Here is a 54,330-nt window from a genome sequence, read left to right as displayed (position 1 = left end):
TACGCCGTGGTGATCCCGCGTGGCGTTGGATACGTTCCCGGAGCGTGGCAAGACGATCTTGACTATCGGGGTTAAGCCTACTGTCGCCGTTGGGGCCAATCTGAAAAAGCGGCTCAGGACGGGGGACCGTCTGAGCAAGACCGACCTGCGCCCGGAAAAGCGCATCGAGTTGGCACGTGCCCTGGGTGGGTGCGGCCAATGGCTGAGGCTCACCAAGATGAAGCTGTGGATGCAGAGGCGTTGCGGCGCGAACCTCGGAATAGGCTTGATCCGGATAGTACGCGGTTGCGGCGCGCACAATGTCGTCGAGGGCATCAAAATCCACGTCGGGCCGACCGGCGTAGAGTGGGAAGAGAGGCCAGAGAGCCTCGACAAAGCGGGTGGTCAACCGGTCATTCTGGATGATGCCGACACCGATATTGAACCGTTCTTGCCGGATGGGGTCGGGCTCCAGTTGGAAGGGGAACCAAAGGGGCGTTGCAGACACCATGGGCTCGCCTCACCGATTGGTCATGGGAAAAAAGGTGCCGGGCGCATCCTGTGCTACGGCCTGGATTGATCGCGATCCGAACAGCACACACAGGAGACCCGGCATGACTTACTTCAATTGATCCAGCGGATCGGGCAGGGCATCACCGGACTCCGGTGCCCCGGTCCGAGCGGACCCCGAGCGCCGTAAAATCGCTGTGCTGGCCGCATTGCGGGCCAACGCTTGACGCACTTCCAGCTCGGTCTTGAGCGAATCGATGTCCCGATCCAGGACCTGCAGGCGTCGATCAATGGCTGTTTGGCCTTCCTCGTTATCGGAGATCCCGGGTTCGCTGGCGCCCGCCAACAGCAGCCGTCGCGCCCAGATCGCTTTGGTCAGGGTACGGGCCAGCGCCATCTCACCGGCCAGGCGATGAATTAGCAGCGGGCCTTCCGGGTCGGTTTTCAGCGCTTCGATAACGCCGCGTGATACGGATAGGCCAGGACCTGCAGACACCTTACGCAAATTCTCCGGCGTCGTTGGTGTGGTGCCATTAACCATGCTGGCCAGATCCTGAGCGAGCTTTTCCTGTTCGTCTTCAAGATCGCGCATCAGGCCGGCACCGGCCTTGGTGGTCACTTTTTCGCACCCATCGCAGGTGCGATGCACTTCCTCGCCCGCCACCTTGCTGATCCACTGCGCGGCCTCCTGGGGTGAGCCCCAAACGGTGCACATGCCGCCCCGGCAGGCGGACCCGCCTCCGCCGGCACCGGCATTGCCACCACCCCCGGCCCAATTGCCATCATCCGTGGGCACCGAGCCCCAGCCGCCCCCACCACCACTGACCGGGGAGGTATCCGTGGTATTGGTGCGGCCGTGCAGGATGTTGTAGCCGGCGGTGGCCGTGTCGTTCATCACCCGAATCGGTGCTTGACCGCTGCCGCCGCGTTTTTCGCCGCCCACCCAGGTGGTGCCCCGGTTGCCGGCCTCATCCTCCACGCGCTCTTCAGCACGGACTGCATCGGGGGAGGCCATGGCGGCCAACTGCCAGTTTTCGACCACGGCACGGCGCTGCCAGCCGCTGGTGGGGATCATGTCGCCCATTTTCTCGGCCATCTGCTGGCAAGACAGCTTGGCTTTGTTGAAGTCCGCCTTGCCCTGCAGCACACCGTTGGTGACCAGGTCATAGAGCCCGGGATCCGCCCGCTGAATGATCATGGCGGGCAGACTGGCAACCGCCCCCTGCGCATTACGGACGATGTTGCCCATCATGGAGCGGAAGCCATCGGTGACGCCATTCAACTGATTCTGGACCGTGATTTTGGGATCAAAATTGCCGCAACTGGCGTTAGCGTTCCAGCGCAGCCCCAGACCGATCTGCCCGGGCTGGTGGCCCCGCCCGGCCGAAATCGCCACCGGCGAGGCGCCGCCAATCCGGTAATACAGGCTATCCGCGGATTCGGCCCGGCCAGGGGCGGGGAACAGCATCAACACCAAAAACGCAGCGGGCACCGACCTCGCCAGCGCCCGACTTAAGATCACACTGAAGGTATTCATGGGTAGTCTCCCGTATGGGAAAGGAGTTTCTGTCCGCGTTTCTTGCAGCAGCTGTACGGTCGCCACAGCGCCCAGGCGTAGTCGCCTTGTTGAGCCAGGTGCCCCCGGAACGAGGCGGCGGGCCCGCGATCCGGGAAGACCGCGCAGGACTGGGTCATGGCCGGCGTCAGGCGTTGCCACTTGTGGGTGTCCTTATCACCTTCCTTGACTGGGGGCGGCGCCCAAACGCCACGAGAGCTGCGGGTTCGGGGCACCAGCGGGGTATAGACGTGCGGCTGGCCGTTGCGGGTGACCAGATCCGCCACCCGTTGAGCCACGACCGCAGCGGCTTTGTAATCGTTGGATTGCGTTATGAACCCAGAACGCGGATAAACATTGCCCCAGCGGTTCAGCAGCCCCTGACGGACCTCACGCAGCCCCGGCGTCAGCGCCTGGGGATAGACTTTTTCAGGCAACCCCTCGCGCCAGGCGTAGGTGTCCAGCACGGACAGGAAATAGGGCTGTAACGGCCGGGCCGGGGTAGAGCAGGTATAGCCCCATTGCCCGGCGAACTGGCTAAATAAGGTCGAGGCCGGATGGCCAATGGCGTCCCCGTTCTTGAAACGCAGGCTGTTATGGATGCCGTCCTCTCCGGTGGAACTGGCCGCGTCCGCGCCCTCGGCGGTGACGCCACCGCCCCGCGCATTGCCGTTGGAGGGGCTCATGAACGCCACGTCCCGCCAGGGGTTGTCTCCGGTGTTCTGATAGCTGCTGACGACCAATTCCGGGATATAGTGGCCGACTTTGACACTGCTGCGCACCGAACAGCCAAACGGCGTGCAGCGCAGCCACAGACACACCCCGACCACTCGATATTGCAGGCAGTCCTGGGACCAGGCGGACTGGACGATGGACGCCGTGTCCACGGCGCGGGCGGGTGTGGCGGTGCCGAGAAGACCGACCGCACTGAAAAGGCTGAACATACTGAAAGCACCGAAAAGGCCAGCCACGCCAAACGGACATCTCATTGGGACGCCTCCCGAGCCTGCTCAATACGCTGTAGAGCCTGGGCCACATCATGGACGCCATAGACCACATAGGTGCCGTCCACCACCACGGCGGGGAGTTTTTCAATGCCGATCTGCCAGGCCCGGGCCACGGCTTCGTAGGCCCGTCCGTATTCCTTAAATAAGTGCTGCCAGCTCTCGGAGCCCATGCGCGCTTGTACGGCCTGAGCGGCGGCGTCGGGATCAGTGGGTAGATCCAGGGACAAAGCGCCGTCGAGCCTGGCCGGGGCGTCCAGTTCCACCACCACGGCATCGTCGGGGACGGACGTCATGGGCTCGGTGGCGACGGTGAAGACCTCGATGCCGGCGTAGGCCGGCGTCAGGATGGCCAGGATGGCATGGACGCTGAGGGTGGCAGCCAACAGATATCGGAAATGAAAAGATTGAGGCATGGCACTGGCACAGGGTGATGGGGTTCCCTGCATGCTGCCATCGCCTTGTCTTGCGACAACGGAAAAAGCCCACGGGGCGCCGTGGCATTTTCTGCTTTTGTCGATTCAACCGCCGTCAGTTCAGTGTTCTACCAGAGATCAAACCGATCTGAGCCAGCGCGCTGGTGGCTTTTTGCGCCGCGTAGCCGTCGCCGGAGCGCTCCGCCCAGGCGGCGAGGTTGAGGGTCAGTTCCTGAATAAAGCGCTTTTCATCGCATAACTCCAGACAGCGCTGGACCAGCCCGAATAAATGGCTGCGGCGCTTGCGTTGTTCCAGGCGGGTGGCGGCAGTGGCCAGGTCCTCGCGCACCCAGTTGTAGCCGAAATCCGCCTTGTCCGGCTCGGCGACGACGGTGGTGTGGGGCTGTTCGTCGAGATCCTGCAACTGGGTGTCGGCGACCAGGATCAGGACACTGGCCAGCTGGACCGCGGTACGGGCATCGAGGGACCATTGAAAGATCCGCTGTTCGCCCATGCGGCCGCTGTCGCGGCGATAGCGCCGGCGCAGATCCAGCAGCAGTTGCGCCGGCGTTGCCGTGGCGGCCCCGAGGGGATCGTCGAAGACCACGCTCACATCCAGGACCACGCCCTCACGGCCGGGATGGCGGTGCTGCCGAAAGGTCACGCCGCCGTCCGGCGTGTCTACCCGCGTGAACTGAAAGGTGGGGATATCGGGTTGATCGTCCATGTCTCGCCTGTCCTCTTGCCGGTTCTCTTGCCTGTCCGGGCCTCGCTTGCGGTCCTTTTTAAGGGGCGAAGGCCGCTCTGGCAAGCGCTCGTGCCGGGGCTGGTGTCCGGCCTGGGGCGTTTCGTCGGCGGCGGTGCCGGTGGTGTTCCGGGGCATGGTGGTGGTCGGATTGGGCATGGAAAACTCCTATTGAGCGGAAGAAGTGAAGTTTGGGGCGTCGGGATGGCGCGGATGCGGATACGGCCCGGACTACGACCTCTTGAACAACGAGGCGATCCGGTGACGCAGGGCGGTGGTGTGAGACGGCGCGGCGGGCTTGAAGCGGGCGATTGCCAAGTCTTGGCAACGGGCAAGAAAGGCATCGCGATCGAGGATGTCGTCCTGGTCGGCGTCCAGATCCCGCCATTCAAATTCCAGTTGGTAGTGGTCCAGTTTCCAGCCGGGGGTGTCGTCCCTGCCCGTTTGTACCGGGTGAGGGATCACGGTGATCGGACGGCGCTGGGCGTGCAGGGTTGCTTGCGCGCGCTGCCAGATTTGGTAGGCGAGTTCGTCCACGTGGTAGTGGTTCACGGTGACCTCGTGGAGCTGACTGAGCCCGTGCTCGGCCAAAAAAAATCGGGCGAGACAGGTACGGTGGTTGCCGTCGGCGCCGACGTAGAAGTCCAGGCCGTCCACCGTATTATAAAAAAGACGGGGTGCGCGGGACTGGGGGGCCAGGTAGTAGTCCGGGTTGTCGAGCAGCCACTGGAGATTATGGGGCATGCGTTTGCCGCCGGTGAGCAGTTGCAGCCAGGTTTTGCCGTGATGGTCCTGATGATCGGTGCCGACCACACGGAAGACATTGACCGAGCCGGTCTCGGCCCAGTAGTGACGGGTGACGAAGGGCTTTTTCTCCTGGGGCAAGGCGGCGCTCCAGGCCTGCAGCGTCTGATTGGCCCAGTGCGGTGGCGCGTTGAGCTGCCGGCGCACGACGTCAAAATGATGGGGCTCGGTGTTTGCCCTGCCACGGTCTTGTCGGGTGTCCGCCATGATACGTGCCTTATTGAGGATCGGTCTGCGCGGTGGTGTTCGCGCTGTCGTGGGTTTCCACGGCCTCCAGAGGCAAGGGCTGGCCGGTCTGACTCAGATACTGCTCCAGGGTGCGCACGCGCCGCTGAAGTTGATCCCGATCCAGATGTTCGCTATCGGGCGCCACGGCGAGTTGGCTATAGGCCGCCATAAACGCGCGCAGTACGGAAGAAGGGGTTTGCGCCCGCGTGTGAGCGGCCTCGACAAAACGGTCCCAGAGTTGCCGGCTGACGCGAAGGTTGAGCTGGTGGTCTTGTGAGGTTGTCATGATGGGGTTCTGCCTATACGTTGCCTTTATATCGGTGCGTTGATGGAGGAGGGTGATGGGAAGGGCCGTGAAATGGGTATTAGGAAGCATCGCTGCCACGGGGTTATTCATCGTTGTCTTGTTTCTGGTCATGCCGGAGGGATGGGTGGCGGTCAAACACTATGCCCAGATGTCTATGTCCTGGTGATAGCAAGACGGATTTTCCTATAGGTAGCGCCGAAACGGCACGATCAGGTCGGTTAACAGAACCCCCATCATGGGTGCATGGGAAAGTGTGAGCAGCGCCAGGAGTAACGCCAGAGCATCCTGTCGGCCCAATGCCGGCGACGCGGCCAGAGTGGCGAGCGCGTCGAGCCGATGCACGGCATGGGCGAGGATGGGGTGGGCGAGGTACAGACACCCCCCGATCAGGGTGATCAGTCCCGCCAGGTTGAGCAGTCCCTTTAACCGGGGCTCACAGCGCATGGAGGGCCTTTTGCGTTGCAACCAGCGTTGCAGACCGAATCCCCACGCGGCCATGCCAAGCACAAAGGCGCCGATCCAACGCCCAGGCGTGACCGGATAGGCGGTGCTGGCGAGAGAGGCCGAGAACAGGATTGCGGTGCACAGGGTCAATCCCGCCGCCAGGGCGGCCAACCAGAGGGCGGTGCGCGTCCATGTCGTGGGGGGAAGGGGCGGATGCGGATCGGTGGTGTTCGGCAGAGAGACTTTCATGATCTCGATCTCCTTAAGGTTGGCCTTGCGCGGTGCCCGGGTTTGACGGTGGCGCGGCAGGGGCCTCGTGCGGCACTGTTTTGTCGTAACGTGCCCGATCAATGTCCAGGCACAGGGCAAGCACACCGCGCCAAGCGCACAGCAGGAGACACAGCGCCCCATACACGTTGAGGGCGTCGGTCGCGCCTTTGGCGAGGGCCCCTTGCCATCCTGGAAGGGTGAGCAAGGGGAGCGCTTGCGGGATTCGGCGATACGCGTAGAACGCGATTCCCGCCCCGACCAGTGCGATCAGGGCGCGCACGCCCCACTGGGCCATCGGCACCAGACGAATGGGCCCGTCGTTACGGCGCTGAGTTCGCAGCAGCCGATGCCATAAGGGCCAACTGGCGACGATCAGCAGCGTGTCGCCGAGCGCGGCAAGCAGGAGCAGAGGCCAGATCACATGATCCGGCCGAGTCTCGGCGGCGAGGTACAGCAGCGTCATGCCAAACCCGTAAACCAGAGAAAGACCGCCCACGCCGAGCAGAGTCACTTCCCATCCGGTTTCTTGTTCCCGCCCGATGTCGGTCATGGTGAATGTCCCTGTGAGGTGCTGCCGGTGCTGCCGCCCAGGGGCGCGGTGCCCTGACGCGCTTCGTCACGCCATAGATCCACGAGCAGGCACAGGGCGAGCAGCGCGCGCCCCAGGCAGGCCCCACCGCACAGCAGGCCATACAGTGCCAGGCTTGCCGCGGCGTGCTCGGCGAGCGCGCCTTGCCAGCCCGTCAGGGACAGCAGAGGGAGCGCCTGTGAGATCTGATCGTGCTCGTAGCGCGCGATGAGGGCGCCGACGGCGGCCAGTCCGGCGCGCATGAGCCAGCGGACCGTGGGCTCCACCCGAAAGGCCCGAAAGGGCTCCCGCGAGGCCAATACCAGGCGATGCCAGAGCGGCCAACTGGCGCCGATGAAGAGGGTATTGCCGAAGGCGGCGAGCAGCAGGAAGATCCAGACCACATGATCGGGCGCTTCGGTGAGCGACAACAGCATCATGCAGAGCAGGTAGACCAGGACGGTGGCGCCGAGCCCCAGCACGGTCAGGGCCAGTCCCGAGTTGAGCATGACTCGTGTCACGTAAATCGAAGGCCGGTACCCGCCTCGGTGTGAACGCGGTGCCGTCACGGGGTCATTGAAGCGGTCCTTCATGGTCCATGCCCTCCGGGTCGTCGCCCTGGCGCCGCCTTGTCGTCGAGGGCGTGCAACCCCCGCTTGCGGTCCATCTCCTCGGCGATGCGGATAGCGGCGTCCAGTTCACTGCACTGGTGTTCGTCCATGACCCGTTTGCGTTCTTGTTTCTCCTCGCCTTCGGTCCCGGCCAGAGAGAGATACAAACTGGGCGGGACGATGCGGAACAGCGCCTCGATGCGGTCAGCCAGCACCACGCCTTCGGTGTAGCGCCCCCGGGCCTTGGCGGCGCTGCCGATGAGGGTTTTTTGTTCGGCGGACAGGGCCTTAAACCGGGCGATTTGCTCAATTTCATCCGGCGGTGTCACCAGACACAGCCACCACTCGATCATGTTCAACAGCTTCTGGCTGGCGTCCGGGAAATCCTCCAAATTCTGGGTGGCGAGCCAGATCCAATAGAACAGCTTGCGCCCCATCTTGCCGGCCTTGACCAGGTAAGGGCTCAACAGCGGATTGATCGTGACGATGTGGCACTCATCAATGGCCTGGATGATCGGGCGGCCCTTGTACTGATCCCGCTCGGCGAGCGTGATGATAATGTTGGTCAGAGAAATCACCGCGAGGGCCAGGTGTGCCTCGTACCCGTCCCGGGCGTAATGGGCCAAATCAACAATGGTGACGTCACATTCCGGCCAGGCCTGACCTTCCCGGTTGAACACCTCCCCATCAAACCCGTCACAAAAGAGCGCCATGGCTTCGGCCATTTCATGGGCGCGGGACTGGCGGGGCAGGGGTACCTTGGGATCCGTGGCCAGCGCATGAAGGCCGGCCACCACATCCTGGGTTAGACACTGGCGCCCCTCGTCGCGGCTGCGCTGCGCCCCATAAAAAATCGCGTCGCGCACAAGACGCCGATCGGCGCGGCGGAACTCCGCTTCCTCTTGCGGGTCGCCGCCGGTGATCATCAAGCGGGCGGTGAGTTCCATTTCCCCGAGCACGTCCCGCTCGTCGGCGTCCTCGTCGTCCTCTTCATCGTTGTCTTCCGGAACCGGCGCGGGCTCGTCGGACCAGCCGTCCTGACGGTCCTCCACCTTGCGGCGTTCGGTAATGGCGTCGTCGTCCAATAGGCGGTGCGCCTCGGAGAACAGGGGCAAGGGCGGCGCTTTGCCGGGCGCCATTTTTACCCGGTTGACGGTCAACCCGTGCCGCTGGAAATACTCCCCTAACAACCCAAAGGAGTTACCCACCTCAATCACAAACAAACGGGGCCGACGCAGTGCCATGACCTGGCTGAAGATCCCGTTCAAGGTGGCGGATTTACCGGCGCCAGTGGGCCCGAACACGAACATATGGCCGTTCTTGGCCCGGTCATTGGGATCCAGCGGATCAAACCCGAACGACCCGCCGCCGCGATTAAAAAAACTGAAACCGGGGCGGCCGGTGCCGCGAGACCGGCCAAACAACGGCGCCAGGTTCGCCAGGTGCTGCACGTAGTTCAGCCGGGTGTACCAGCCTGGCTTATCCTGTTGCGGATCGAACGCCATGGGCAGCCAGCGCAACCAGGTGTTGAGCGGCGCGATCTCGTCTTCCGCGTCCACTGGCTTCAAGTGAGCGCTTTGCAGCTGGGTGATGAGCGTCAGGGTCCGCTGTTCCAGATCGGTTTCATTGTGACCGCGGACATAAAACACCAAGGAGGACCGATAGAGCTTGTGATTCTGGTTCAGCATGGCGCGTGCGGTTTGGCAGTCCTCCCGCACCGCGGTGGCGTGCACGCTGTCGCCGTGCGCCTTGCCGTGTAGGGTGTTGATGTGGTCTTCCAACACGTCCTGGGGCGTGGCGACGATCGTGAGGACCATCTCGGTGTCCTCCGGCAGCACGTCCATAAGCGCGTTGAACGCCTGCCCGCCGGCCCGGGGCATCTCCCCGGTCAGGTGACCGACATCCGGCGCCCGGCGCATCGCTTCCACCGGAATGGCGCGGTGGGGCAGACCATCGAAATACCACAGCCCACTGTCCACATCAGCGCGGGGCGACCGATACAGCAGATCCTCGGCAAAATCATAATCCGGCAGACCGGCCACGGCGTCGTCCCCGGGGTAGGCCACCCGGTCATAAAAAGCGTGAGGCGTATCGGGGTCGGTGGCCGGGCGCGGATTGAACCACGTCAGCATCCACCGATGAAACGCCGCCCCATTCATTTTTTTAAGCTGTAAACCGGTGCCTTCCAGACCCGCCGCCAGGCGGTCGTAGACCTGGTTGGCGGCCTCTTCAGGGACCCCTTTAGGGTTGGGGCCGAGCCAGCGATACAGCACCAGGCGTACCCGCCGGGTTTGCCCGCGCCAATCCGTGCGCGTGACCACATCATCCTGAAACAGCCCGCCGGGCTTGGCGATGGCCTGCAGGTGCTGTTCCATACTGCGCAGCCAAGCCTGGGTAAAGGCAGTGTCCAACAGGGCCGGATCGGCGTGTTGGACCACCCGCGCCATTTCCGCGGCCGGATCCACCTCGTCCCGGCAATACAACTGCACCACCCAGGGGTAGCTGTCGTACTCCGGGAGCGCGTCCTGCAAGGTGGCTTCGATCTGATCGCGCAGGCCGGCCAAGGTGTCTTGCGAACGGCCTTCGGTGGGGATGGGCGTCACCTCGGCGGCAATGCCCACGGAGACGCCGTCCTCCAATAAAAAACAGCCAGAATCCGGCAGGTACTCCACCCACGGAAGAAAACGAGTGAAGGACGGGCCACGCTGATAGGCTTTTTTAATTTCCGGCCAGGTGAGCGGCTTGCCCCGCGGTTGGGCGGCGGGCGTACCGTCACCGTCCGCAACGCGGTCCTCGTGATGGTGAGACGCTGGTTCAATGGCAACGGGCGGGTGGGTTGCGTCCTTTTCGGAAGCACGATGATCACGATGATTAAAAAACGTTTTCAGGGCATCAAGCATAAGCTACTGGCCTTCAACGGGTTGAGCTGGCCACGGCCAGGCCACCTCACCGGGCTGGGCGTACTGGACCCGCTCGTACAGCGGGAATACGGTTGAGTACCCGGGCACCGGCACCTGTTCGCCCTCGGGACTGCCCGCCAGGTGCGGAAACACGTACATGACCAAATCAGGATTGGGCAGTCGGGGGAACTGACTGCGGATCTCGTTCTCCACATGGCGGGTGTAGGGGTGATAGGGCCCCAGACCCTGTTGAGCGTCCGGCAACGGACGGCGCAGGGTATGCCGGATCTCCTGGAGGCGCGGGTGCTTGCTCTCAGTCGATGACGCGGTAGAACCTGCGGACTGCCCGCCTTGGCGCCACAGGTCCGCCATGGTGGTGGCGTTGTCCACCGGCATCAGTTTGTCCTGGGAAGTGGCGCAGCCCCCCAGGCCGACAAGGACGCCGAGCAGGGTGACGGCGGCCACCAGGCCACGCTGAGTGCCGATTAATAAAGATAAAAAATCAATCAAGAGAAGGTTGGGACCAGGAGGATTGCGCATAGTGCACCTTTCGTCCTTCGGTTTCGTAGTCGATGGGAAGGGGGACGTCGATCAGCACGGAGACCGGTTGGCCGGGCGGCACGTAGACGGCATCGAACGTTTGGCCGAACCGCTCCTGGATCCACTTTCGAGTCTCGGAGAGGCCCTCGGACGCGGACCGCCCCAAAATAAACTTGTCGGCGTTGCCGGTGAGGGCCGTGAAGGCGCCATTGGTGTCCATCTGAGTGCTGGTCTCGCCCATGGCGATGCCGTCAGCGGCGCCTTCCGCGCCGGCCATCAAGAACGTGGTCAGCAGAAACTCACGGGCATTGGTTTTGCGCTCGCCGGGAATACACGGCAGCCCGTGCGGCGTTGAGAGCGTGCCGATCCCGTTTTTCTTGGATGAGGAATTACCGTCATCAGGGTCATCCGGAGTAGGCACGGTACGCACCGTGCCGTCATCAAAAACAAACGTGATGCTATCGACTTGCCCGCGGACACAAGATAGCGTCCAGTCCCCGGTGGTGGTGCCGGCCAGGATGGCGCCCCGTACCTCGGGGATCTCAATGCCGTTGGCCGTTAAATTGTCTTTGCCCACAATGACGCGGAACGGGTAGGGATCGTTCACGGTACCGTCGATGGGTACCCGGCCGAGCAGGGCGGTCATGGCCACTGAGCCGGTCAGGGTTGAGTTTTGAGGAATGGTATAGACCGGGCGCACCGTACTGGGATCCGCCTTGCCCCGGATGCGGCTTTCCACGCTGTCGGCGGCCCGGCCCAGGACCTTCGCGCCGCCGGCGGCGGTATCCGACAAGGAAAAGGCAGAAGGAAACACCGATTCCCCGGTCTTTTCATCGGTGCGGGCGTCGGCCGGGTTGACCCAGACCAATCCTGGCGTGATGGTACCGGCCGCCCCCAGAGAACCGTTTCTCAGACCGCCGTCGCCCAGGCCCAAGCCAACGGGAAGCTCCTCTTGATCTGAGCCATCACCGCCGCGATCGGTGTAATGACGCAGTGTGTCCAGCTTGGACTCGAACGTCTTGAGCAAGGACTGGTCTTTTTCGGCCTCGCGCCGGCGTTCTTCGCGTAGCGCGGACTGGATGGCGCTGTCCACGTTGCTCGCCCGTTCAGACAGCTGTGCATTCTGCTCCCGCAACTTCTGGCTCTCGGCCCGGGTGTCATCCAGCTCTTTACGCATGGCGCGCATCTCGCCAACCAACGTGGCAACCGTATCCCGGGGCGTATCGCCCTCAATGCCCAGCGCCTGGATCTCATCGTCCGTCAACGTCAAAGAGGCGTCCTTCTGCTCAGAGGCGCCGGAGGCCGCCGCGTCCGGAGTGTCGTCGCTGTTGCAGCCGCGAATCACGATCACCAGCACCACGATGACGAGGAACGGCAGCAGGATTTTGAGCAACCCGTTACTTTTCAGCATCGGTTGTCTCCTTCATCGCTGTGTCCTGAGTCTTCGGGGCTGCGGGATAGAGCGCTTTTTCCAGTCCACCGCCACGGGTGACCAGGAACACCGTGGTTTGCGCATACTCTGAGGTGGACGGTCCCACGCTGGGGTGCATAAACGTGGCGGTGACGAACTCGCCCTGCAGGCGGCGTGGATCGAGCCCGAATTCCCGATTGGGATCCGGGTTGGTGATCTCCACCGCCGTGACCGTCAGCCCGCCGGCACGCCAGGCGGCCAGTGGCTGGGCTTGTAAGGGCAGCTCCCAAAACAGCGGTACCGTCTGTGAAACGCGCATGGGCACACGGCGCACGCCGGGCAGCGGTGCCACGGTGCGCAGGGGCGCGTACAGGGTTTGTGCGGCGTACCGCGTCAGACGAACCGGCAGGGGCGGCGCGTTCGACGCGTCAGGTGAAGACGCTCCCTCTTCGTTGGCCGATTTTTTCTTATCCGCAGCGGACGTTGACGACTGGTCCCCGGAGACAACGATGCGAAGATCCTCGGCACTGGCTCCTTCCGTGGCGGCCAGATCGATTAAAAAAATCTGGCCGGACTCGATGTCCTGGACCTGCACCCGCTGGGTATCAAACGTTTTTTTTGCTTTTAAATAAAGCGCACCGCCGACGGACTGGACGCGCAATACCTCGGGGTCGGCTAATTCGGCGGGCAGCCCAATGCGCACATTGCGATCAATGAGGACAATACGTTCCTCACCGACGGGCAAGTCCACCGGAATGGGTTTGCGTTCCCAGTGATGGATCTCGACGGCGTAGGCCGGCGTCAGGGCCGCAGCGGTCGCGACCAACGCCGACAGGAAAACGAGAAGCACGCGTAGAGGGCGCGGGAATCGAAGGAGAGGGGTCATGATCTATTCCTCCGTTGAATCGGCGTTGCCGGTCGGGTCGTCACCGGTATCGCCACGCGGCACGGACAGCCGTTGCGGGGTATCGGCCAGGCAATCCAACTGCAACCCCCAGGGATTGCGTTCCGGATCCACATCGGCGCGCACCACTCGAAGGGGATAGCGCACATAGACATCACGAACGGGCGTGCCGGCGTAGTGTTCGTCGATGGCCAGATCGAGCGTAACGACCCAGTGGTCCCGATCCAGGATGGTGACCGCGTCCTTGCGGAAGCCCCGTCCCGGGATCTCGTACATCCCCCGCACGCGCCCCTTCAACTCCTGGCGGCGCTGACGGGCGGCGTAGTCGTTCTCCAGATACACTTGGCATTGCGGGGTCAAATACGCGCTGTACGAGTGCAGGTTGCGCTTGTAGTCCACCTCGCCGTTGGCGGGCCAACGGTTCAGTTGTTGCCAGATATAGAACGCGAAGCTGTAGACGCTGCTTGGCGGCACTTCCCACCACTTGCGGGTGCTACCGGAGCGCAGATCGGGCGGGTTGTGGATGGTGAGATCCTGGGGCGCGCTTTTCCAGCCCCACCACATCCCGCCGCACAACAGCAGCAACACGGCGACGATGACCCGCAACGTCAGGATGTGGGCATCGCGGGCGGACTGAGCGTGTCGAAATCGACTCATGATCCTGATCCCTTCCGGATTTTTTGAGTGGGTTGCGTGGATTGAAATTGAGTGGATGAAGCCGGTTGAGCGCGGCGTTTGGCGCGCATCGAGGCGTACCGCCGGGTGCCATAGATAGCGGACTGGGTAATAAAGCGATGGCGGCTGGCGAACCCGCGCAAGGCGAGTGACCAGGCGATGCGGCGATACAACCAAGTCTCCGGGCGGCCACGACGTAGACGCCGTAACACGCCCCCTCCGAACCACACCACCGCCCCGGCACCCAACGCGCCACAGGTCGGCACCATGGCGATGCCGAACGCGAAGGCGGCGACAGTGCCCGGAATCAATCCCATGGCAAAGCCGGTACCCGCCGCCAGGGCGACTTCCCGCCCGGTCATGCCCCGAAAGACCACCGGGGCCTGATTCAGCCGGGAGGGCAAGAACGTAATGGTGGATGTGGCCATCGTGATCCGCCTTGAACTGGTGCGTTACAGGATCTCGGCGGCTTTGGTGGCCAGCCAGATCACGGCGACGATCAGAATGATGCCGACCACGATGGTGATCCCGAAGGCGCCCCACTGGCCCTTCTCGGAAGCCTCCTTGTACTTGGCGAGCGCCGATTGCCCCACGATGTAGAACGCGACGGTGGCGATGATCAGCCCGCCCAGGATTGCGGCGTCGTACAGGTAGTTCTGAATGGTCTCCATCAAACCGCTGCCTTCCCCCCGGGTGGGTTCATCCATGGTGGGCAGCTGAGCCAGGGCGGGCGATGATGTGATGCCCACGGTCAGCAGGGCCAGGACCCGGTAAAACAGCGTCTTGATCTCGTGAATGCGGTGACGGCTTTTTTGGAACACGGGATGGAACAAACGAATCATCGTAACAATCTCCATAGAGTAGTGAGCGCAGAGCAGGTGAAAGGACGACTTAAGAAAGAAAAACCCAGGACAGCAGGAGGACGACCAGCGCGATGCGGATCACGGCGCCACCGGCGATGGTCCCGAGCACGCGATTGCTGGACCAGCCGCGGAAGGTGCTGATATAGGCCCAGGCCGCCCACAGCAGCACGGCGGTGCAGCCGAGGCCGGCGATGACCAGGGCGAACAATGCCCAGGACTGGCCGGCCCCAACTTGAAACGCGGAAGCGGGATCCATACGTCACTGGCGCTCCACGGCTGTGTCAGTGAGATAGTCACCGGAGAGCGGCGTTGGGCGCCGTGGTGGCAAGCGTGGGGGCGCCATGTAGGACTCAATGCCGTCGATAACGATTTGCAGATCGCGATGCAGCGCGTCCACATCGAGGAAAACCCGTTGGCCGGCGCGGAAGGCGTGGGCATCGGTCTGGTGACGGACGGGCCGAGAGGCGAGCCGATCGACCACCCGTTGCAAATCCACCAACCGTTGTTGGAGCAACGCCAGATCCCGACGCTGTATGGCGTCGTTAACGTCACTGGCGACGGCAACACGGGAGGCGGCACCGCCGATCACTAACAGCAAGGCGGCGGTGATGACTCGGAGGGTGTAAGGCCTGAAAAGCATGCCGGGTCAGTCCTGTGATGAACGTGATGACGGCAGGCTAGAAAAAGGAGGGGACGGGCGGAACGGATAATCCCAACGTCCCGACGTGGCTTTTTATTTTTAAAAGGGGGTGATGTTTTTAAGCCGACTCAGAAACCGACTCAGAAAAAGGCGATCGGATGGGGGCGAGGCAGGCGCGTTAAAGCCGTCCGTCAGCGGCGGTCGTGATCAGCGATCCTTCCGGGTGTCACTCCACATCTTAAAAAACCGGTCAGCGCGCTCACAGGCGCCGATCAACTGGTGTATAAAGTGCCGCTCGGATTCGAGCATGTGCAGCAGGTGGGCGTCATGCGCCTCGATGTCGGGATGGTGAGCGCGAAGCCATCCTTCGAGTTCGTCCAGATCCTGTAGGCGGCGATAGGCGCCGCGGGCGTCGAACTGCACCACGTTGAGAATACGGCCCAGACGGGAGTGCTGTCGCCGTCGGCGGCGTGCCGCCATCACGGGGTGGGTAATGATCCTGCCAGAGCGTGCGACAAGCGCGTCTCGGCCTTTTAGGCACACCGATCGAATAGGGTTCATGGCTTTATAACTCCATGATTTATAAAAATAAATTAATCCATGCGCCCCATTCACAAATACTTCTTAAATGATCCCACGGCGATACTGACGATCAGGCCAAACAGACTGGCACAGGGCACTAAAAACACATTGGGATGGATGGACCAGGGGACACTCAAATAGAGTAACCAGCCGGTGATGAACACCGGCCCGGCCCAGCGCTTGGCGTGGTGATAGATAAAGGCGCTCTCTCTGCCCGCACCGAACTTACGCAGATCACGCCGCACCAGCCCATCCACAAAGCCTACCAGCGCCGCCATCACGAACAGCGGAAACGTCAAAAATAAAATAACGGCGCGTACCAGGATCACCAGCGCGATATAGACGGCGGCCAGGAGGTAGGTGGCCACGGTCCCCAACCAACCGGATTCGCTGGAATACTGCATCAGCGCGGGACCAATGCCGGTTTTTATTAAGATGGTATCAAAGGCCGCGTTCACGGCGCTTTGTACCGTCACCACCGGGTTGGACAGCAACAGTGATCGCGTAAAATGGCTGTCCAACCAGCCGACTTCCGTATGCATCATGTGCAGCGCATGCTCGGCCCCGGGCTGGCCCCACCACTGGAACGCCATCCCCACCCATTCGATCAGGACCGCCGAGATAATGGAGAAGATAAGAACCGCAACGATCCGGAACGGCAGCCCGAGAAGCCGGGACAGAAGACCGGGCGGGGTACGACGCCCGTGCCTGGGCTGAGTGGTTTGAGCCGTCGTTTCCGCCATGGCTTACCCCTCAGTCCTCATCAACGCCGTCGTCAACATCGTTCAGATCGTTCGAATAGCCGGAAGCGACCTCGAAATCCCCTTCCCAGTTTGTTTTTTCAAGTGCGGATGGCGCTGCGGTGGTGGTGAGAGGTGCGGTCGCTCCAGGCCCGCCGGTTGCGGGCTCGACGTGGATGGGCGCCGGCATCACCGTTTCCCACCAATGATCGCCGGTGTGGTACTTCTCGCGCATGCGCGACGCCAGATCCGTGACGCCGGTGGGGATCTCTGTACCCGTGTCAGGTCGCGGCAGGGGCATCCGGATCTTCCACAGCTGACCGCCTTCCAGGAGCGCGAACGCCTGGCCTTTGGGGAGTGAAACCACATCGGCCGGCTCGATCATGGGTACCTGCACGGTGGAGACGCGGTCGCCGCCGGAACTGGAAAAGTCCTGATCGGTGTCCACATTGCTGTTGTCGGAGGTCATCGACATCAACATGCGTTGATTGATGGAGACCTTTCTGAGTTGCCGGGTCAGTAGCTCCGCGGTTCGGTCCTCCCGCACCCGCAACATGATCACATTATTAAAGTTACCCACCACCTGGCGGGCTTTCGCGGCGTTGCCAATGCGCGCCTCAATGTCCGACAGCGTCTGGGTGTAGGCCGTCACCTGGATGCCAGCGCCGCCCCCTTTGTTGATCAGCGGAATGAATTCCTCGCCCATAAGTTCATTGAATTCATCGCAGTGCAGGTTAATGGGGAGTTTGCCGGCGCGACGTCCGATATCGGGAAGACCATCATCCACCCCATGTTTGTAGATGTGGCCGGCCATACTGACCAGATCCGCGAACATGGAGTTGCCCACGGCCTGGGCGACTTCAAAGTCGCTCATGGCATCCAACCCGATATACACAATCCCACGCTGTCGAATAACCTGGCGCCAGTCGAAGATGGGGCGTTTGTCTTCCAGATCGGTGTAGTCCGGGCTCAGCAACTCGGCGGTTTGGCCGGTGGTGAGTTTTTCCAGCAGCGGCAGCAAACTGGCGACGATTTTATCGAAGTAGGTTTTGTCGTAGCGCACCGCGCTGCGCAGGCCCTGCAGCACGGTATCGGCTACCGGATTACTCTGTAGATACAGTTCGATGGCGACGACTCGGGGATGGCGGCCCTGCATATTGCGGGGAATCGTCTTGGGATTGAGTTTTCCTTCAATCTCCCGGATTTGATCCCAGGCGGTTTGATCGTATTGGGTAAGCACCGCCACGCAGTACTCGATCATGATGTCATCGATGTTGATGACGTCGGCCAGGATTTGTTCATAGGTGGGCCGTTGCCCCAGCGCATGCCGGGCCCGGGCCACGATATTGACAAACCGCCAGGCGAATTCCCGAAATGCGGCGCTATTACCCTCTCCGGACAATTGCCCGGAGATGCGTGTGGCCACCTCGGAGATCCGCCCGAAGCGCCCCACCGCGTTGTACCGCGCCGATAACGCCGGATACCCCAGATGAAAGATATGGAAGGCGTCGCCGCGGCCGGCGCGGTGCGCCTCGATGTACATGCGCATCATCAAGTCGGCATCACCTTTCGGATCAAAGCAGATGACGACGTCACCCCGGTGAATGTCCTGGGTAATCAGAATCTCCGCCAGTCGCGTTTTGCCGACCCGAGTCGTGCCTTCCACCAGGGTGTGGCCGACCCGTTCGCCCAGTGGCAGGTACACGTCGCGTTCGCTGGGCTCAACCGCGTGCAGCGCGGGCAGACCGCCCACTGGCGGCAAGGGCCTCACGGGATTAAACGGGGTATCGGCGCTGAGTATCCGGATAGCCGGTGCGGCCCAGGTGTAACGATCCAGGCGGTTTTCCAGGGACCGGGCCAACCGGTAGGGTAAGGACGGATCTAAATAGGACTGCGTCTCGGGCAGCTGCGCTTCATACAGCCGGCGGGTGTGAATGGCCTCCCAGCGGAACCCTTTGCCCAGCCACAACTGGCGGTGGCTCACCGGGATCTGCCGTGACGTGAGACTGAACCGGGGAAGGCGCTTCATATTGCGGCGATAGCGCCAGATCCGCCACGCCTGGCGACCGCGGATGCCACCGAACACCAAAAAACCGGCGGCGGTGCCATAGCCGATTGAAGGCGTGAGGGCGATGGACCAGGGGGCCCAGAGACACAGGATCGCGCACCCAAGACAAGTGCCCGCCGTATAAGCTTCGACGGCCGGTCTCAGAAGGGACTCAATAGGATGATCCTGGCTCATACCGCGTCTCCTGGGCGCTCTTCATTCTCGATCCGGATCACTCGATCACGCGCACGCCTTTGGCGCGACGCGCGGCTTCCACCTGGTCCCGCAGGCGCTGACGCTTGGACTCAGTGTCGGTAAGGGCCTGCAGATGAATGCAGGGGGTAGATCGATCCGACCCAAGCACGTAGAGATTTCCCAATCCCACCAATCTCAAAAAGAACGGGGAAGCCAGGCCGGTGTCCTCGATGCGGTACAGCTCCACTTCCTCGGTGTGGCGGGTGAGCACCCCGAACTCAATGCGCAAATGCCGCGCCGTCAGGGTGTAGCGCGTACAGCGCACCACCAGGTAACTCCAGAGCGCGGGCAGCACGAACACGAGACCCACCATGGAAAATGGCCAGGGCAAGCCAACGACAGAGAGTGGCACGGTCACGGCGACCACAAAGAAGGTAGGGGCGTTCAGCCATTGGCTGGGACGGGCTGTCCAGATGAGGTCGTCGCTGCGGGATACGGAGTCGGTGGTCATGACGGTCTCCGGTCACTGTTCCAGTCGGGTGGGGGTGATCAATACCGGGTAGTGGGCGAGGCCGAACCGCTCTGCCAGATCGTCACCGGGGATCGGGCGCAGTTCCAGATCCGGTGCCTGTTCGCGCAGCGCGGCGAGGTCCTCAGCGGTCGCCACGTTCACCACCATCCCCACGGCCCGCAGTTCAACCAGCCGCTCACGGCGTTGCGTGAGCCAGCGCATGGAGTCCGGATCCGTGCCAATCAAAAAAAATGGGGTGGTGCCTGGGGGCAGAGAGAGGGCGCGAGGTGTGACCGGCCCGACACTCAGCCGCTCGGACACCACGGGCAGCATGTCCGTCTCGGTGGCGGCCCGATTCAGCGCGTTGTCCGGGGTGGCCGCGACAAAGCCGTCTTCCTCATCCACCTGCGCCGCGCCGATGGCCACGTAGTAGGGCTGAGCGGGTTGTCCGCCTTCATCGGCAATCACTGTAAGCGGGGATTTCAATTGCGCATGAACGGGCGAGAGGGCCGCAATGGTGGAGAGCAGGACGATCAGCAAACGGATCAACATGCCTTGACCTCAATTAAAAGGAAAACTCGTAGGGAGCGTGTCCGTCTGGCGGCTCCGAGGACGTGTCGCCTTGCCCGCCCTGGTGAACCAGGAAGACGGTGGCGCTGTTCAGCGCCTTCATTTCGGCCAGGAACGCGAGGCGGTAGCGCTGCGCTGGTGCGCCACCGGCAGGGCGGTGATAGCGCCCGGCCGCGCGGCCCCAATCGCCGTTGTTGCCGTGGTCATCCTGGTCAAAGCGCTGACGCAGCAGGGCGGCGGTGGCGTCCAGATTGTCGTAGGGATCCAGGGCGTCGCAGGGATCGGAGAATCGCCCCTCGCTACCGAACAGCGCCGGATTCCAGCGAATATTGAGCTGTCCCAGCCCCACATCGATCACCCGCGTTTTTTTTAAGGCCTGAGTCAGCGCCTGGCAGGCCTGGGTTCGATTGGGGTAACGGTAGCCCTGGCCCGCGATGTTCAGTGTCCAGGGCCAGGGCCGTTTACCCACGTTGAGTGCGGTACCGGATTCGGTGTGGGCGAGGGCGTACAGCACCACGGGAGGCACCGCATGGCGCAGAGCCGCGGCGGTATACGCCGGCGGCACGGCCTTGCCGTCATCGGAGCCGGCCATGTCATTGGCCACGGCGCAGAGCGGGGCCATCACCACCAGAGGAGCAAGCACATGAAGGACATAATGGAAAAACCGGAACCAAGCCCGCATGCTATTACTCCCCCACGCCACTGGTGGTGCCCAGCACCCGGGGCAGATCGTTCCGACCCATCCCATCCGGCGCGTGATTGAGGGTGATGTGCCCGCGTCGTACTGGCTCGGTGGGAATTGACAAGGACCGGGCCCAATCGCGAATAGCATCGTCGTTGCTTGCGCCAACGACATAGATGTCCAGCGCCGCCAACGCGCCGGAGGTGACCTGGCTTACCAGCCGGCGCACGGTCCGATCGCACGCGGCGCAGCGCTCAAGAGCCGTGAAGACACGCGGCCGCTGCCCATTCTGTAAGAGGGTCTGGGTGAGCGTATCCGTCTCAGCGGTCCTTCTGAGCGAGGTATCGTCAGCGATGGCCTGCTCATTGGGGTACAGCCGGGCAAAGGCGTCGTCATAAGCGCGTTGGAAGGCCAGCAGACGTTCGACCCGGTCGTGTTCGATTCGGGCAAGCTGCTCGGCATAGCGTTGCCGCTCTTCGTCGGTCCGTGCCTCGATCCCGAGCAACGTCAGCGGATCCAGCGTGTCGGATCGGTAGCCGTGCATGCCCTGCATCAGAGTTTCGTAACGGTTCCATTCCGTTTGAGAGAGCCCCCAGATTTGGGCTTTTCTCTCTTGGGTGAACTGGTGCTGCGTCTCGGAGCGGTCCGTTGACTGGCGCAGGGTGTTTTGCGGGTTGGAAGAAGGGGCCCCGTTCGCGCCGTCCGTGGCGGCGAACACTGGGGCAGGGGTGGTGAGCGCCACCGGAAAAATCAGGAACATTGAAGCCAACAACGAGAACGGGACAGACCGGATCATGGCGGTGACCTACGGCGCGGGATCAGAAGAGGAAAACGGGACGGTGACGGTTTCCCGGCGTACCTTGAACGTGGCGAATCGCTCTGAAATGCCACTGAGTACCCAGCCCTGGTATTGATCCCCAATGGCCATGAACCGGATGTCGGCCAGGCCGGTGGCGGAACGAGGGGTGACACCGACGTAATCAATGCCGCCCCGCGATTCCACGCCGGTCAGCAGAAACGGCGCGGTAGGCTGGTCCCGCCGGGCTGCGGCGCGAGCCGAGGCGACGCGTGCTTTTTGATCGGCCACGGCAGTGATTTTTTTCTCCAGCGCCTCCAGGCGTTCATTGGCCTCGTTGATGCCGGCTTCCGCTTTTTCCATCCGTGCCGTAAGCGCGGCCAGTGATGCCGCTACCTCTTCGACGTGCGCCGCCATGGCGTTATTCAGACCCTGGGTCTTATCCTGGACTTCCTCGAACAGATCGCCCTGTTGCTCTTCCAGTGCGCTCAACCGACTTGAAATGGCGGCAGTGGGGGTGTCTGCGGGGGCGGTGTCACCATCGGATACGACGGGTGCGGTGGTCGGATTAATGTCGCCCATGCCAATACCGATCTCTTCGCCCCCATCCAGATCACTGGACGGCGCGGGGCCTACGGGCAAGACCGCGTCCACGCTGGCCGAATCCCCCGTGGGGGATGTGGTGTCGTCATCAGAACCGCCACAACCGGCGATGAGGGACGCCACTAAGATCAACGCGGCATTAGCTGGAAACGATGGAAACCGCATCATTCACTCTCCATTTTTAAGCTGGGGTCCAAGCGGGTTTTCATGCGCGCCTGGTGGGCATGCTCGGAGGCACAATAGGGACACGCCGCGTTTGCTGTCGGTGATTCCCCTGCATCAGGGTGCGCCGCAGTGGCGTTGGTTTGGCGGGTTGGGCCGCCTTCGTCGATCGCACCAACGTGGGCCGGGAACCGGGCACGAAAACACACTTCCCGGCGTCGTGGATCCTGTTGGAGTACCCAGGCCGGCCCAGCCAGGACCTGCAGCGCTTCTTGCAATGAGGCGGGGCCCAGATTCTGGTGTGTGAGCGGCAAGGGCTGATTCGCCAAATCCGGAGGCACTCCATCACACAGGTGATACCCCGTTCCCGCCAGCAGGTGCATGAGGGCGTCCTTCACCGTGACCGTGACCGACAGCGTGCTGGGGATGGCAACGCGAACGACCTGGTTGATCAGCTGTTGCTGACCGGAGGACGTGCCCAGTTCCCATAGCTGGTAGCGTCCGGTGCGGACTACCTGGGGCGCGTCTGAGACTTTTTCCATTATGTACAGATCGGGAGAGGCATCCGTCAGGCCATTGGCCGCGTGGGCCTGGGACGATGCCGGAGGAGTCGGTGTGTCGGCCGACGCGGACGCTGGGTGATCCGGGGGTATCGCGGAGCAGGCCCCCAGCAGTAGGGCGAGAGGCAGGTTGAGTACTGAAACAGTCGAAAGAAGGGATCGGTTCATGGACGGTCCAGGCGTGTGACGAGTCAACGCCTGAAACGGTGCCGAAGCGGGCCGGGGCGAACAACGCCTAATCCGTGGGCTCGCCGTGGCAATTTACGGGGCTGGGTTGTTCTCGTCGATGGATGCCGCAAAGGCGGAAAACGCATGCTGGCGTGCCGGACCGGGAAACGGCGGGGCCTCGAAGAGACGATCCGGTTCAAGGGTGGGCAACACACAGTGCTCCTCGCGCTCACGGATAAACCCGATGAGGGCCCCAAGGCGGCCTTTATCCATGCGATCGATGTGGGGAACATAACGGTGAAAACCGGGCACCAGATCCATGCGGGGCTCCCATCTGACGGGTGGGCCGTTCATGTCCGCGGGCCAGCGGGAGGGCCAGTGCCTGTCCCCCCAGTCACGGCCATACCAAAGCAGCATGCAGTCGCTGACTGCCTCGTGCTCGTCATCGAGTACCGTATAGTGCACGCGGTGGGTCAGTACCTGTTCCGGGTTACCCTGGTCGGGGTCGCCGTAAACGGTCCAGCGCGTGGTCAGCGTGAAGGTGGAGAGAACCTCGGGGGTGTGAACGAGTACCCCGTTGACCGCCTTACGCCCCACCTTCCGGCGCGCCACGTGATAGCCCTTATTGGGATAGGGCCGGCAGGCGACCACATCCTCCCCACCGTGCAAGCACAGTCCCAGTTCAGGGCATTGGATATCCAATAGCTCGCACGGAATATCGTGTTGGAGCTTGATAAGCAGCTTGGGGGTGAGATGGATCAACATGATGCGGGCTGTCCTGCTTTGCGGATACGATAGCCTCAGGATCCAGATGATGTCGCCAGATCGGTAGAGGAAAGGACAACAGAAGGCCGTGCCAATAACGGTGACCAGGAACGGGGATAGCGGTGGCAATGACGGAAATAAAAGAGGGCGCCATAGGCGCCCTGGGGGAAAGTGAAATGGGGAATGCACGGGACGTATCAGAGATCGCCGCACCCAAGGGGACAGCAATCCGGATCGAGCCCATGACGGCAGGCCCCATCGTCCATCCAGTCCTCCCGCATGGCCGACAGCTCGGCCCGCGTGACGTAATCGAACTCTCGGGCGACGTTGAGAATCGCGGCTTTCGCTGTCGAATCCTCTGTCGTTGCCAGCAGTGCATCCACACGTTGAGAGAACGTGTCTTGGTAGATTTCATAAGAACAGCCACAACCGCGTTGCGTGCTGTTGGCCAGGTATTGAACGTTTGCCGCGATGGTCTCTGGGACTGTGGCGTGAATGGAATCAGACATGGTGGTTCTCCTGTGTCGACTTATGTTGATGAAGAACGGAGAAACACCATGCACTCGTAGAACGAGACGCGTCCCGTTGGGGAAGGTGTTTCCCCGCAGGAAAAACGAGGCGATTAGCGCCCCGATGTGTTGAAGGTTGATGAAGGTCAGGCTTCCTCCTCAAGCAAATGAGGGCGCCATTGCCGGATGATAGCCTGGAAGTCGTCCTTGAAGCCGAGCGTGTCCGGATAGACCTGCCGTCGGCACAAGAACCGAATGACCACCTGCATGGCCTGGGTGATTTCGTCATCCAGTCCCCACAGGTCGGTGAGGGCAAACGCCCCACAGGAGGCGTTGTTCCACCAACTCAATAAAAAGTTGGCGACCCTGGCGCTCTGTCCGGTGTCGGATTTGGCGAGCCGGATCAGGTAGGTCAACGCCCAGTATTCCTCGGGACTGAGAATCGAATGAGTCTCACCATTGCCTGAGCCCATTCGCCGATCCTGGTGCCGTTTCAAACGCCGCTCTTGAACCTCCGACAATTCGCCAGCCCAGTAACCGCAGTGCACACAACGCACCGCGATGGCGTTGCCGTCCATCAGGTGGTCCGCCTCATTACCACAAGACGGGCAGGTGGAATGATAGATGTTCATAGAACCTCCATGGAAGTGGACCGCGTGAGCGCGTAGGCATCAGAGTGCATCAGTTGCTGGTCGTAGTCCGACCGAATCGAATCAAGAAACCCGCGACAAAACTGCTGTCGCAGATCCGCGATACGGCCGAGATCGCTGGGCAGCACCAGACGAAAGCGACCCGCCATGTAGGCACAGTGCCGCGCGTGGATCTGTGCGGCGGGGCTGCCCGTGGCTTTCCAGCGAGTGAAATGATCAACCGCGGAGCGGGAATAGAATCTGCCGCGAATTACGCGGTGTTGTAGATCGAGATGGGACATGGTCGTTCTCCTTAACGATAGGGATCGAGGACGGAGAACCACCACGTCACCAACTGGTGACGCCCCTGACGGGAGCGGTGATCCCCGTCGAGGGTGAGGGTGTGATTTGGGCCGAATTACGGCGTGTGTTTTTGCGTCCAGTTACCGGTTTTGAGCGCCGCCTTGGCGGCGTCCCGGTTCGGAAAGTACTCTTCCGATTCCCGTGAGACGGGACCGAGTTCGTCGCTGCCGGTGCCGATGTAGTACCCGGCGCCGCTGCGCAGAACGCGGAGAGGTAAGGACAGGCCGCAGTATTTCACGGCGAGATATCCAGTCTGTTGCATGGTCTTTCTCCTATACGGTTAAAAAACACCGAGAAACACCACACAGACGTCTCCCTAACGGGAAGGTGGCTCCCGGTCAGGGTTGAGTTGTGAATAGGGGTAAGAAGAGTGGCTAGGTTTAGCCGATAAACTGGAACAGGGCCATCAGTGCGCCGACGGCGCCAATGATAGCAAACGTCTGGGTCCGCAGTGACGAGTGGAGTTCAGTACGAACCTCAGCGATGTCCTGTTTCAGTTCGGTACGCAGCTCGCCGATATCCTGCTTCAGCTCAGTACGCACAGCGCTGATATCTTGCTTCAGTGCAGCACGCACAGCGTCGATATCCTGTTTCAGTTCAGCACGAACAGCAACGATATCTTGCTTCAGTATAGTTTGGGTCTCGGAGAGATCCGTCTTGGTGGCAAGCGTGTGCTCGGCGGCCTCCCGAAAGGCGGCGCCGTGCGCTTCGGCGATGGTGTCAGCCTGCTCCTCGGAGAGGCCGGCGTTCCGTAGTTTCTTGGCGAAGGCCAAGGTATCGATGGCGTACATGCTCATCTCGTTCAGCTCCTCTGATCATAGGATACACAGAGGAGCACCCGCCGGGGAGGCTCCCCGTGTGGGTGGGTTGGAAAGAAGGATCGAGGCCCGAAGGCCGCCCCATTGCACGATCCGGGTGGGGCTTGAAGGGCGCTGCGTTAACCGGCAGCACGGTATTGCCCGTTAATCTCAGCAAAGCTTGGCGAGTTCGTCAATACTCGACCGATTCCCCATCCGTTTTTAACTGGATCAGGACCTCCCAGTGAGACACCTTGATGCTCGTCGATCACCGCAACGATCTGTATCAGGAGGGCACATGCAAGGTATTCACAACGGCTCAGGGAAAGAGTCAGGGCGAAGCGCACCCGTGGCGCTGATTCTCTTCGTGGTCGGTGAGTGGGCCTTGCTCGGGCTCCTGACCCAGCAATCCACACTGCTCGGGTTCTACGGGGTTTTGCTGGCATTCACCGCACTGATGCCGCTGTTTTTGGTAGGGGCAAGGCGGCGTCTTGTTGAGGGCAGGGGCTCACGATGGCGTGCCGCTGTGGTTATGGCGGTGCACCTGATCTGGTTGGTCGGTACCCTCATCGTTTGGCGGTATCTGGCGATCACGCATTCGATGCTCTTGACGGCGGATACCGTCAGCCCCCAGATCACCTTCGGGTTCTACAGTGTCACCGCGCTGACGGGGGCTGTCGTCGGTGTGTTTCTGGCGGGCTGTGTTCGACAGCGTCGGTTACTGTTTGAGCTGCTCAAGCATTCCGGGAAGCACCATCACCGCAACCACAACCGCAATCGCGGCCAGGACTAACCACACCATACCAGAACCCTTCATCTCCCAGTCTCCACCGCTACACAATTGGGTACCAGAATGCCAAGTAAGGTTCGACAATTCCATACCCGCATCGACGCGGAGCTGCTCGATCGTTTCCAGCACGCCTGCACATCACGTAACAAGCAGGCGTCTGAGGTGGTACGGGAGTTTATGCGCGATTACGTTTTAGAATGGGAAGCGGAGGTGCGAAGAGGATGTTCCGAAGTAGAGCTTATTCGTCGAATCGCCAGCCTTGAGGCGCAGTTACGTCGCACGAAGGTCGAAGAGTAATGTCGATCGCCGTAAAAAGGCGATTACGGTTCATGCGGTTCATGGCGGTCTCCGTTACGTCAGGCTGCGGGCCCCGATGGAACCCGTGTCCGATAGAGTTGCTCGTAACTAATCGAAACTCAGCTGTACTTTCCCATCCCTCAGGGTAGCCTTCGCATCGTACTTCTTCCCCGTTTTTTTTGAGACCAGTCCCTTCAGGGCCACCGTCTTGCCCGCCAGGAGTCCACCGGCCTGGTTGACCGTCAGTTTTTTCCCGAACGTGGTTTTCCAGACCGTGTTACCGCAGGCAGTGCAGCGCCAGCTCTTGGCGGTCTCGGCGGCAGGTCCACCACACTGGCAGGGCAATGCAGTGTCCTTCACGGTGGCCGCCAGGGCGGACAGGGTTTGCCCCTTGGCGTACGTCACCACGGTGTTGAGCCAGTCCAACTGACGCCGCATGAAATCGTCCAGGGTGCCGGTACCGGTGGCGATGTCTTCCAGGGCCTGCTCCCAGGCGGCGGTGGTATCGGGATTGGTGATGGCACTGGGCAACGCGTCGATCAACTGACGCCCCTGCTCGGTGGACACCAGGTGGCCCCGTTTTTTTTCAATGAAGCCCCGTTTTTTCAGGGTCGCAATGATGTTGGCCCGGGTGGCGCCAGTGCCCAGGCCGGCTGTGTCACGCAGAACGGCACGCAGCTTGGGATCGGTCACCATCTTGGCGATGTTTTTCATGGCCGCGATCAGGGTGCCGTCGGTGTAACGGGCCGGTGGTGTGGTCATCTTGCGTTCACACTCCACGGACTGGATGGCGCAGGACGTGCCTTCCGGTAGCGCGGGAACCATCCCCTGGTCGCCCCTTCCGTCTTGTTGATTGTCGCCATCCTGCGGCGTCGATTTTGATGAGGGAAACAGCCGGGTCCAACCTGGCTCGACAGTGGCTTTTCCTTTGGCCAGGAAAGGATGGCCTTGAACAGACAGGGTCAGCGTTGTCGCATCGTACTGATGGTCCGGGAGGAACTGGATCAGATACTGCCGCCGAATCAAACTGTACACCTGCCGCTCCGTTGTGGAGAGACGGGTCAAATCGACGGACTCGGCAGTGGGAATAATGCCGTGGTGCGAGGCCTTTTCAACTTCGGCGTCGTTCCAGGCCTTCGTGCGTCGGCTCATATCCAGCATCGACTGTATCGAGGCCAGCTCCGGTTCCATGGCCAGGACCGCGCGCAGCACATCAGGAGCCTCGTGATGCATGCTGGTGGGCAGATGCCGGCACTCGGTTCGCGGATAGCTGGTTATTTTATGGGTCTCATACAGCGCCTGAGCCGCCTTCTCGACCTGGTCGCCCGCCAACCCGAACCGCTTCCCCGCCTCCTGCTGCAGGCTGTTCAGATCGAAGGGCAGCGGCGGTGGCGCGGCTTTCCTCTCCTTCTTTCTATCCGTGACCTGAGCCTGCGCACCAGCAACGGTGCATTGCTGCGCCACGGTGCGGGCCACGGCCTCATTGATGCAACGGCCCTGGCTGTCGCAGTGTTCTACTGGCGGCTGCCAATGAGCCCGGAATGCCGGTGCCGCGGCATCCTGCGCCGACAAAGTGCTGGTGATCGTCCAATAGGGAGAGGGATTGAACGCTTCAATGGCCCGATCCCGATCCACCACCAACCATAGCGTCGGGCTCTGTACCCTCCCGACGGGCAACACACCTGGATAACCGACGTTTCGGCCCAGGATAGTGTAGGCCCGGGTTAGGTTCATGCCCACCAGCCAATCCGCTCGGGCTCGAGCCAGCCCGGCCAGATACAGCGGCTGCGTCTCCACGCCGTCCCGCAATTGAGACAGCGCTTTGCGGATGCTGGCGTCGTTCAACGCGGACAACCACAAGCGCTGCACGGGGCCTCGGTAGCCACACAGCGCCATCACTTCCCGGGCGATCACCTCGCCTTCACGATCCGCGTCGGTGGCGATCACCAGACGCGACGCCCGCCCCAACCATTTTTTTATGATGGTGAACTGGCGTTGGGCGCTGGGCTTCACCACCAGGCGCCATTGCGCCGGAATGATGGGCAACGTGTCCAGGGCCCAGGATTTCAACGTCGAGTCATAGGCTTCGGGCGGTGCCATCTCCAGCAAGTGCCCAAAACACCAGGTCACGACCACGTCTTCCGAGGGGGTGCTTTGGCAGCCATTGCCCTTGCGCGTGGCGCCGAGTACTCGGGCGATGTCCTGGCCTTGAGACGGTTTCTCGCATAGATAGACCGTGGTCATGCGACTCTCCAAAACAGCGAAAAATGGAAATGGATATCCCTGTTAAAAAAGGCACCGGCCGTGTTGGGGGGGGGGGAGGGAGGCCGGTGCCGAAGGGTTAATCGTTGCAATCGAGACCATCAAGAAGAAAGAGGGGAGCCCGGAGGCGGTCTCCCCTGGCAGATCACAGCCCCTGTGTTTAGCGTTTGGGCGAGTCCAGAGCCGATTGAACCGGTCTGAAACCCACCCGAGGTGCGGGTGCCTGCTCTGCCTGCCAGTACGCCCCCGAATGCTGGGCCGGTTTTACCCCACCGCTGGCTGGGGGATAGTGCTCGGTGGATACCGGGAGACGCCCAAGGCGCCAAAGACATCAAAAGGGTCAGAACGCCCCGGCACCCGTGTCATCGAAAGAGGATTGGGGATCCGCGTGTTCCGGCTCCGCCGGCACACCTTGCCCTGCGGAGGCTTTCGGGCGCAGAGTGACGCTTTCAAGGCGGGCCAGTTCGAGCGTGACGCTGCGCGCGTTGACCTCCTGAGACGTCATCGCCTCGCCGTCTTTTTCCCAGGGCCGCTCCAGCAGTGTCCCTTCCACGCGAACGCGCATCCCTTTACGCAGAACGCGGGCGACGTGCTCAGCGCGGTTGTCCCAGACGGATACGGTTAGCCAGCAGCCGCCTTTGTCCACAAAACCGCCGTTACCGTCGGGAACGGAGTGATCGAAGAAGACGCGCAGGCTGGCGACTTTGCGGTCTTCGCCATTGACCTCGACGGTGCGCAGTTCCGGGGCGGAACCGAGATTGCCGGAACCTGTGATTCTGAGTGCCATACCGAGTCCTCAAGTGGTGAGTGTGGCGGCCGTGGTGACGGCGTGTTGATGGTCAGGCTGAGGGAGCAGGCCATCGCCCTCAATACAAAAACCGTCTGGCAGTGGGCGGGATTTATGTCTCGATGCATCACGGGCGCCGGCGGCGTTTTGCTTCGGGAATGCGACACTGCCAGGCGCCGTTCTGTTCGCCCCAGGCGAACGGGTCCAGGCCGAGCCGGTCATGCAAACAGTGCCGTAGGCGGTCGTTCGGCCAATGTGCACCACTCAAGGCAGTGTGAAGGGCCGGACTGCTGATCCGGCTATCCTTCTGAAGTTGGTGAACGGGGTAGCCCTCGACCTTCAACAGGAACAGCACGCTGTACTTGAAGGGAATCCCAAGACGATGGTGGGTGCTGAGCAAGAGCCGAGCGTCGCTTGCGTCCATAATTGAGAGACTCTAATCTTGGAGTTGCAGGCACGGCCCAGTGACGCTATGACGTCACGCCCTTTTTTGCCGTTACTCCGGGATAGAAGGCTGTCCCACGTTTGGAACATCGCCTCTGGCAACGGGGCAGCTTTGACTTCGGGCGCGGGAAGGCCGCGCCTTCTTTCCTCTTCCATCGGACCGTGCCTGCCCCTTCATAATGAGGTTTCTCCTGGTCTTGGTCAGGAGGAATGGTTCATCCGACCGGTTGGATTTTCCAGATTCCAGGCTGAGCCCGTGGAGCCGTGGTGTTTCCTCAAGTTGGGCAGAGACAACCAACACATCGTATTGACACATCGGATGTTGTCTACAGAATGGCCGATGTCACGGTGGGTGGCCCGTGGTGAGACAGATTGGCGCGGATGATGACAGGTCGGGCGTGAGACTGGTGCTTCCTGAATCGTACTGTCCCTGGCGTCTTGAACGTGCTGAGCCAATCTGGTCTTGCAACGGGATGCCTGACCCACCCACCGTGACACCTCAATGTAGTGCTGACGCCCACGTTCAGATCAAGAGGCCGGTGCCAGGCACAGACCATTGTTCCCCAGGGTACCGAATGGTGCCTGCTCAGTGAGATCCTCCAGCGTGACCGTCTCAATCGCTGCGGATTCGGTTCGAGCGTCCAGGGCGCTCAAGTTAAATCCACTCAACCATAGATGTCCGTCTTTTCCGGCATGCGGCTCCAGGGTCATGGTCACCAGCAACTGGGGTTGGTACCCGGTCCAGCCACGCACTTCGTCCTTTTCAAACTCGAACATGAGCTGGTCACCATTGAGTTTACCCGGTGCGGAGACTGGAAACTCACCAAAGGCCGAGGAGCGCCATCGGGCGACATAGGACGGATTACGCTTTTCGGGATCATCGACGCGGATGTCCAAGTGCATGTCTAGGGCAGGGGGCAATCCACTGCCGGGCATGCACTGATCGCCCAGGCTACCGACGTATTGACCCTCGAAATGAGGCGGGTCGCCGCACCCTGACAGTAGAACCGAAGAAACCAGGAGTGCCAGAAGGCAGAACGGCTGTTGAGCTAAAAAAGTCATGAATCACCTGTGTGCCACGTGGAACAAGAAAAAATGAATTGATGGCTCGCCTATCCATACCCGCGTTCTTTACCCATTGCACCAATGGCACTGACGTTGGCCAGCCAGTCCTGCAATCGCTGGCGCTCGTAATGGCGCAGTGACAATGTTAGGTTGAGGTCCAATCGTTGGCGCTCGAACTTCAGATAGTGGGGCCGGGCGGATTCGGGCAGGAGCCGTAGCAGAAGTGCACCGCCTTCGCTGGCGAGGTTGACCGGATGATTGAGCCCGGCGGGAATGTCCTGGCCGCGCCAGTGCCGATGACTGGACCGGCGCCACCGGTACAGTGTCATGGTGCGATTGGGGTAGCGCACCAGGTAGAAGGGGGACCGGGGGAACCGCTGCCGAAACGCTTGGCACAGATTTTTGCCGTCCTGTTCCGCCCGGGCGATCTGCTGCTCCAGCTCTGCCAATCGAGCCCGGACCTGATGAACGCGGTATGCCGTCATAATCGATAGATGCCTTGTCAGCCCTCTTACCCTTTAAAGGGTTAAACCCTTTAAAGGGGAGTTTGTCAGAAAATGGGGGACCTGCGTTGTCAGAAGTATCCGAGGGTGTGTTGTCAGATAACAGTGGGTAACTGCGCCAGCCGATGGCTCTGTCCGCCGCCGAAGTGATTACAGTGTAATCACCGGAAGGAGGCCAGCCGATGGCTCTGTCCGCCGCCGAAGTGATTACAGTGTAATCACCGGAAGGAGGCCAGCCGATGGCTCTGTCCGCCGCCGAAGTGATTACAGTGTAATCACCGGAAGGAGGCCAGCCGATGGCTCTGTCCGCCGCCGAAGTGATTACAGTGTAATCACCGGAAGGAGGCCAGCCGATGGCTCTGTCCGCCGCCATGACACACAACGGCTGTTCCAATCAATCCTGCTCACTGCCGTCCGGCTTTTCTGCCGCAGCGGCCGCAGTGTCTTTATCTTCAGGGTCGGCGTTCTCTGGCGCAGTCTCAGGGTGATCGGTCTGGACCCGCAGAGGCGGCGCATGGGCCGCCCGCAGCTCGCCGCTGAGAATCTCATCAGGCAGCTCGCCCATCAATTCGATGGCACGCTGACCTTTCTGGGCGCCCTGGCGCACATCATCCCGGGTGACAGCCAAATGCCGGTATCCTTGGATGGTCGCGAACAGTCGCCGGACACCCCGGCCTGACTCCTCCAGATGACGCTCGAATGTCTCGCGATCCAGTAGCCCGACGAAGCGGCCCGTCATGATGGCCAGCACCAGCTCGTCCAGATCCGCGAGAAGATAGGCGCCTTGGTAGGCATACGGCGTTCCGAACGTCAGTTCGACGACGGCCGGCTCCAGGGAATGGGCGAGGGCGATGTCCATGGCGGGCGCCCCCTCCAGAAACCGATCAATATGCTGTCGCAGCCCCTGGATCTGCTCACGCACGGCATCGGTTTCCTGCTCGACGCGGAGCAGCCACCAATCCGCATACGGATCATCATTCCCCGCGGCAGTCCAGAGCTGCCGTGTCATCGCCGCGTACCGGTACAGACCCACGATAGCGGGCGTGCCACTGGCGGGGTCTGAGCGCCGCCCGTGGATCAGTCGTTGGGCCACCCGAGTCTGAATCGTCATGCGGACGCTGTTGGTCAGCCGTCCGGGTTCGATGGGGCTGCCGCCGGAGCTTGAGGCAGGGGAGGTACGAGAATTGTCGTTGGACGTGGGATTATCGGCCATGGCGTCGTTCACTCGGTCTATCACAGTGTTGTCAGACGCCACTGTAAAGATTTGAATGAAGGCAAGACGCCGATAATCGGTGCTCTGATCGATTCTATTTTTCGTGCCCGGTGATTGAAGTCCCGAGTCCACTCAGTCCGATCATGTACTACCATTTACCGAACAGCACGGTGAGAACGCGATATGGTCACAGTGGAAGGTATCACAGGCGATCTGCACGAACCGAAAGACCGAACGGAGTGTGGGGAACTCACACACATAGACAGGATCGTTCGGCGATTCGGACTCTCGGGATAGCCGCAACGACTGGCCCAACGTCAGCCCGATTTCGGCGACCGTCTCTCCGGCGTTGTCCTCCAGATGCAGCCAGGCATACGCCCCCTGGCATTCGCGGTAATCGGGCTTGCCGTCGTAGGTATTCAGCGACAGGGTTAAGGCGGATTTGCTGTGACCGAGATCTCCGATAACGGCGTTCAGGTACCGGGTGATATCCTGTGTGGTTGAGGTAATGCCATTGCCTGGGGCCAACTCCGTCAGTCCGTATTCTCCCTTGGCATACGCGGTCAGCGTCATTTCGATAGTGACCTTTTCGCCGCCATCCGGATCATGGACTTCTCGGATAAAGGTGTAGGCGCCAAGCCCCGTCCACACCACTTTGACCTGCTCAATAGCGGCGTCTCGGGAAGCCGGAAGCTCGTGCAACGCCCAGTCGCTGCCGTTCGGCCGCTGCAACAGGATCCAAACCGAGGGCCACGCGGTTCGTTTCGGGGCCTCGGTTTCTTCAGTTTCTAGAGACAGGCCTTCCTTAAGGTCAATGAACGTTTGACGACGTTGGCCCGCGAGTTGCTCAGCGCGAACCCGCTTCCGATTGATCCTTCGCGCTGCGATGAGGTCCCGGCGCCGTGGCAGATAGCCTGCTTGAAGTCCTTGGGTCAGAAAAACGTGCACTTCGGGGTTCAATTGCGACAAACGAATGAGTTGCGCCACGCCTCTGGGCGTCGCCAGATCGTAATCATCACGATCGGAAAACCTGGCTACAATGAACGCAATACCGAAGACACCGGTTAAGATCGCGAAGGGATTGGTATACATGGCCCAGACGCCGTCGCTGAGCAAGGCGCCGGATTCGATGATCCCAGATACGCTGGACATCCATCCCACAAACCCAATGAGGAGGCCAATCAGAAAAAGACCTTGTGTCTCCGATCCCGCCAATGCCCGTCTCAAACACACGGCTCGGTTACTGAGTATCCGATGCGGCCGTTTTTTAAGGGGTATACGGATTTAATGGTTGATGGGGCACCTTCACCCCATCAATCTGATACCACCCTCAGATGGTTGATAGATCGACTCCGTAGTTGAGTTCCTCTGCGAAGTCCGGCAGTCCGTAACCGATGGTTTTCTTGTAGAAAGGAGAGACCTTCGCAGTCGGTGCCTTCTTCTTGTGCTTCGTGGTGTAGAGCATTCGTGCCCGCATCACCTCGAAGGAGTAACCACGCCCTTCACGGTTCTTGTCCTTGGCCAGTCGGTTGATGGACTCCGTGTAAGCGTTGGTGACGGGCATGTCCGTTTCGAAGTAGGTCATGATCTCTTCGCGCCAGTTGCCCACCGCCCTGACCAGATCGCTCCAGACTTCCTTCTGGCCCTTCGGGATGGTGGCTATCCAGTTGTCCAGGGCGGCTTCTGCCTGGGGTCGTGTGGTGGCGTCCCAGATGCCGTAGAAGCGCTCCTTGTGCTCGTAGGCGGCCAGCAGTTGCGGGAATGCGCCTGTCCAGGTCTCCATGATGAGGCGCTCTCGGTCTGAGACTTCGTGAGCGCGTTTCAGCAGGATTTTCCGGTCTCCCTTGAGGGTTCGGCTTTGGGAGGGCTTCAGCTCCTTTCTGAGGCCCTTACGCACCTTCTCCAGCGCATCGTTGGCCATGCGCACCACATGGAACTTATCGACCACGATGCGGGCCTGTGGCAGCACGGCCTTGACCGCTGCCCGGTAGGGATTCCACATGTCCATGCTGACGATCTCAACCTTCTGCCGGTCTTTCATCTTCATCAGGTAGTTGGTCACCACGTCCTGACGGCGGGTAGCCAGCAGGTCGAGCAGGGTTCGCTCCTCGATGTTTGTCAGGATGCAGCGGTAGCGTTTGTTCAGGTACAGCTCGTCGATGCCCAGAATGCGGGGCGTCTCAAAGCGGTGCCAGCGCCCAAGGAACTCGGTTCGGGCGCTGAAGATGTCGCGTACCGTTTTCTCGTCCAGGCCGGTCTGGGCTGCCACGAAGGTGTAGGGGTGGTTGAAGGATTCCTTCTCTATGTACTCATGCAGCCGCAGCGTCATGCGGAAGCTGTCCGCCATCTCCGGTAGCCGGGGCCTGAAAGTGGTCTTGCAGGCCCGGCAGGTATAACGGCGGCGGATCACCCAAAGGGTGACGCGTTTTCCGTGGATAGGGAGATCACGGTACGCGACGTCGCGCTTTCCGAATCTGGCAAGCTCTCCCTCTACATCGCACTCCTCACAAGCTATAGGGTGAGGAGCTTCTAAATGGAAATGGAGATCGTGCTCTTCTACCTTGGTCCCCTGAATTTGGTATTTCGGAAGATGGAGAATATTCGCGGGCTCGCAGGCCACATAGCCTCCTTACTTTGTCCAGATTTTCGAAGTGTCAGAGAGCGTGCCTGCCTATTCTACAGAGCTAAGAACTGTAGCCGGATAAGTTAACAACAAAATGGCTAGCGTCCCCATTGCTGTTGCCATGGCCGCGATCAAAAAGATCTGTGAGAGACCGGCCAGCGTGAGAACATAGCTCCCAAGCACTGCGCCAAGACCAATCGCGCCATTGAAGATTGCCACATAGATTGCAGAGGCCGGCAGCGCGTCAGCGCCCGCTTCCTTGAGAATCCAAGTTTGGAATCCCACCAGAACAGCGGCAATTGCACCACCCCAAAGGATCAGCAATAGCGTCGTGCCCAGCAGCCCGAGCCCGCCTGCCAATGCGGATAGCAGCCACAACGCCACTGAAGCGAGACATAGTGCGACCAGGAGTGAGGTGGTCCCCGAAATCAGGACCAGGCGTTAAGCTCTGATCATGACGATTGGAGACGATAATCATGAGCAGGAAACGCAAGCAGTACAGCAGTGACTTCAAGGCCAAGGTGGCTCTCGCAGCCCTCAAGGGCGATCAGACAACGTCGGAGATCGCCGCCCGCTTCGAGATCCACCCCACCATGGTCAGCCAGTGGAAGCGTGAACTCCTGGACAACGCCACGGGCGTCTTCGAAGGCAAGGATGGTAAAGCCGCCCAGAAGAGCCAGGAGGAGATCGACACGCTTTACCGCGAGATCGGCAAGCTGACGGTGGAACGCGATTTTTTGTCGCGCAGGCTCGATCGTTGAGCCGGGCTCAGCGCTTGGCCTTGATCGAGCCGCCATCCTCCGACAATCCCAGCCTGCGCCGGCAGTGCCAATTGCTCGGTATCAGTCGCTCATCGCTATACTACCAGCGCCGTGAGTTACTCGCCGAGGACCTGATGCTAATGAGGCTGATCGACGAGGAGCATCTGCGGACGCCGGTCTACGGCTCCCGGCGGATGACGACCCATCTCAACCGCTTGGGGCACACGGTGAACCGCAAGCGGATCCGTCGCCTGATGCGGCAGATGGGGCTGCACGCGGTGTACCCGAAGCCGCGCACCAGCCAGTCTGGCGTGGGGCATCGGGTCTATCCTTACCTGCTCAGGGATCGCGTCATCGATCGTCCCAACCAAGTCTGGGCCACTGATGTGACGTATATCCCAATGGCGCGAGGGTTCATGTACCTGGTGGCCATCATGGACTGGCACAGTCGCCGTGTGCTGGCCTGGCGGGTATCGAACACCCTGGATACGGACTTCTGCATTGACGCACTGGAGGAGGCCCTGGAGCGCTATGGGCCGCCGAGCATCTTCAATAGCGATCAGGGCTGCCAATTCACCAGCCAGGCGTTCACCGAGGTACTGAAGGCCCATGGCGTCCGGATCAGCATGGATGGAAAAGGCTGCTACCGGGACAACATCTTCGTCGAACGGCTCTGGCGTAGCGTGAAGTACGAGTGCGTCTATCTGAAGGCCTTCGAAGATGGTGCCCACCTACGCCGGGAGCTGAGGAAGTACTTCACTTGGTACAACCGTCAGCGGCCCCATCAAGGGCTGGACGATGCGACACCCGATGAGGTGTACTTCGCTCAACCACTGACCCAGGCGGCCTGACGCCTGATGATGGTCCGGTCAGAGCTTAAATCGTCTGTCAGGTGGTCCAACGGATGGGGTCCACTTCACGTTCCACTTTGGCTGAGCTCCATGTATTTCACAGAGCCCTTCGGAAAATCCTTGCGAACCAAAAGCACTTCATCAACCTGTCACGTCAGTGACACGACGGTGTCATCCCTCAGCTTTACCGTTCAATTGTAACTCGCAATACGGCGAGCTTATTTATTGCAAAAGGTGATCCTGTGGCCCCAACTCAATCAACCAATGTGATGCTTCGAGTCGAGAGTATGGGCGTAACCTACCCGGGAAACGTCCTCGCGCTCAAACCCACCAACGTTCACTTTCACAAGGGCGAATTCACCGTGCTACTGGGACTTTCAGGCGCGGGTAAATCCACTCTGCTTCGTTCACTGAATCACCTGGTTAAGCCCACAACCGGGAAGGTTGTGTCTGGCGAGTTTGGTGAACTGACCAACCGTAGAATCCTGCGACAGCACCGCAGCCGCACCGCCATGGTGTTCCAGCATCACCAGCTGATCGAACGATACACCGCGTTACAGAATGTGCTGACAGGCAGACTTGCGTATCACGGTACTTGGCGAAGCCTGCTTCCCCTGCCCCGGCAGGACCTGGAGTTGGCTCTGCAATGCCTCGACCGCGTAGGTCTGGCTGACAAAGCGCTTTCCCGAGTAGATCAGTTGTCCGGCGGCCAGCAGCAGCGGGTTGGAATCGCCAGAGCATTGGTGCAGCAACCATCCATGATTCTTGCCGATGAGCCCGTTGCCAGCCTGGATCCGGCCACTTCTGAAAAGGTACTCGGCCTACTGCGCGATATTTGTCAGGAAGATGGAATCACCGCGGTTATTTCCTTGCACCAATTGGAATACGCCCAGCGTTTTGCAGACCGGATCATCGGCCTTTCGAACGCTCATATCGTTTTTGACGATGCTCCTGAAAACCTGAAATCGAAACACCTGGACGAGATTTACCACCGTTCACCCAGCGTGGTAGCTGCGGAAGGCAAACCAGCCATCCATAAACCTAAGACCACCCCGATAACGACAGACGTACTGGAGATAGCACAATGAAGACAATGATTCACTCTTTGCTGGCTCTGATAATGATGCTCGGCATCCATTGGTCAGCCCATGCCGCAGATACAGACCCTGATCTTTTGAAAGTTGCCTTGCTGCCGGATGAGAACGCGTCAGAACTGATCAAGCGAAACCAACCTTTGAAGGATTACCTGGAAACCACTCTTGGTAAGGAAGTAGAACTGATTGTTACCACCGATTACTCCTCCATGATCGAAGCCATGCGTTTTGGCCGAATTGACCTGGCTTACTTTGGTCCGTTGTCCTATGTGATGGCCAAGAGTAAGAGTGACATTGAACCCTTTGCCGCCATGGTGGTAGACGGGAAGCCGACTTATCGCTCCATCATTATTGCCAATGCAGACTCTGGCGTTGGCTCCTTCGCGGATATCAAAGGCAAGAAAATGGCCTACGGTGACCGCGCATCCACTTCCAGCCACCTGATCCCCAAGACCGTACTCCTTGAGAAGGCAGAGCTCGAAGCCGGAAAGGACTATGAGGCTCATTTCGTCGGTAGCCATGACGCTGTTGCGGTTAACGTCGCCAATGGCAATGCCGACGCCGGAGGGTTGTCCGAAGTTATCTTCGAGCATGTGATGGACCGCGGCTTGATTGATCGGAGCAAGGTCAAGGTGCTGGGCTACAGCGGTGACTTTCCTCAATACCCCTGGGCCCTGCGTTCGAACCTGGCCCCTGAGCTGAAGAGCAACATTCAGAAAGCCTTTCTGCAGATCGATGACCCGGAGATTCTCGACAACCTGAAGGCTGAGGGATTCGCGGCAATTACCGACGAAGATTACGATGTCATCCGCGCTATGGGTGGCCTGCTCAATCTTGATTTCGCAAAAATGTGAGGAGTGCCCCATGAGCTATACAACGACGGAACCGGCGACTCTGTCGCCGGCCCCGTCGGCCTCCGTGCTGGATGAGCACGCGAAAGGCTGGCGGAAAAAACTCGGACAGTCGCTGTTAGTGCTGCTCATCATTTTTGTCGCAAGTTGGTACGTAGGGCTGCTCAATTTCAATACACTTGCCAATGGCGTGCCAGCCATAGGCACACTCATTGGCGAATCTCTTCCACCTGACTTCACCAATGTGGCCAGCTGGGTGTCGCCGTTAATCGACACGCTTGCGATGAGTATTGCCGGTACTGCCATTGCAGTAACCTTGTCTGTGCCACTGGCATTCCTGGCTGCGCGCAACACCTCTCCACATCCGGTGGTGCTCCAAGTAACTCGAACCCTTTTAAACGGTTTGCGTTCAGTCCCGGAACTAATCATGGGCATCATCTTCGTGGCTGCTGTTGGTTTTGGGGCGTTGCCTGGCGTACTGGCGCTCGGTCTTCACTCCATTGGCATGGTTGGAAAGTTTTTTGCCGAAGCGATTGAGCATGTAGATGAGGCGCCAGTGGAAGCGGCCGATGCTGCCGGCGCTACTCGCTTGCAGGTGCTCTATCACGCCGTGCTGCCACAAGTACTTCCTCAGTTCGCGGACGTGTCCATTTATCGCTGGGAATACAATTTCCGTGCCTCGACCGTAATGGGCATGGTGGGTGCCGGTGGTATTGGCTTCGAATTGATGGGCTCGCTGAGAATCATGCAGTATCAGGAAGTCAGCGCCATTCTCATTGTCATCTTGTTGATGGTCACCGTCGTGGACAGTCTCAGTGGCCGCCTTCGTAAGAAATTCAAATAAGGAGCGTCGATGAAACCCAAGGTTGTGATAACCCATAAGGTCCATGACAGTGTTCTGGATGAACTTGCCCAAGATTGCGAGCTGGTCACCAACCAATCCGGCGCCACGTTGCCCCAGGAGGAAGTGGCTGCGCGCGTTGCAGACGCTGATGCGATGATGGCGTTCATGCCAGACCGAGTTGGAGTGGAGTTCCTACAGGGGTGTCCGCGCTTGAAGGTGATTGGTGCAGCCCTGAAAGGCTATGACAACTTTGATGTGGATGCCTGCACGCGTCATGGGGTTTGGCTGACATTTGTACCGGATTTGCTAACCGTGCCTACTGCAGAGCTAACGGTCGGGCTGACGATCAGTCTCACCCGACAAGTCAAGGCGGCGGACCACTTCGTTCGATCCGGTGAATTTACTGGCTGGACACCACGCTTCTATGGGCAGGGGATCGAAGGCTCACGGATTGGTATTGTGGGTATGGGGGCCATCGGCCAAGCGGTGGCGCAGCGCCTGAACGGATGGGGAGCGGATTTAATCTATTCCCAGCCGGAACGTTTACCCGTGCAGCATGAGCAGGCACTGGGTTTGTCCCATACTCCCCTCAAGATGCTGCTGGCCCAGTCAGATATTGTGATCCTGGCACTGGCGCTCAATGAGCAAACCCTCCACACCATTAATCGCGAAACGCTAACAGGAATGAAACCGGGCGCATTCCTTATCAATCCCTGCCGTGGATCTGTGGTGGATGAGGGTAGTGTTCTGCAAGCGCTTCAATCCGGTCAGTTGGGGGGGTACGCCGCTGATGTGTTTGAGATGGAAGATTGGGCGAGAGAAGATCGTCCGAGGGAGATCGCCCAGGGGCTCAGGGCCCACCCCAACACGCTGTTTACTGCTCACATCGGATCGGCAGTCAGCCAGGTGCGTCTGGCTATCGAGCAACGCGCTGCTCGGAACATTCTGCAAGTGCTTCGGGGTGAGCGGCCGGGTGATGCGATCAATGATCCCAGTGGCCGCGAGAGCGGCCCATGCTGAATCTTGTCTGGCTGAAGAGTTTCGTGGCGGTGCTGGACCACAACGGGTTTCAGGCCGCAGCCCGCCAGTTGGACATCGCACAACCCACACTGTCCCAGCACCTTCAAAAACTCGAAAACCAACTTGGCGTTTTATTGGTCCACAGGGGGCGCTCTGGCTGTGAGCCAACCCGGGCTGCCTTAACCTTGTTGCCTTTTGCCCGAAGTCTGCTCCGGCTGGAGGAGCAGGCGAGATCTTCCATTATGGAGGCTCGACTTCGCGTTGGGGCGAGCTCCAATATTGGGATTTATATGCTCCAGCCCTACATCCGTCGTTACAAGGAGCTGGGCGTAGGGCCCGAGGTGGATGTGGTAATAGATTCCAATCCGACTATTGCACGGCATTTATCGGACGGTGAGCTGGACGTGGCGATTATGGAGTGGTGGCATGATCTACCCGGATTCCATGCTCAGGCGTGGCGTAACGAGCCCGTTGTTCTAATCGTTCCGCCTGGTCACCCGTTAGCCCGTCGAACCGATATCGACCGCGATACGCTGTCTAACATGGCTCTGATCGGCGGCGAACCCGGCACCGGCACTGGCCGGCTTTTGGCGACCTACTTCGGTGAGCATGGGCCATTTCCGACGGTATCTATGCAGCTGGGTAGCACCGAAGCCGTCAAGCAAGCGGTTAAGGTCGGACTTGGCGCATCGTTGGTGCTTGAAAGTTCTGTACGGGAGGAGGTCCAAAATGGAAGTCTGGTGGCTATTCCCGTGAGTGAGCCTGGCCTTAGCAAGGAGCTGATGGTGATTTATCCGAGCAGCCTGGACAAACACAGGCCAGTATACTCGTTTGTTGGGCATCTCTGTGAATAGCTATTGGGTCCACCTCACGCATATCTAGCTGGGAATGCAGATACTGAGCCTCACGCTCACTTCGACAACGCAGTATTCCGTCATCTGCATATCGGCAGAATGGGATATCCGGATGACGAACGGTCAGCCAACGATCCAATGCATAATGCAGAAACAGGTTTGCCAGAACTGGCGATAACGGGCCACCTTGTGGTGTGCCAACGTTCCGTCGTTCCTGCTTACCATCTTTCGTCTGCATCGGTGCCGTTAGCCAGCGCCTCACATACAGCAGCACCCAGGATTCAGAGCAATGGTGGTCAAGAGCCTTGAGCAATAGCTCATGATCAATATGATCAAACGGGTATACGGATTTAATGGTTGATGGGGCACCCCCACCCCACCAACCTGAGATCATCCTCAGATGGTTGATAGATCGACCCCGTAGTTGAGTTCTTCTGCGAAGTCCGGCAGTCCGTAACCGATGGTTTTCTTGTAGAACGGAGAGACCTTCGCAGTCGGGGCCTTCTTCTTGTGCTTCGTGGTGTAGAGCATTCGTGCCCGCATCACCTCGAAGGAGTAACCGCGCCCTTCACGGTTCTTGTCCTTGGCCAGTCGGTTGATGGACTCCGTGTAAGCGTTGGTGACGGGCATGTCCGTCTCGAAGTAGGTCATGGTCTCTTCGCGCCAGTTTCCCACTGCCCTGACCAGATCGCTCCAGACTTCCTTTTGGCCCTTCGGGATGGTGGCTATCCACTCGTCCAGGGCGGCTTCTGCCTGGAGCCGTGTGGTGGCGTCCCAGATGCCGTAGAAGCGCTCCTTGTGCTCGTAGGCGGCCAGCAGTTGCGGGAACGCGCCTGTCCAGGTCTCCATGATGAGGCGCTCCCGGTCTGAGACTTCGTGAGCGCGTTTCAGCAGGATTTTCCGGTCTCCCTTGAGAGTCCGGCTCTGGGACGGTTTCAGCTCCTTTCTGAGGCCCTTGCGCACTCTCTCTAGGGCATCGTTGGCCATGCGCACCACATGGAACTTATCGACCACGATACGGGCCTGGGGCAGCACAGCCTTGACCGCTGCCCGGTAGGGGTTCCACATGTCCATGCTGACGATCTCGACCTTCTGCCGGTCTTTCAGCTTCATCAGGTAGTTGGTCACCACGTCCTGGCGGCGGGTGGCCAGCAGGTCGAGCAGGGTTCGCTCCTCAATGTTGGTCAGAATGCAGCGGTAGCGCTTGTTCAGGTATAGCTCGTCAATGCCCAGGATGCGGGGCGTCTCGAAGCGGTGCCAGCGCCCCAGGAACTCGGCGCGGGCGTTGAAGATGTCGCGCACCGTCTTCTCGTCCAGGCCGGTCTGTGCCGCCACAAAGGTGTAGGGGTGGTTGAAGGATTCCTTCTCCACGTACTCATGCAGCCGCAGTGTCATACGGAATCCGTCCACCATCTCCGGTAGCTGGGGCCTGAATGTTGTCTTGCAGGCCCGGCAGGTGTATCGGCGGCGGACCACCCAGAGAGTGACCCGCTTGCCGTGGATGGGCAGATCACGATAGGGAACGTCACGCTTGCCGAACCGTACGAACTCACCCTGCACGCCGCATTCCTCGCAGGCGATGGGATCGGGCACGTCCACCTGGAAGTGCATTTCGTCGTCGGTTGATTTGCAGCCCAGTACTTGGTATTGCGGCAGGTGAAGGATGTTGTCGGGAAGTTCGGTCATGGTGTTGTATAGGCGTAGGTGTCAGTCAGATCCATCCGGCTCGGCATTGGTGTTTGCTTTTTTACCCAACAAGCTGCTGGAAACGAAAAGTAAGGCACCGAGGACAATTGCAATATCAGCCAGGTTGAAGGCCGGCCAATGCCAGTCTCGCCAATAGAAATCAAAGGAATCCACAACATGGCCGCGAAAGACCCGGTCAATCAGGTTGCCCATGGCGCCACCGAGGATAAGACTGTAAGCGATGGCTTCTCCTTTATGACGATTTTCAAGGATCAGCTTGATCAGAAAAATCGAGACCACTACCGCGATTCCGATAAATAAGTAGCGCTGCCAGCCTCCACCATTCGCAAAAAGACTGAATGCGGCACCGGTGTTCCATAGGTGCACCCAGTTAAAGAACGGGGTCACCGAAACATACTCGCCATAGGCCATTGATTGCTGCACCAGCCACTTTACAGCCTGATCAGACGCTGCCAGCAGGCCCGATATGGACAATAGGGCATACGGCGAGAGCTTTTTGCCAATAATGAGCATTATTTAACCCTTCAACGCCAAAATGCGTCTGGCACCGTTAAGTACAATGCCCCCCGCGATGGTGCCGATAATCAGATCCGGATAATTGGAACCGGTCCACGCGACCAGGGCGCCGGCGGTGATGACCCCCAGGTTGATCACCACGTCGTTGGCCGAGAATATCCAGCTTGCCTTCATGTGCGCCCCGCCTTCCCGATGTTTGGATATGAGCAGCAGACAACTGGTATTGGCAATCAATGCGACGAATGCGATAGCCATCATCACCAGCGATTCAGGCTCACTACCGAATACAAAGCGTCTCACCACCTCTACGAGCACGCCCACAGCCAAGATCAGTTGCAGTACACCAGCAAGATGCGCGGCACGTACCTGCATTTTCACGCTATGTCCAACCGCATAAAGGGCAAGCCCGTACACCGCCGCATCGGCAAAATTGTCCAGGGATTCTCCAATCAGGCCGGTGGACCGGGCGATCAGACCGGCAGTCATTTCCACCACGAACAGAAGTGCATTGATGCCGAGCAACCAGCGCAGGGTCCCGGATTCTTGCTTAGCAGAAGCTGCCGAAAACTCGGCGGCCTTGATGGTCTCCGGATTTGCAGCGACGGTTTCCTGAAGCGAGGCGCCTAGCCCCAAGGTCTTCAGTTTCGAGGTGACGGGCTCGACCTCGCCGTCATGCACGACCTTCAGCCGGCGGTTCGACAAGTCGAAGGACAGCGCCCGAATCTCCTCAAAGCCGTTCAGGGCTAGGCGAATCATTCGTTCTTCTGATGGACAGTCCATCTTCGGCACGGCATAAACACTGACCCATCTCCCTGGCGCCTCGGAGGAGGCCTGTATATCGGTATCCGCTGCGGACGTTGCATCACCGCCACAGGCGCCACCACAGGATTTGCTCATGATACGACTCCACTTGAACAATGTTGTGGTACCATTTAAAACTATAAAGCTACTATAAGGTCAATAGAGTAAAGAATCCGTTGGGGAGGAGGCTGATGCGCATTGGTCAGTTGGCGCAGTTGGTAGGGGTCGAAACACAGACGATCCGCTTCTATGAACAGCAGGGCTTGTTGCCGCCGCCTGATCGGCAGGACAACGGTTACCGTGTCTATACCGAGAAGCATGGTGAGGGGCTGGCCTTCATCCGTCGCTGCAGAATCCTGGGCCTGTCACTGGCTGAGATTCACGAACTACAGAGCTATCAGGACGACCCTCATCAGCCTTGTACCGCCGTCAACGCCTTGCTCGATGATCACATCTCTCATGTGCGGTCGCAGATAACCGCTCTGCAAGCGCTTGAGAAACAACTCGTTTCACTGAGAGCGAGTTGCAACGATGACCGGGAAGTTGAGGCGTGTGGGGTTCTTGCTGGAATTAGCGAAGGAAACATGCACCAGCAGTAGGTGAAGCATCAACCAGATAATCCGATGAGATGCCGGTCCGTCTCACTCTCATGCAAAGGTAAGATCAACCATTTAATCCGCTTACCCTTTTTAAGTTTCATCACCAAATCCCTCCCTCCGACATGTGTTGTCAGCGAGAACCTTAACCAGCGTGACGTGATGGACAACCGAAAATAGGAGGGGCGCGGTGTGGCGTTTTCCTTTTGCTTGTCGCAATCAGAAGGCTAACGATGATAGGACGCTTGAGCTATGACTCGATATGACAACGCAGCGCCATCTCATTTTTGGGAGGTGCTTTGGTTGTGAAGTAGGAGGGTGCCATGAATCATCGTCAACAGGCCATCGCAAAGACCATCACGACTTTGCTGGCGCTTATGGAGCAGACACGGCCGATGCAGGCTCTACACGCCTCTATAGAACAGAAGATCAATGCGGAAACGGTCGTGGCCTATGTGGGCCAAATGTATTTGTACGACGTGGACGGGGAAGAGTACGCTGTTCGTTTGGAGGAACTCGAAGCCGATCCGATTTCAGCAGAAGAAATCGGCCAGGTAGCTCAGGCGCATTTCTCCAAAGAGATTTGGTCAAAGATATTGGGCGGCTAGCTCCTGTATCTGTGATCTCTTACCGCAGGTATTGATGAACTTTGCTTGGTCAAAGCTCACTTTCTTCTCAAGTAAGGTTGTATAGAAATCATGGCCTTGAGAGGGATCTCTTTCGACTATGTGCATTTTGATGTTCTCCTCGCTTCCCGAAACCGTATGATTGCTGAAAAAAAGGCGCAATGACTTTCCAGAGTTTCTGGACCTTGTTATTGAGCTATAACGCTCAATGTTGATCCTGAAGTCCGTGCTATTGTCGATGCATTGGCGAATGATGCGATTCTGGGGGAAAAGCTGTCTCTTCTCTATGCCTTCATTGATAAAGTAAATGAAAATGTTGTAAGCCGTCTTTCAAATTGTAAAAAGGGCTGCTCACATTGCTGCCACATGGATGTTCAGATTACAACTCTTGAAGCAAGCTATATCGCTTTTCATGTCAATATTCCCTTCTTGGACGATCGTCCTTTCTCTACGGGGAACAAATCAGCCTGTACTTTCTTGTCTTCTTCGGGAACGTGTTTGATCTACCCCCATAGACCTCTATTTTGTCGTACCTATCATTCCATGAGCCCTCCCGAACTATGCGGCATTCCCGGTGCGGAAATCGCTCAGTACGGAACGGTACTCGGGGGCATGGGGAATCCCGTTTTTAGGGCGGCGGTCAATTGGATTTATTATCAGAACAGACATTGTGATGGAACAGTGAGAGACATCCGTGATTTCTTTTGTGACAGCCGGAGGGCTCGTTGAAAAGGGACATGCCTGACCTGGCGCGGCCATAGAAGATGCGACTGCTTGTCTCCTCCAGATCAATATATAAGTGTAGCCGTTTGCTTGGAAGCATCATCAAAGTCGAAGGCGGGGTGGGGCGGATTTTATTGGCCATGGCGTCGTTCACTCGATCTGTCGCAGTGTTGTCAGACGCCACTGTAAAGACTGAGATTAGGGGTGGGGCCGATAATCGGTCTTCTGGTTTGCTCTATTTTTTTTACCCAATTACCGCAACCTGAGACTGTTTCGTCTACCTTCTCAGATCAGCTCCCTTGATCCAGGCCAATAGGATATTGATGATGCCGATCACTCCAGCAACCGCACAGATCCAGTCGGTAGGGATCGCGGATTCCACACCCAGGCCCTCTGGTGCTATGGCCGGCTCATATACCAGGATGCCATAGAACCCGACCAGGACGAGGGCGGCCCCGGCCAGGAATTGAAAGCCATGGTGACGTAATACGAAAGCCAAGGTGTTCATAATTCAAGACGCCCTGATTGGGAGGGGGCTACCGAGATTGTCCCAGGCAACTCCGTGTTGTCAGCGATAACAGTAACCAGAAACCGCTTAGGTGCAACCGCAAACAGGCAAATGCCGTGTGACGTTTTCTTTCGCTTATCGCGATTTTCAGGCCAACGATGGAAATATAGGTTATCTCTGCTTAAAGCAGGCGAGTGGCGTGTCCTTGTTTTTTCAGCAGGGAGACGGCCTTCTTGTCGAACGAGACGAACGTGTCCGCACCGAGCCAGGCCCCATCGTAGGCAATGACGCCGTCCGCAAAATCACCGCCGGCTTCCAGCAGGGCCAAGCCCGCCTCGGCCGCTGGCCGGTTAACAACGATGTTCTTTGTGTTCAGGAGCAGACGGATCGCTTCGGCAATATCCGCACGATCCACCTTGTAGCCGCGATGCAGGACCCAAACCAGCTCACACAAGGTTTGCAGGCTGACCGCCACCATGTCGGCCTGTTCCAAGACGCGAACAGCACGGGCAGCCTGGGCCTTATCGTCATTCACGACGGCGCGGAGCAGAATATTGGTGTCAGCGGTGATTTTCATCGCCCGTCGACTCCCGCTTCCGCGCCCGCATCGGCGATCACTTCGTTGATGTCCTCAATGCTCAGTTGGGCGCCGTTGGTTTTGTCTTCGAGCACGCCCCGCAGCGCCCGGAATGAGCCCTTGGGCCGAGCGGCCCGTAGTGTAGCGCGCCCATCCGGTAGTAAGTCCAGCTCGATCTTTTCGCCAGGCTTGATCCCCAGATGCTGCAGGATCTCTTTCCGAAAGGTCACTTGGCCCTTAACGGTCACGGTGAGTGTGCTCATGGTTTAGTTCCTGTTTGGATACGCCTCTCGATGGTAATGCTAATTTGCATTACCTTCAAGTGTGGGTTTGGAATAAAGTTGGTAACAAAATGTCTTCCCAAGCCCAACTTTACAGCAATTCATCAACCATAAAGATAAATAACGTTGGTAACTTTCGAAGGCCCCAGAGCAAAATCCCTCGAAAATCATGGTAATAAAGTTGGTAACTTATTTGTGGCAAACTCGCAGTAAACGATCTGAGCTTCCCCTAATGAGGTTCTAAAAGGGTACAAACTGTCGCAAAGCGAAACCGACTGACCGTGGAGCATAATCGAAAAGCCAGTCCGCGTTAACGCTATTGTCAGGCCCTTATTCATGAAGCCAGGGGGCATAACTCAGACCAACCAGCACTCCTTTAGGACTGATAATCTTGCTACCGTCTGCCCCCAGCCCAGGGTTCAGTCCGCCACTGATGGAGCTGGCCCATATCTGCATTCATATGATTTGACTCGTCAGCAGCGTGTCGCTTGAGCCCATTAGCACTTGCTCAACTGCCGTCTGATTTTCCTGGGCAGATTCATTTTTTCTCGAGCCATCGAAGCATGGATCTTGAACTATTTGGTGCATGTGGCTACGGCATCCAAAGTTCGGGTAGCCTAGTCACCCGTATGAATATATGGAAGCGCCGAGGTAAGGGTGCTTCCAAGAAAATCCTGGGCGAAAAGGCCGCGACCGAAATAGAAATAACGTTTGCCCACCCAGGAATTTTGGTTTACCACTTGCCCGTGCTGCCCCGGCCAGCGATTTCCAGCGCCTTCTGCATGGCGCTTTCCAACTCAGGAAGCGGGAAAGCTGCTTCGCCGACTGCCTGGATGTCCAGTTGCTCGTCCCGGGAGATTTCCCCGAGAGCACTCCAAGCGTCGGCGCTGCGCTGGCAGGCGTCTGCGGCGGTCGCGAAGTCAGGGTCGCCGGTGGCCTGCGCCACATCCCGGCAGAAGCTGGCTTGCAGACGGCGGAAGAAGCCGCCACCAGTGCCAGCTTTTTCCACAAACACCGGTATGCTTCTCACGGCAGCGGTTAGTTCTTCGGGATCCAGGCGGTAGGGCCAGGTGATGATGTCATCGGCGAATGCCTGGACGCCCTCGACGCCGGATGCGACCAGGCTGCCTTTCGGCAGGGTCGATACATCGAACAACAGGGCGTCTTCGCCACCAAGTACCCGCGCCGCCGATGCCGCCGCCTCACGGGCGCAGGTGAGCAGGTCGGGTAACCGGGCTGGAAAACGCATGGGATAGGTCGCAAAGTGGTTGGGCCCCGGGAAGCCATTGGAGCCATGGGCGCTTCGGAAAGCGTCCATCGGGACTTCCTGCACCTCTTCCCGGTCGTTGTCCACGATAAAGACCGTGTTTTGGTCGTCGTCATAACCGATGATGACCACATCATGGCGGGTATTGGAAAGCCTGACCCGCAGGTAGGGCAGCTCGGCGATATCGCACCAGACCATGACCGGGTGGCCAGCGTCGATCTCCGCCTTTACCCAGCGCCACGCCTCATCCGGATCCTCGGTTTGCTGACGGCGGGTATCAATGTTCAGTCGCTGGCAGAAATCCAGCTCCATATCGGCGTTACGACCCACCAGGTACATGGGCGGTGTCAGGCCGGGATAGCGGGTGTACATGAACGACAGGCCGCCCCCCAGGCCGAAGACCAGGCCTTCACCCGGCAGCCGGCCAGGCAGCTCTTCCCAGCCGAGGTCAGCCCAGTGCAGCAGGTCCCGAAGGGCGCCTGAGCCGCAGTGGCCCCCAAGGTAGTGGGGGTAGGGTTCAATCATAACATGACTCATCTCTGTATACTCCACTGTCGTCGTCCAACATTATAAAGAGGCTGTTTTTATTGGTTGTGCTTCACGATAGTCTGCAGTGTGTTCCCAAGCATCGTCAGAATCGACGATGCTTCGATGAATTTTGACCCTGACCCAGAATTCTTAACCGTTTAAAACTGGAAAATCCGGCATGATAGAGCCCTGAACAGGAGATCATGCCATGAAGCGATCCCGTTACACCGAAGAGCAGATTGCCTTCGCCTTGAAGCAGGCGGAGTTGGGCACGCCGGTTCCGGAGGTCTGCCACAAGATGGGTATTTCTGACGCCACTTTTTACGCCTGGCGCAAGAAGTATGGAGGGCTAGGACCTTCCGAACTGAGGCGTTTGAAGCAGCTGGAGGAGGAGAACCAGCGCCTGAAGCGGGTAGTCGCCGACCTGAGCCTCGACAAGGCCATGCTTCAGGACGTGCTGTCAAAAAAGGCCTGAGACCGCCTCGCAAGCGTCAGCTGGTCGATGATTTCCAGAAGCGGTTTGGGGTCAGCCAGCGGCAGGCTTGTGCTGTCCTGGGGCTCTCCCGAGCCTCCTATCACTACAAATCGGTAGCGCGGGATGCCTCCGCACTGTCGATGCGGATTCGGGAAATCACTCAGGTGCGAGTCCACTATGGCTATCGCCGTGAGCATGTGTTGTTGCAGCGGGAGGGGTGGCAGGACAACCACAAACGCGTCTATCGGTTGTACCGCGTGCAGGGACTGTCACTGCGCCTGAAGCGCCCCAGGCGGAACAAGGCTGCGAAGAACCGGCAGCCTATGTCTCAGGGGGAATTTCCTAATCACATCTGGGGCATGGACTTCGTTTCGGATGCTCTGTTTGACGGCCGCCGGCTGCGGTTGCTGACCATCACTGATCTGTTCACCAGGGAGTGCCTTGGCATCATCGTCGGACAAAGCCTGAAAGGCGAAGACGTCAAAGAAGCACTGACGCGGATCGCTCGCTTCCGGGGGAATCCGAAGATATTAAAGGCAGACAACGGCTCCGAATTCGCCGGCAAGGTCATGGACCGGTGGGCCTATGAGAGACAAATAGAAATTGATTTCTCTCGGCCCGGCAAGCCCACGGACAATGCGACCGTGGAGTCATTCAATGGCAGACTCCGCCAGGAATGCCTGAACGAGAACTGGTTTCTGTCACTGGCCGATGCCGAGCAGAAGATTGAGGCATGGAGAACGTTCTATAATCAAGTCAGACCCCACTCCGCATTGGGGTGGTCAACACCTTCCGACTACGCCAGAAAACACGCTGTTTCGGGTCGTCTGAAGCAGCAATTAAAGCCGGATTTTTCTGACAATGAGCGGTACTGAAACGGGGTCAGGGTCATTGCCGGCAATCGAAAGTCGCTGAACTGGCCAAAGACTCTGCCTGATATTGCAGGTTCCATCTTGATCCGTGCAAACTTGGCGAAACACCAACAGGCGGAAAACTCTGATCAGCGGTGCAACTAAAACAGGGATGTTTACAGAATCAACAATAAGAGGAAAGTGATATGGACCCGAAAACCCCTCGAGAGCAGTTTTTTTTCGCCAATGCCCGAGTAGCAAGATGCTGGCGTAAGTTTTTCAATGAGCGTCTGAAAGACACAGAGATCACCCAAGCGCGCTGGTCCACTATGACCTACTTGCAACTCGGTGGTGAGGGGCTTACTCAGAGAGAACTGGCCGACTTGATGACCATTGAGAACCCGACATTAGTCCGTCTGCTTGACAGGCTTGAGGAACAGGGTCTGATCGAACGCAGGTTTTGCAAACGTGATCGCCGTACACGACAGGTATATCTCACCAATGCCGGTAAGCGCTTTATTAGCGAAACTAAGGAGCGGAGTAATGTATTGCGGAACGAAATGCTTAAAGGCGTTAACGAGAAGGAACTGGAAATTACGCTGCGTGTTTGTGCGCGGATCATTGAAAACACCGCCAATCTCAAGCGTACCTGAATCCATGGCTTCTCGGGCTGGGCCAATAATTTCCCGAGGCGTGAAGTGTTCCTCGGCGGGCGCCAACCATTAAACAGCGTGTCTGCCCCAATGTCCATGCCCAAATTGAAATGATTGGGATGGTACGCACCATGTTTGGCGCAGAAAATCGGGATAGGGGGGAACCAATAGGTTCCGCCCCTCCCACACCACCTGGCATGCGGGTCCGCACCAGGCGGTTCGAGAAGTTGAGGCTTCACGAGAGTCGCGGCACGCCCAACCGATCGAAGTAGGCAATCGTCAGCACACTGTGGATGGCCGAGAGACTGTTGTGCCACCAGCGCCGGCTCAGAGCCGCCACGGATTGCGCAACCTCAGGTTTCGCTCCCAGTCTGAGAAGCTCCCGATAGGTCGTCTTACCCCGCCGCCATTGTCTCAGGTGCAGGGCTCTCAGGCGGCGCCGTATCCACTGATCCAGTGATCGCCAGACCCTGGGTGTCTGCGCCAGTCTGAAGTACCCTTTCCATCCCAGTAGATAGCTGCGGAGCTTCTCCACCACCTGTGCCATGCTGCGACCACCTGATCCTCGGGTCAGTTGCCTGATCCTGAGCTTGAACGCCTGTAACGCCTTGGCTGATACCGCGCGCCGAACGTTTCCATCCCTCCCTTGCCACAGGGCATAGCCGAGGAACTTGCGACCGAACACGCTCGCCACTGCGCTCTTGGCTTCGTTGATCACCAGGCGCAGCTTTCCATAACAGCGGCGGAGTAACTGCATGACCCGTTCTCCCGCCTTGTGACTGCGAACGTAGACGTTGCAGTCATCAGCGTAGCGAGCAAAGCAGTGCCCCCGGCGTTCCAGCTCTTGATCTACCTCGTCCAGCAGAACGTTGGCCAGCAACGGCGACAGTGGCCCACCTTGCGGCGTGCCCTCATGCCGATCCATGACCACGCCGCCATCCATGATACCCGCGTTCAGATACGCACGAACCAGCCGGGTAACTCCGGGGTCGTTTATGCGTTTCTTCAGGCGGTCGATCAGGATGTCGTGGTTGACCCGATCGAAGAACTTCGACAGGTCGACGTCCACCACGATATGGCGGCCCTGTTGGGCGTAACGCTGCGCGGCCAACACGGCGTCGTGGGCCCGGCGGCCCGGACGAAAGCCGTAGCTGTGCTCGCTGAAGGTGGGATCAATCAGAGGTTGCAGCACTTGCAGCAGTGCCTGTTGGATCAGGCGGTCGGTGACGGTGGGAATACCCAGTTCCCGTTCACTGCCGTCCGGTTTCGGGATGCCTACCCGGCGAACGGGTTGTGGTTGATAGGAGCCGCTCAGCAGTTGCTGGCGAAGCTCCGACCACGCCCATCGCAAGTGTTCTGCGGTTTGGGCAATATCCAACCCATCCACACCTGCCGATCCCTTGTTGGCCTTCACGCGCTTCCATGCCCGCTGCATATTCTCTCGTGCGAACGCCTGCTCAAGCAGGCTTCGCCCTGCGCCCTCCGGTTCCTGTCGCGGGAGTCCTGTTTCATCACTGGTCACGTCCGGCAAGGCTTCACCTTCCCGTGTGGCGACCCGCCCCGCTGGCGCGGGCATCTGATGCCGTACAGTCCTCATCGACAAGGCGTTTGACGCTCCTTCTCGTTCAGCCCTTCACCCCGTGCCGGCGGCTACTATGGCTTCTGCTGACTTCTCGCTCCGCGTTACCACGTCGCCCTTTCAGGCATGAGGCGAGATCTCCCCGGGTAAGAACACACTCCTTCACCGCACAACCGCCGGATTTACACCACCTCGCCTTGGCCACAAGAGCTTCGCGACTTTTAGCCCGCTCGCCCTGCTCGGCAGTGCCTCGTATCCGGTTCTTGTTCATCGGCTCACGGTTTACGCTCCACGCTTCCTCCCCACGGTCGGTCGCCCTTCCGCAGTTGC

General features: G+C 59.4%; 64 protein-coding genes. 13 read left to right on the top strand and 51 right to left on the bottom strand.

The annotated features are described in order from the left end of the window. Positions 1–19: 19 nt before the first annotated feature. Positions 20–559 (top strand): hypothetical protein, encoded by a 540-nt coding sequence (locus tag RYH70_RS16820; protein ID WP_026950068.1) that lies wholly within the window; start codon positions 20–22, stop codon positions 557–559. A 39-nt stretch (positions 560–598) separates the two neighbouring features. Here RYH70_RS16820 and RYH70_RS16815 read toward each other — a convergent pair whose 3' ends face one another. From RYH70_RS16815 to RYH70_RS16655, 33 genes are all read right to left on the bottom strand, one after another. Next, positions 599–2,026, bottom strand: a complete 1,428-nt coding sequence (locus RYH70_RS16815) for a hypothetical protein (RefSeq protein WP_231504772.1) — start codon at positions 2,024–2,026, stop codon at positions 599–601. Further along, positions 2,023–3,033, bottom strand: coding sequence for a TIGR03756 family integrating conjugative element protein (locus tag RYH70_RS16810; protein WP_449355840.1), 1,011 nt, complete (start codon positions 3,031–3,033; stop codon positions 2,023–2,025). The genes RYH70_RS16815 and RYH70_RS16810 overlap by 4 nt, the downstream gene beginning before the upstream one ends. After that, positions 3,030–3,497: a TIGR03757 family integrating conjugative element protein gene (locus RYH70_RS16805; RefSeq protein ID WP_233918364.1), complete on the bottom strand. Its 468-nt coding sequence runs from the start codon at positions 3,495–3,497 to the stop codon at positions 3,030–3,032. The genes RYH70_RS16810 and RYH70_RS16805 overlap by 4 nt, the downstream gene beginning before the upstream one ends. 82 nt (positions 3,498–3,579) lie before the next feature. After that, positions 3,580–4,368 (bottom strand): hypothetical protein, encoded by a 789-nt coding sequence (locus RYH70_RS16800; RefSeq protein WP_026950071.1) that lies wholly within the window; start codon positions 4,366–4,368, stop codon positions 3,580–3,582. 72 nt (positions 4,369–4,440) lie between these two features. Next, a complete protein-coding gene (locus RYH70_RS16795) occupies positions 4,441–5,220 on the bottom strand; it encodes a hypothetical protein (protein ID WP_051414635.1) in 780 nt (259 codons plus the stop codon). A gap of 10 nt (positions 5,221–5,230) precedes the next feature. Then, complete coding sequence (locus RYH70_RS16790; RefSeq protein WP_026950072.1) at positions 5,231–5,527, bottom strand: hypothetical protein; 297 nt, start codon at positions 5,525–5,527, stop codon at positions 5,231–5,233. 204 nt (positions 5,528–5,731) lie between these two features. Then, positions 5,732–6,241, bottom strand: a complete 510-nt coding sequence (locus RYH70_RS16785) for a hypothetical protein (RefSeq protein WP_026950073.1) — start codon at positions 6,239–6,241, stop codon at positions 5,732–5,734. A 13-nt stretch (positions 6,242–6,254) separates the two neighbouring features. Next, positions 6,255–6,812, bottom strand: a complete 558-nt coding sequence (locus RYH70_RS16780; protein ID WP_026950074.1) for a hypothetical protein — start codon at positions 6,810–6,812, stop codon at positions 6,255–6,257. Next, positions 6,809–7,423 carry a hypothetical protein gene (locus RYH70_RS16775; protein WP_026950075.1) on the bottom strand — a complete coding sequence of 205 codons (615 nt, stop codon included), beginning with the start codon at positions 7,421–7,423 and terminating at the stop codon, positions 6,809–6,811. The genes RYH70_RS16780 and RYH70_RS16775 overlap by 4 nt, the downstream gene beginning before the upstream one ends. Then, positions 7,420–10,341 carry a conjugative transfer ATPase gene (locus tag RYH70_RS16770; protein WP_317009432.1) on the bottom strand — a complete coding sequence of 974 codons (2,922 nt, stop codon included), beginning with the start codon at positions 10,339–10,341 and terminating at the stop codon, positions 7,420–7,422. The genes RYH70_RS16775 and RYH70_RS16770 overlap by 4 nt, the downstream gene beginning before the upstream one ends. 3 nt (positions 10,342–10,344) lie before the next feature. Further along, positions 10,345–10,851 carry a TIGR03751 family conjugal transfer lipoprotein gene (locus RYH70_RS16765; protein WP_449355839.1) on the bottom strand — a complete coding sequence of 169 codons (507 nt, stop codon included), beginning with the start codon at positions 10,849–10,851 and terminating at the stop codon, positions 10,345–10,347. Beyond that, complete coding sequence (locus tag RYH70_RS16760) at positions 10,844–12,292, bottom strand: TIGR03752 family integrating conjugative element protein (protein ID WP_317009431.1); 1,449 nt, start codon at positions 12,290–12,292, stop codon at positions 10,844–10,846. Before RYH70_RS16760 ends, RYH70_RS16765 begins: the two co-directional genes overlap by 8 nt. After that, positions 12,279–13,178, bottom strand: coding sequence for a TIGR03749 family integrating conjugative element protein (locus tag RYH70_RS16755; protein ID WP_317009430.1), 900 nt, complete (start codon positions 13,176–13,178; stop codon positions 12,279–12,281). The genes RYH70_RS16760 and RYH70_RS16755 overlap by 14 nt, the downstream gene beginning before the upstream one ends. 3 nt (positions 13,179–13,181) lie before the next feature. After that, entirely contained in the window at positions 13,182–13,853 is a 672-nt protein-coding gene (locus tag RYH70_RS16750) for a PFL_4703 family integrating conjugative element protein (protein WP_163128113.1), read from the bottom strand. Further along, positions 13,850–14,299 carry a TIGR03750 family conjugal transfer protein gene (locus RYH70_RS16745; RefSeq protein WP_317009429.1) on the bottom strand — a complete coding sequence of 150 codons (450 nt, stop codon included), beginning with the start codon at positions 14,297–14,299 and terminating at the stop codon, positions 13,850–13,852. The genes RYH70_RS16750 and RYH70_RS16745 overlap by 4 nt, the downstream gene beginning before the upstream one ends. Before the next feature lie 24 nt (positions 14,300–14,323). Further along, positions 14,324–14,713, bottom strand: coding sequence for a TIGR03745 family integrating conjugative element membrane protein (locus RYH70_RS16740; RefSeq protein ID WP_014994467.1), 390 nt, complete (start codon positions 14,711–14,713; stop codon positions 14,324–14,326). Between the two features lie 49 nt (positions 14,714–14,762). Then, positions 14,763–14,990, bottom strand: a complete 228-nt coding sequence (locus RYH70_RS16735; RefSeq protein ID WP_014994468.1) for a TIGR03758 family integrating conjugative element protein — start codon at positions 14,988–14,990, stop codon at positions 14,763–14,765. Between the two features lie 3 nt (positions 14,991–14,993). Beyond that, a complete protein-coding gene (locus RYH70_RS16730; RefSeq protein WP_014994469.1) occupies positions 14,994–15,374 on the bottom strand; it encodes an integrative conjugative element protein, RAQPRD family in 381 nt (126 codons plus the stop codon). A gap of 207 nt (positions 15,375–15,581) precedes the next feature. Next, the gene (locus tag RYH70_RS16725) at positions 15,582–15,935 is read right to left on the bottom strand and encodes a hypothetical protein (RefSeq protein WP_317009428.1); all 354 of its coding nucleotides are present in this window, start codon (positions 15,933–15,935) and stop codon (positions 15,582–15,584) included. Positions 15,936–15,985: 50 nt separating this feature from the next. Continuing rightward, positions 15,986–16,699 carry a TIGR03747 family integrating conjugative element membrane protein gene (locus RYH70_RS16720; protein WP_026949887.1) on the bottom strand — a complete coding sequence of 238 codons (714 nt, stop codon included), beginning with the start codon at positions 16,697–16,699 and terminating at the stop codon, positions 15,986–15,988. A 10-nt stretch (positions 16,700–16,709) separates the two neighbouring features. Further along, positions 16,710–18,938 carry a type IV conjugative transfer system coupling protein TraD gene (traD, locus tag RYH70_RS16715; protein WP_317009427.1) on the bottom strand — a complete coding sequence of 743 codons (2,229 nt, stop codon included), beginning with the start codon at positions 18,936–18,938 and terminating at the stop codon, positions 16,710–16,712. Positions 18,939–18,975: 37 nt separating this feature from the next. After that, positions 18,976–19,449 carry a PH domain-containing protein gene (locus tag RYH70_RS16710; RefSeq protein ID WP_051414539.1) on the bottom strand — a complete coding sequence of 158 codons (474 nt, stop codon included), beginning with the start codon at positions 19,447–19,449 and terminating at the stop codon, positions 18,976–18,978. 12 nt (positions 19,450–19,461) lie between these two features. Further along, positions 19,462–20,001, bottom strand: coding sequence for an integrating conjugative element protein (locus RYH70_RS16705; protein ID WP_035451603.1), 540 nt, complete (start codon positions 19,999–20,001; stop codon positions 19,462–19,464). Between the two features lie 13 nt (positions 20,002–20,014). Then, the gene (locus RYH70_RS16700; protein ID WP_208611046.1) at positions 20,015–20,701 is read right to left on the bottom strand and encodes a transglycosylase SLT domain-containing protein; all 687 of its coding nucleotides are present in this window, start codon (positions 20,699–20,701) and stop codon (positions 20,015–20,017) included. A gap of 4 nt (positions 20,702–20,705) precedes the next feature. After that, a complete protein-coding gene (locus tag RYH70_RS16695) occupies positions 20,706–21,497 on the bottom strand; it encodes a TIGR03759 family integrating conjugative element protein (RefSeq protein ID WP_317009426.1) in 792 nt (263 codons plus the stop codon). A 9-nt stretch (positions 21,498–21,506) separates the two neighbouring features. Then, the gene (locus RYH70_RS16690) at positions 21,507–22,268 is read right to left on the bottom strand and encodes a hypothetical protein (protein ID WP_026949885.1); all 762 of its coding nucleotides are present in this window, start codon (positions 22,266–22,268) and stop codon (positions 21,507–21,509) included. Continuing rightward, positions 22,265–22,804 carry a PFGI-1 class ICE element type IV pilus protein PilL2 gene (gene pilL2 / locus RYH70_RS16685; protein WP_063139775.1) on the bottom strand — a complete coding sequence of 180 codons (540 nt, stop codon included), beginning with the start codon at positions 22,802–22,804 and terminating at the stop codon, positions 22,265–22,267. The genes RYH70_RS16690 and pilL2 overlap by 4 nt, the downstream gene beginning before the upstream one ends. 279 nt (positions 22,805–23,083) lie before the next feature. Continuing rightward, positions 23,084–23,755 (bottom strand): DUF6012 family protein, encoded by a 672-nt coding sequence (locus RYH70_RS16680; protein WP_051414566.1) that lies wholly within the window; start codon positions 23,753–23,755, stop codon positions 23,084–23,086. A gap of 197 nt (positions 23,756–23,952) precedes the next feature. Further along, entirely contained in the window at positions 23,953–24,264 is a 312-nt protein-coding gene (locus RYH70_RS16675; protein ID WP_051414564.1) for a hypothetical protein, read from the bottom strand. A 146-nt stretch (positions 24,265–24,410) separates the two neighbouring features. After that, entirely contained in the window at positions 24,411–24,896 is a 486-nt protein-coding gene (locus RYH70_RS16670; RefSeq protein WP_208611045.1) for a DUF7673 family protein, read from the bottom strand. Then, positions 24,893–25,195 (bottom strand): hypothetical protein, encoded by a 303-nt coding sequence (locus RYH70_RS16665; protein ID WP_063139776.1) that lies wholly within the window; start codon positions 25,193–25,195, stop codon positions 24,893–24,895. The genes RYH70_RS16670 and RYH70_RS16665 overlap by 4 nt, the downstream gene beginning before the upstream one ends. 116 nt (positions 25,196–25,311) lie before the next feature. Next, entirely contained in the window at positions 25,312–25,518 is a 207-nt protein-coding gene (locus tag RYH70_RS16660) for a hypothetical protein (RefSeq protein ID WP_026949892.1), read from the bottom strand. Positions 25,519–25,636: 118 nt separating this feature from the next. After that, positions 25,637–26,047, bottom strand: a complete 411-nt coding sequence (locus tag RYH70_RS16655; protein WP_208611044.1) for a coiled-coil domain-containing protein — start codon at positions 26,045–26,047, stop codon at positions 25,637–25,639. A 304-nt stretch (positions 26,048–26,351) separates the two neighbouring features. On the opposite strand from RYH70_RS16655, the gene RYH70_RS16650 reads away from it, so the two are divergent. Continuing rightward, on the top strand, positions 26,352–26,846 hold the full coding sequence (locus RYH70_RS16650; RefSeq protein WP_026949893.1) for a hypothetical protein: 495 nt from the start codon (positions 26,352–26,354) through the stop codon (positions 26,844–26,846). 402 nt (positions 26,847–27,248) lie between these two features. On the opposite strand, the gene RYH70_RS16645 is transcribed toward RYH70_RS16650, so the two are convergent. From RYH70_RS16645 to RYH70_RS16605, 9 genes are all read right to left on the bottom strand, one after another. Next, complete coding sequence (locus RYH70_RS16645; protein WP_026949894.1) at positions 27,249–29,384, bottom strand: DNA topoisomerase III; 2,136 nt, start codon at positions 29,382–29,384, stop codon at positions 27,249–27,251. A gap of 358 nt (positions 29,385–29,742) precedes the next feature. Next, positions 29,743–30,189 (bottom strand): single-stranded DNA-binding protein, encoded by a 447-nt coding sequence (locus tag RYH70_RS16640; protein ID WP_026949895.1) that lies wholly within the window; start codon positions 30,187–30,189, stop codon positions 29,743–29,745. Positions 30,190–30,316: 127 nt separating this feature from the next. Further along, positions 30,317–30,613, bottom strand: coding sequence for a hypothetical protein (locus RYH70_RS16635; protein ID WP_026949896.1), 297 nt, complete (start codon positions 30,611–30,613; stop codon positions 30,317–30,319). Between the two features lie 548 nt (positions 30,614–31,161). Further along, a complete protein-coding gene (locus tag RYH70_RS16630) occupies positions 31,162–31,530 on the bottom strand; it encodes a hypothetical protein (RefSeq protein ID WP_155854857.1) in 369 nt (122 codons plus the stop codon). Between the two features lie 215 nt (positions 31,531–31,745). Continuing rightward, on the bottom strand, positions 31,746–32,183 hold the full coding sequence (locus tag RYH70_RS16625; RefSeq protein WP_026949898.1) for a hypothetical protein: 438 nt from the start codon (positions 32,181–32,183) through the stop codon (positions 31,746–31,748). A gap of 412 nt (positions 32,184–32,595) precedes the next feature. Then, on the bottom strand, positions 32,596–33,426 hold the full coding sequence (locus RYH70_RS16620) for a PFL_4669 family integrating conjugative element protein (RefSeq protein ID WP_317009425.1): 831 nt from the start codon (positions 33,424–33,426) through the stop codon (positions 32,596–32,598). A gap of 129 nt (positions 33,427–33,555) precedes the next feature. Beyond that, on the bottom strand, positions 33,556–34,566 hold the full coding sequence (locus RYH70_RS16615) for a hypothetical protein (RefSeq protein WP_155854852.1): 1,011 nt from the start codon (positions 34,564–34,566) through the stop codon (positions 33,556–33,558). A gap of 178 nt (positions 34,567–34,744) precedes the next feature. Further along, a complete protein-coding gene (locus tag RYH70_RS16610; protein ID WP_026949880.1) occupies positions 34,745–36,034 on the bottom strand; it encodes an ISL3 family transposase in 1,290 nt (429 codons plus the stop codon). A gap of 51 nt (positions 36,035–36,085) precedes the next feature. Beyond that, a complete protein-coding gene (locus RYH70_RS16605) occupies positions 36,086–36,421 on the bottom strand; it encodes a hypothetical protein (RefSeq protein WP_026949879.1) in 336 nt (111 codons plus the stop codon). A 92-nt stretch (positions 36,422–36,513) separates the two neighbouring features. Between RYH70_RS16605 and RYH70_RS16600 the strand changes: the two genes are divergently transcribed. The 6 genes from RYH70_RS16600 (at position 36,514) to RYH70_RS16575 (ending at position 42,312) form a co-directional block, all read left to right on the top strand. Next, a protein-coding gene (locus RYH70_RS16600) for an IS3 family transposase (protein ID WP_155132457.1) occupies positions 36,514–37,649 on the top strand; the annotation gives its coding sequence in 2 pieces (ribosomal slippage) (positions 36,514–36,784 and positions 36,784–37,649; 1,137 coding nt in all). A 269-nt stretch (positions 37,650–37,918) separates the two neighbouring features. After that, positions 37,919–38,737 (top strand): phosphonate ABC transporter ATP-binding protein, encoded by an 819-nt coding sequence (gene phnC, locus RYH70_RS16595; protein WP_020833797.1) that lies wholly within the window; start codon positions 37,919–37,921, stop codon positions 38,735–38,737. After that, positions 38,734–39,597 (top strand): phosphate/phosphite/phosphonate ABC transporter substrate-binding protein, encoded by an 864-nt coding sequence (phnD, locus tag RYH70_RS16590; RefSeq protein WP_026949876.1) that lies wholly within the window; start codon positions 38,734–38,736, stop codon positions 39,595–39,597. The genes phnC and phnD overlap by 4 nt, the downstream gene beginning before the upstream one ends. A 10-nt stretch (positions 39,598–39,607) precedes the next feature. After that, positions 39,608–40,438 carry a phosphonate ABC transporter, permease protein PhnE gene (phnE, locus tag RYH70_RS16585; RefSeq protein ID WP_026949875.1) on the top strand — a complete coding sequence of 277 codons (831 nt, stop codon included), beginning with the start codon at positions 39,608–39,610 and terminating at the stop codon, positions 40,436–40,438. A gap of 9 nt (positions 40,439–40,447) precedes the next feature. Then, positions 40,448–41,458, top strand: coding sequence for a phosphonate dehydrogenase (locus RYH70_RS16580; RefSeq protein WP_026949874.1), 1,011 nt, complete (start codon positions 40,448–40,450; stop codon positions 41,456–41,458). Further along, positions 41,452–42,312, top strand: a complete 861-nt coding sequence (locus RYH70_RS16575; protein ID WP_011783503.1) for a LysR family transcriptional regulator — start codon at positions 41,452–41,454, stop codon at positions 42,310–42,312. Before RYH70_RS16580 ends, RYH70_RS16575 begins: the two co-directional genes overlap by 7 nt. Here the strand turns inward: RYH70_RS16575 and RYH70_RS20925 are convergent. The 4 genes from RYH70_RS20925 to RYH70_RS16560 are packed head-to-tail and all read right to left on the bottom strand — an operon-like array spanning position 42,227 to position 45,432. Beyond that, positions 42,227–42,706, bottom strand: a complete 480-nt coding sequence (locus RYH70_RS20925) for a reverse transcriptase domain-containing protein (protein ID WP_155132451.1) — start codon at positions 42,704–42,706, stop codon at positions 42,227–42,229. The genes RYH70_RS16575 and RYH70_RS20925 overlap by 86 nt on opposite strands. Positions 42,707–42,708: 2 nt before the next feature. Further along, the gene (locus RYH70_RS16570) at positions 42,709–43,998 is read right to left on the bottom strand and encodes an ISL3-like element ISPpu12 family transposase (protein WP_004574636.1); all 1,290 of its coding nucleotides are present in this window, start codon (positions 43,996–43,998) and stop codon (positions 42,709–42,711) included. A gap of 21 nt (positions 43,999–44,019) precedes the next feature. After that, complete coding sequence (gene lspA / locus RYH70_RS16565) at positions 44,020–44,532, bottom strand: signal peptidase II (RefSeq protein WP_317009424.1); 513 nt, start codon at positions 44,530–44,532, stop codon at positions 44,020–44,022. A gap of 3 nt (positions 44,533–44,535) precedes the next feature. Next, the gene (locus RYH70_RS16560; protein ID WP_004364974.1) at positions 44,536–45,432 is read right to left on the bottom strand and encodes a cation transporter; all 897 of its coding nucleotides are present in this window, start codon (positions 45,430–45,432) and stop codon (positions 44,536–44,538) included. A gap of 95 nt (positions 45,433–45,527) precedes the next feature. On the opposite strand from RYH70_RS16560, the gene cadR reads away from it, so the two are divergent. The 3 genes from cadR (at position 45,528) to RYH70_RS20920 (ending at position 47,287) form a co-directional block, all read left to right on the top strand. Then, positions 45,528–45,935, top strand: coding sequence for a Cd(II)/Pb(II)-responsive transcriptional regulator (gene cadR / locus RYH70_RS16555; RefSeq protein WP_004364961.1), 408 nt, complete (start codon positions 45,528–45,530; stop codon positions 45,933–45,935). Between the two features lie 320 nt (positions 45,936–46,255). Continuing rightward, positions 46,256–46,540 (top strand): hypothetical protein, encoded by a 285-nt coding sequence (locus RYH70_RS16550; RefSeq protein ID WP_163128109.1) that lies wholly within the window; start codon positions 46,256–46,258, stop codon positions 46,538–46,540. Positions 46,541–46,801: 261 nt separating this feature from the next. Next, a complete protein-coding gene (locus RYH70_RS20920; RefSeq protein WP_197021008.1) occupies positions 46,802–47,287 on the top strand; it encodes a YkgJ family cysteine cluster protein in 486 nt (161 codons plus the stop codon). Between the two features lie 271 nt (positions 47,288–47,558). Here the strand turns inward: RYH70_RS20920 and RYH70_RS16545 are convergent, their stop codons facing one another. The 4 genes from RYH70_RS16545 to RYH70_RS16530 form a co-directional block, all read right to left on the bottom strand. Continuing rightward, the gene (locus RYH70_RS16545; protein ID WP_026949899.1) at positions 47,559–47,789 is read right to left on the bottom strand and encodes a hypothetical protein; all 231 of its coding nucleotides are present in this window, start codon (positions 47,787–47,789) and stop codon (positions 47,559–47,561) included. Positions 47,790–47,970: 181 nt separating this feature from the next. Continuing rightward, the gene (locus tag RYH70_RS16540) at positions 47,971–48,366 is read right to left on the bottom strand and encodes a type II toxin-antitoxin system VapC family toxin (RefSeq protein ID WP_026949900.1); all 396 of its coding nucleotides are present in this window, start codon (positions 48,364–48,366) and stop codon (positions 47,971–47,973) included. Continuing rightward, positions 48,363–48,629, bottom strand: coding sequence for an AbrB/MazE/SpoVT family DNA-binding domain-containing protein (locus tag RYH70_RS16535; protein ID WP_026949901.1), 267 nt, complete (start codon positions 48,627–48,629; stop codon positions 48,363–48,365). The genes RYH70_RS16540 and RYH70_RS16535 overlap by 4 nt, the downstream gene beginning before the upstream one ends. Before the next feature lie 751 nt (positions 48,630–49,380). Continuing rightward, positions 49,381–50,439 carry a BtrH N-terminal domain-containing protein gene (locus RYH70_RS16530; protein WP_233918346.1) on the bottom strand — a complete coding sequence of 353 codons (1,059 nt, stop codon included), beginning with the start codon at positions 50,437–50,439 and terminating at the stop codon, positions 49,381–49,383. A 211-nt stretch (positions 50,440–50,650) separates the two neighbouring features. Between RYH70_RS16530 and RYH70_RS16525 the strand changes: the two genes are divergently transcribed. Together RYH70_RS16525 and RYH70_RS16520 are read left to right on the top strand one after the other, a co-directional pair. After that, positions 50,651–51,792 (top strand): IS3 family transposase gene (locus RYH70_RS16525; protein ID WP_394356107.1). Its coding sequence is split into 2 segments (ribosomal slippage): positions 50,651–50,912 and positions 50,912–51,792, totalling 1,143 coding nucleotides; the frame shifts between segments, so codons are not numbered across the junction. Positions 51,793–51,974: 182 nt separating this feature from the next. After that, positions 51,975–52,421 carry a MarR family transcriptional regulator gene (locus RYH70_RS16520; protein ID WP_063141468.1) on the top strand — a complete coding sequence of 149 codons (447 nt, stop codon included), beginning with the start codon at positions 51,975–51,977 and terminating at the stop codon, positions 52,419–52,421. Positions 52,422–52,656: 235 nt separating this feature from the next. On the opposite strand, the gene ltrA is transcribed toward RYH70_RS16520, so the two are convergent. Beyond that, positions 52,657–53,997: a group II intron reverse transcriptase/maturase gene (ltrA, locus tag RYH70_RS16515; protein ID WP_317009423.1), complete on the bottom strand. Its 1,341-nt coding sequence runs from the start codon at positions 53,995–53,997 to the stop codon at positions 52,657–52,659. Between the last annotated feature and the right edge of the window lie 333 nt (positions 53,998–54,330).

Source organism: Alloalcanivorax xenomutans (assembly GCF_032810065.1).
Taxonomy (GTDB): Bacteria; Pseudomonadota; Gammaproteobacteria; order Pseudomonadales; family Alcanivoracaceae; genus Alloalcanivorax; species Alloalcanivorax xenomutans.
This window is presented reverse-complemented; position numbering and strand designations above follow the sequence as displayed.

Excerpts from the sequence above, each read along its gene's own strand:
- RYH70_RS16815 (WP_231504772.1), bottom strand. The coding sequence starts at position 2,026 with ATGAATACCTTCAGTGTGATCTTAAGTCGGGCGCTGGCGAGGTCGGTG.
- RYH70_RS16810 (WP_449355840.1), bottom strand. The coding sequence starts at position 3,033 with ATGAGATGTCCGTTTGGCGTGGCTGGCCTTTTCGGTGCTTTCAGTATG.
- RYH70_RS16805 (WP_233918364.1), bottom strand. The coding sequence starts at position 3,497 with ATGCAGGGAACCCCATCACCCTGTGCCAGTGCCATGCCTCAATCTTTT.
- RYH70_RS16800 (WP_026950071.1), bottom strand. The coding sequence starts at position 4,368 with ATGCCCAATCCGACCACCACCATGCCCCGGAACACCACCGGCACCGCC.
- RYH70_RS16795 (WP_051414635.1), bottom strand. The coding sequence starts at position 5,220 with ATGGCGGACACCCGACAAGACCGTGGCAGGGCAAACACCGAGCCCCAT.
- RYH70_RS16790 (WP_026950072.1), bottom strand. The coding sequence starts at position 5,527 with ATGACAACCTCACAAGACCACCAGCTCAACCTTCGCGTCAGCCGGCAA.
- RYH70_RS16785 (WP_026950073.1), bottom strand. The coding sequence starts at position 6,241 with ATGAAAGTCTCTCTGCCGAACACCACCGATCCGCATCCGCCCCTTCCC.
- RYH70_RS16780 (WP_026950074.1), bottom strand. The coding sequence starts at position 6,812 with ATGACCGACATCGGGCGGGAACAAGAAACCGGATGGGAAGTGACTCTG.
- RYH70_RS16775 (WP_026950075.1), bottom strand. The coding sequence starts at position 7,423 with ATGAAGGACCGCTTCAATGACCCCGTGACGGCACCGCGTTCACACCGA.
- RYH70_RS16770 (WP_317009432.1), bottom strand. The coding sequence starts at position 10,341 with ATGCTTGATGCCCTGAAAACGTTTTTTAATCATCGTGATCATCGTGCT.
- RYH70_RS16760 (WP_317009431.1), bottom strand. The coding sequence starts at position 12,292 with ATGCTGAAAAGTAACGGGTTGCTCAAAATCCTGCTGCCGTTCCTCGTC.
- RYH70_RS16755 (WP_317009430.1), bottom strand. The coding sequence starts at position 13,178 with ATGACCCCTCTCCTTCGATTCCCGCGCCCTCTACGCGTGCTTCTCGTT.
- RYH70_RS16750 (WP_163128113.1), bottom strand. The coding sequence starts at position 13,853 with ATGAGTCGATTTCGACACGCTCAGTCCGCCCGCGATGCCCACATCCTG.
- RYH70_RS16745 (WP_317009429.1), bottom strand. The coding sequence starts at position 14,299 with ATGGCCACATCCACCATTACGTTCTTGCCCTCCCGGCTGAATCAGGCC.
- RYH70_RS16740 (WP_014994467.1), bottom strand. The coding sequence starts at position 14,713 with ATGATTCGTTTGTTCCATCCCGTGTTCCAAAAAAGCCGTCACCGCATT.
- RYH70_RS16735 (WP_014994468.1), bottom strand. The coding sequence starts at position 14,990 with ATGGATCCCGCTTCCGCGTTTCAAGTTGGGGCCGGCCAGTCCTGGGCA.
- RYH70_RS16730 (WP_014994469.1), bottom strand. The coding sequence starts at position 15,374 with ATGCTTTTCAGGCCTTACACCCTCCGAGTCATCACCGCCGCCTTGCTG.
- RYH70_RS16725 (WP_317009428.1), bottom strand. The coding sequence starts at position 15,935 with ATGAACCCTATTCGATCGGTGTGCCTAAAAGGCCGAGACGCGCTTGTC.
- RYH70_RS16720 (WP_026949887.1), bottom strand. The coding sequence starts at position 16,699 with ATGGCGGAAACGACGGCTCAAACCACTCAGCCCAGGCACGGGCGTCGT.
- traD (WP_317009427.1), bottom strand. The coding sequence starts at position 18,938 with ATGAGCCAGGATCATCCTATTGAGTCCCTTCTGAGACCGGCCGTCGAA.
- RYH70_RS16710 (WP_051414539.1), bottom strand. The coding sequence starts at position 19,449 with ATGACCACCGACTCCGTATCCCGCAGCGACGACCTCATCTGGACAGCC.
- RYH70_RS16705 (WP_035451603.1), bottom strand. The coding sequence starts at position 20,001 with ATGTTGATCCGTTTGCTGATCGTCCTGCTCTCCACCATTGCGGCCCTC.
- RYH70_RS16700 (WP_208611046.1), bottom strand. The coding sequence starts at position 20,701 with ATGCGGGCTTGGTTCCGGTTTTTCCATTATGTCCTTCATGTGCTTGCT.
- RYH70_RS16695 (WP_317009426.1), bottom strand. The coding sequence starts at position 21,497 with ATGATCCGGTCTGTCCCGTTCTCGTTGTTGGCTTCAATGTTCCTGATT.
- RYH70_RS16690 (WP_026949885.1), bottom strand. The coding sequence starts at position 22,268 with ATGATGCGGTTTCCATCGTTTCCAGCTAATGCCGCGTTGATCTTAGTG.
- pilL2 (WP_063139775.1), bottom strand. The coding sequence starts at position 22,804 with ATGGAAAAAGTCTCAGACGCGCCCCAGGTAGTCCGCACCGGACGCTAC.
- RYH70_RS16680 (WP_051414566.1), bottom strand. The coding sequence starts at position 23,755 with ATGTTGATCCATCTCACCCCCAAGCTGCTTATCAAGCTCCAACACGAT.
- RYH70_RS16675 (WP_051414564.1), bottom strand. The coding sequence starts at position 24,264 with ATGTCTGATTCCATTCACGCCACAGTCCCAGAGACCATCGCGGCAAAC.
- RYH70_RS16670 (WP_208611045.1), bottom strand. The coding sequence starts at position 24,896 with ATGAACATCTATCATTCCACCTGCCCGTCTTGTGGTAATGAGGCGGAC.
- RYH70_RS16665 (WP_063139776.1), bottom strand. The coding sequence starts at position 25,195 with ATGTCCCATCTCGATCTACAACACCGCGTAATTCGCGGCAGATTCTAT.
- RYH70_RS16660 (WP_026949892.1), bottom strand. The coding sequence starts at position 25,518 with ATGCAACAGACTGGATATCTCGCCGTGAAATACTGCGGCCTGTCCTTA.
- RYH70_RS16655 (WP_208611044.1), bottom strand. The coding sequence starts at position 26,047 with ATGTACGCCATCGATACCTTGGCCTTCGCCAAGAAACTACGGAACGCC.
- RYH70_RS16650 (WP_026949893.1), top strand. The coding sequence starts at position 26,352 with ATGCAAGGTATTCACAACGGCTCAGGGAAAGAGTCAGGGCGAAGCGCA.
- RYH70_RS16645 (WP_026949894.1), bottom strand. The coding sequence starts at position 29,384 with ATGACCACGGTCTATCTATGCGAGAAACCGTCTCAAGGCCAGGACATC.
- RYH70_RS16640 (WP_026949895.1), bottom strand. The coding sequence starts at position 30,189 with ATGGCACTCAGAATCACAGGTTCCGGCAATCTCGGTTCCGCCCCGGAA.
- RYH70_RS16635 (WP_026949896.1), bottom strand. The coding sequence starts at position 30,613 with ATGGACGCAAGCGACGCTCGGCTCTTGCTCAGCACCCACCATCGTCTT.
- RYH70_RS16625 (WP_026949898.1), bottom strand. The coding sequence starts at position 32,183 with ATGACGGCATACCGCGTTCATCAGGTCCGGGCTCGATTGGCAGAGCTG.
- RYH70_RS16615 (WP_155854852.1), bottom strand. The coding sequence starts at position 34,566 with ATGTCCAGCGTATCTGGGATCATCGAATCCGGCGCCTTGCTCAGCGAC.
- phnC (WP_020833797.1), top strand. The coding sequence starts at position 37,919 with ATGCTTCGAGTCGAGAGTATGGGCGTAACCTACCCGGGAAACGTCCTC.
- phnD (WP_026949876.1), top strand. The coding sequence starts at position 38,734 with ATGAAGACAATGATTCACTCTTTGCTGGCTCTGATAATGATGCTCGGC.
- phnE (WP_026949875.1), top strand. The coding sequence starts at position 39,608 with ATGAGCTATACAACGACGGAACCGGCGACTCTGTCGCCGGCCCCGTCG.
- RYH70_RS16580 (WP_026949874.1), top strand. The coding sequence starts at position 40,448 with ATGAAACCCAAGGTTGTGATAACCCATAAGGTCCATGACAGTGTTCTG.
- RYH70_RS16575 (WP_011783503.1), top strand. The coding sequence starts at position 41,452 with ATGCTGAATCTTGTCTGGCTGAAGAGTTTCGTGGCGGTGCTGGACCAC.
- RYH70_RS20925 (WP_155132451.1), bottom strand. The coding sequence starts at position 42,706 with ATGATCTCAGGTTGGTGGGGTGGGGGTGCCCCATCAACCATTAAATCC.
- RYH70_RS16570 (WP_004574636.1), bottom strand. The coding sequence starts at position 43,998 with ATGACCGAACTTCCCGACAACATCCTTCACCTGCCGCAATACCAAGTA.
- lspA (WP_317009424.1), bottom strand. The coding sequence starts at position 44,532 with ATGCTCATTATTGGCAAAAAGCTCTCGCCGTATGCCCTATTGTCCATA.
- RYH70_RS16560 (WP_004364974.1), bottom strand. The coding sequence starts at position 45,432 with ATGAGCAAATCCTGTGGTGGCGCCTGTGGCGGTGATGCAACGTCCGCA.
- cadR (WP_004364961.1), top strand. The coding sequence starts at position 45,528 with ATGCGCATTGGTCAGTTGGCGCAGTTGGTAGGGGTCGAAACACAGACG.
- RYH70_RS16550 (WP_163128109.1), top strand. The coding sequence starts at position 46,256 with ATGAATCATCGTCAACAGGCCATCGCAAAGACCATCACGACTTTGCTG.
- RYH70_RS16545 (WP_026949899.1), bottom strand. The coding sequence starts at position 47,789 with ATGAACACCTTGGCTTTCGTATTACGTCACCATGGCTTTCAATTCCTG.
- RYH70_RS16540 (WP_026949900.1), bottom strand. The coding sequence starts at position 48,366 with ATGAAAATCACCGCTGACACCAATATTCTGCTCCGCGCCGTCGTGAAT.
- RYH70_RS16535 (WP_026949901.1), bottom strand. The coding sequence starts at position 48,629 with ATGAGCACACTCACCGTGACCGTTAAGGGCCAAGTGACCTTTCGGAAA.
- RYH70_RS16530 (WP_233918346.1), bottom strand. The coding sequence starts at position 50,439 with ATGATTGAACCCTACCCCCACTACCTTGGGGGCCACTGCGGCTCAGGC.
- RYH70_RS16520 (WP_063141468.1), top strand. The coding sequence starts at position 51,975 with ATGGACCCGAAAACCCCTCGAGAGCAGTTTTTTTTCGCCAATGCCCGA.
- ltrA (WP_317009423.1), bottom strand. The coding sequence starts at position 53,997 with ATGCCCGCGCCAGCGGGGCGGGTCGCCACACGGGAAGGTGAAGCCTTG.